Origin of the sequence: Streptomyces sp. NRRL F-2580, assembly GCF_000720115.1 — a bacterium.
Classification (GTDB): domain Bacteria; phylum Actinomycetota; class Actinomycetes; order Streptomycetales; family Streptomycetaceae; genus Streptomyces.
This window is the reverse complement of sequence record NZ_JOIR01000002.1, coordinates 226,959-284,175: the sequence shown is the minus strand read 5'-3', so window position 1 is coordinate 284,175 and position 57,217 is coordinate 226,959. Positions and strand designations below refer to the sequence as shown.

Sequence of the window (57,217 nt, the reverse complement as noted above, 5' to 3'; positions counted from 1 at the left end):
AGGATGCCCTGCATGAGCAGGACGACGGACTCGCACAGCACACCGGTGTAGGGGCCGACGAGTATCGCGGCGAGGGCCCCGCCCAGCAGGTGGCCGCTGGTGCCGGCGGCGACCGGGAAGTTCAGCATCTGCACGGCGAAGATGAAGGCGGCGACGAGGCCGGCCAGCGGGGCGGTCCGCTCGTCGAGCTCGCGGCGGGCGCCGCGGAGGCTGAGGGCGACCGCGGCTCCGGCCGCCACTCCGGCGGCCACCGAGACGGGTGCATTGATGAAACCGTCGGGCACATGCATGGGGTGGCTCCGCTTCCGTACGCCTTAACGCAGTCTTTAACCGTTCAAGAATAGTGCCCAGTTGCAAACCGTTGGCAAGAGCGCAGCCATCACAAATACGTCCGTGCGGTTTCGTCGGAATGTGCGAGGCTGGGGACAAACGGACGCAAATGTTCCGATTTCGAGGAGCCTGGTCGATGTCAGCCACCGCCGAGAATCCACCAGCCACCGCGACCGCGACGGCGACCGCGACCGCCCCCACGTCCTCGACCACGACCCCGGTCGAGGAGCGGGTACTGGCCCGTGTGATCACCGACGATCCCCTCTACCGGACCATCCCGGTCGCCCTGCGCTACGCCCCCGCCGAGCCGCTGGCCGTCCGGATCGTCTTCCCGGCCGACCTTTCCCCCGAGGGAACCGACAACGAGTGGGTCTTCCCCCTCGCCCTGCTGGAGGCCGGCCTCCAGGCGCCGACCGGGACCGGGGACGTACGCGTCTGGCCCTGCGGCCGCGTCCAGGCGGTCGTCGAGTTCCACTCCCCGGAGGGCGTCGCCGTGATCCAGTTCGACATCGCCGCGCTGCGCCGCTTCCTGCGCCGTGCGTACGCGCCGGCCGCCGCCACCCGTAGGGCGTAAGGCCCGGGCACGAAACGGACCCGGCCCCGCACCGCCCGGCGAGCGGGCGGTGCGGGGCCGGGCCGTCCTGTCGGCCGGACGGTGCCAGGTCAGGCGTTGACCAGCTCGCGGTCCTTGTCCGGGCCCTCGGGAGACTGCGGGGCCTTCGAGAGGTGCTTGCGCAGGCTCTCGCCCTCCACGTCCACGTTCGGCAGCAGCCGGTCCAGCCACTTCGGCAGCCACCAGGCCTTGTGACCGAGCAGTGCGAGCACCGCCGGCACGATGGCCATGCGGACCACGAAGGCGTCGAAGAAGACGGCGACGGCCAGACCGAAGCCGATCATCTTGACCATCTGCTCGCTGGCTCCGATGAAGCCCGAGAACACCGCGATCATGATGACGGCGGCGGCCACGACGACCCGCGCGCTGTACTGGAAGCCGGTCACCACGGCCTGGCCCGGGCGCTCGCCGTGGACGTACGCCTCACGCATCCGGGTGACGAGGAAGACCTCGTAGTCCATGGCCAGACCGAAGACGACGCCCACCATGAAGATCGGCATCATCGACATGATCGGGCCGGTCTGCTCCACGCCGAAGACCGAGCCGAGCCAGCCCCACTGGAAGACCGCGACGACCGCGCCGAGGGCGGCGACGACCGAGAGCAGGAAGCCGACGGCCGCCTTGAGCGGGACCAGGACCGAGCGGAACACGAGCATGAGGAGCAGGAAGGCGAGGCCGACGACGAGTGCCAGGTAGGGCAGCAGCGCGTCGTTCATCTTCTGCGAGAAGTCGATGTTCATCGCGGTGGCGCCGGTGACCATGACGTCGTTCCCGCTGCCGTCGCGGATCTCGTGGACCAGGTCCTCGGTCTGCGTGGAGGACGGACGGTCCTTCGGGATGACGGTGATCATCGAGGCGTCGGCGGCCTCGTTGGGCATCGGCGGCATGACCGCGGCCACCCCGTCCAGGCCCTTGATCCGGTCGACGGTGGAGTCGGCGAGGGCCTTGTCCCCGTCGACGACGACCATCAGCGGGCCGTTGAAGCCCGGGCCGAAGCCCTCGGACAGCAGGTCGTACGCCTGGCGCTGGCTGGTGGAGACCGGCTGGGCGCCGTCGTCCGGCAGGCCCATCTCCAGCTTGCTCGCCGGAATGGCGACGACGCCGAGGCCGATCACACCGGCCAGCAGCACCATGACCGGGCGGCGCAGGACGAAGCGGGCCCAGCGGGTGCCGCCGTTGGCCTTCTTCTCGGAACCCGCCGGCTTGCCCTTGCCGAACAGGCGGCTCTTCTTGCCCGCGGGCAGCACCATCCTGCCCGCGAAGGCGAGGATGGCCGGGACGAGGGTCAGCGCGACGAGCACGGCGATGACCACGGTGCCCGCGGCCGCGAAGCCCATCTTGGTCAGCATCGGGATGTTGACGACGGCCAGGCCCACCAGGGCGATGACCACGGTCAGACCGGCGAAGACGACGGCGGAGCCGGCGGTTCCGACGGCGCGGCCCGCGGCCTCATCGCGCTCGCGGCCCTCGGCGAGCTCCACGCGGTAGCGGGAGACGATGAAGAGGGCGTAGTCGATGCCGACCGCGAGGCCGATCATCATCGCGAGGGTGGAGGTGGTGGAGCCGAGGTCCAGCACGTTGGCGAGCGCGGTGATGGAGGAGACGCCGATGCCCACGCCGATCAGGGCGGTCAGCAGCGGCAGCCCGGCCGCGATCAGCGAGCCGAAGGTGATCACGAGGACGATCGCGGCGATGAGGATGCCGATGATCTCGCCGGAGCCGGTCTCGGGGGCCGCCATCAGCGCGTCACCGCCGATCTGGACGTTCAGCCCGGCGGCCTTGGCGCTCTCGCCGGAGTCCTTGAGCGCGTCGCGGGTCGCGTCCTTCAGCTCCATGCCGCTGACCTTGTACTTGACGCTGGCGTAGGCGGTGGAGCCGTCCTGGCTCACGGCCTGCGCCTCGTACGGGTCGGCGACGGAGGAGATCTCGGCCGCGCCCGGGCCGGTCTTCAGATCAGAGACGATCTTCTGGACCTCGGCCTTGGGGCCGGGATCGGTGACCTTCGCGCCCTCGGGGGCCTTGATGACGATGCGGGCGGTGGCGCCGCGGGCGGCCATGCCCGGGAACTTCTTGTCCAGCAGGTCGAAGGCCTTCTGGGCCTCCGTGCCGGGTATCGAGAACGAGCCGGAGGTGGGGGCGCCGGCCGAGGCCGCGCCGAAGCCGGCGGCGAACAGCAGCGCCACCCAGAGGAGGGCGACGAGGCCGCGGCGCCGGAAGGCGCCCCTGCCGAGCCGGTAGAGGAAGGTAGCCACGTCGGTGGTTCTCCCGTTCAGGTCGTGGGATGGATCCGGATGGATCAGGGCGTAGAGAGCCGGCCCGACGACGAGAGCGGCGTGTCAGGAGCAGCAGGAAGCGGTGGAGCCTAAGGGGACGGGGTGGATCAGACGCCGAGGGCGGGGAAGACCACGGCATCGATGAACTCACCGAGGAAGGCCCGGTCCACGGAACGGTCCTCGATCAGCGGGAGCGCGATGAACGCCCCGATGAGCATGTGCGGTACGAAGTCCAGGGCCGGACAGTCCGGGCGGATCTCGCCTCGGTCCACCGCCCGCCGGAGCATCGCCTGGAGACCGTTGATCTCCGGGTCGACCAGCAGGTCCCGCAGGGCCTTGTGGAGCTCCGGGCTCTCGTGGACGGCATGGGCCAGACCCCGCATCAGCGCGGTGTCCTTGGCCATCTGCGCGTCGTCCGAGTGCTCCACCATGAGCGCGAAGTCCCCGCGCAGGCTGCCCGTGTCGATCTCCCGCAGCGAGACGGGCTGCGTGCATCGCAGGGCCTTGGCGACCAGTTCCGGCTTGCTCCCCCACTGGCGGTAGAGGGTGGCCTTGCTGGACTTCGTACGGGCGGCGACCGCGTCCATGGTCAGCGCCTCGTAGCCGACGTCACGCAGGAGGTCGAGGACCGCCTCGTGCAGTTCGGCCTGCCGTTCGGGGGTGATCCGGCTGCGCCGGGCCGCCATCGCCTCGGTCATCTCCGCGCCTCCGTCCGAACGAAACGATTCCGTACGCTTCATACGATACCCCCGCCTCCAGCGAAACGAAACCGTTCCGTTTCGCTGGGCGGAGTGGCATGGATCACCTGTACGAGTTGCCAGGGCCCCTTGCCGCGGAAAGCATTGGGGGGTGAGTCACGACGTCGCGTACCTCCGGTTCCCGCACCTGCACGACGACCTCCTGTGCTTCGCCACCGAGGACGACCTGTGGGTCGCCCCGCTGGTCCCCGACGGGCAGCCACCCGGCCGGGCCTGGCGGCTCACCGTCGACCGGACCCGGGTCAACCACCCGCGGTTCTCCCCCGACGGCAAGCACATCGCCTTCACCACTTGGCGCACCCTCGACCCCGAGATCCACCTCGCCCCCGTCGACGGCGGCCCCGCCCGCCAGCTGAGCCACTGGGGCGCCACCGACACCCGGGTCTGCGGCTGGGACCCCGACGGCAACATCCTGGCGGTCTCCTCCCGGGGACAGCCGTTCTCGTACTACTCCTGGGCGTACAAGCTGCCCACCGACGGCAGCCCCGGCGGGCGCCTGCCCTGGGGGCCCGTCTCCGACATCCAGGTCGCCGACGTCGACGGCGAGCACCGCACCCTGCTGCTCACCGGCAAGCCCCCGCACGAGCCCGCCGCCTGGAAGCGCTACCGCGGCGGGGCCACCGGCCGGCTGTGGCTGCACGGCCGGCAGCTGCTGGAGGACGTCGAGGGGCACCTGGACGCGCCGATGTTCGTGGGCGGCCGGATCGCCTTCCTCTCCGACCACGAGGGCATCGGCAACCTGTACTCCGTCCTGCCCGACGGCACCGACCTGCGCCGCCACACCGACCACGAGGAGTTCTACGCCCGGCACGCCTCCAGCGACGGCTCCCGGATCGTCTACCAGTGCGCCGGCGAGCTCTGGCTCGTCGAGTCCCTGGCCCCCGACGCCGTCCCGCGCAGGCTCCAGGTCCGCCTCGGCGGACCCCGCGCGGGCCGGCGCCCCTACCAGGCCTCGGCCGCCAGCAACGTCGACTCGCTCTCCGTGGACACCACCGGCCGGGCCAGCGCGGTCGTGGTGCGCGGCAGCCTGTACTGGCTGACCCACCGCGACGGGCCCGCCCGGACCATCGCCGACACGCCGGGCGTGCGCGTGCGGCTGCCGGAGATGCTCGGCAGCGGCGGACAGGTCGCCTACGTCACCGACGCCGAGGGCGAGGACGCGATCGAGATCGCCTACCTGCCCCGGGCCTCCGGGGAACGCGAGCCGCGCCGGCTGGCCTCGGGCGAGCTGGGGCGCGTCACCGAGCTGCTCTCGGACCCGGACGGGGAGCGGCTCGCCATCGCCTCCAACGACGGCCGGCTGCTGCTCGTCAACGCGACGGAGGAGTCCAACGGCGAGGTCACCGAGCTGATCCGGTCCATCAACGGGCCCGTCACCGACCTGGCCTTCTCCCCCGACGGAGCCTGGCTGACCTGGTCGCACCCGGGCATCGGCCGTTCGCTGCGGCAGATCAAGATGGCCCGGATCTCCGGCCCCGGCGCGCGCGTCATCGTCGACGTCACCAACGGCCGCTTCGAGGACGAGAACCCGGTCTTCACCCGGGACGGGCGCTACCTGGCCTTCCTGTCGTGGCGCGGTTTCGACCCGGTCTACGACGTGCACACCGGCGACCTGTCGTTCCCGCTGGGCTGCCGCCCGTACCTGGTGCCGCTGTCCTCCGCGACCCCCTCCCCCTTCGCTCTCTCCGCCGAGGGCCGGCCCGCGGCGGGGGGACTGGACCCGGTCGAAGGAGAACCGGGCGACGGCGACGGCTCCGTGACCGTGGAGGTGGAGGGGCTGGAGAGCCGGGTCACTCCCTTCCCGGTGTCCGCGTCCAAGTACTCGGCCCTGTACCCGGTGCACGGGGGCGGGCTGGTGTGGCTGCGCTGGCCGATCTCGGGCGCGCTCGGCGAGACCTTCGCCAACCCGAACGACATCAGCGGCAAGCCGACGCTGGAGCACTTCGACCTGACCAAGGCCCGCAAGACCGAACTGGCTTCGGGACTGGACTGGTTCGCGGTCAGCGGCGACGGCACCCGGCTGGTGATCAACGACGACGGGGACCTGCGCGCGGTCCCGGCGACCGAGTCGGGCGACAGCGACTCGACCGTCTACCTGGACCTGCGGCGCATCCTGCACGAGGTGGACCCGGCGGCCGAGTGGCGCCAGGCCTTCGAGGAGGCCGGACGGATCATCCGCGCCTACTTCTGGGAGCCGAAGATGTGCGGCATCGACTGGGACGGGGTGCTGAGCCAGTACCGCCCCTTGGTCGAACGGGTCGCCTCCCCCGACGAGTTCGCCGACCTGCTGCGCGAAGTCGTCGGTGAGCTCGGCACCTCGCACGCCTACGTCTCCCCCGCACGCCGCAACGAGGGTCCCCCGCACTACCAGCGGGCGATCGGCCTGCTCGGCGCCAACCTGTACCCCAAGGACGGGACCTGGGTGATCGCCCGGATCCTGCCCGGCGAGTCCTCGGACTCCAAGGCCCGCTCCCCGCTGGCCGGCACCGGCATCCGGGAGGGCGCCGTGCTCACCCATGTGGACGGGCGGCCCGTGGACCCGGTGGCCGGCCCCTATCCGCTGCTGTCGGCGGCGGGCGGGACCACGGTGGAGCTGACCTTCCAGCCCGCGGAGGGCGAGGGCCGCGCCCGGCGGGTGGCCATCGTGCCGCTGATCGACGAACGGCCGCTGCGCTACCAGGACTGGGTGTCCAAGCGGCGCGATGTGGTCCGGGAGATCAGCGGCGGCCGGTGCGGATACCTCCACATCCCCGACATGGGCGGCTCGGGATGGGCGCAGTTCAACCGCGACCTGCGGATGGAGATGTCCCGGCCCGCGCTGATCGTGGACGTACGCGGCAACGCGGGCGGCCACATCAGCGAGCTGGTGGTGGAGAAGCTGACCCGATCCATCCTCGGCTGGGACCTGACGCGTGACGCCCAGCCGGTCTCCTACGCCTCCAACGCGCCCCGCGGTCCGATCGTGGCGCTGGCCGACGAGGCGACCTCCTCGGACGGGGACATGATCACCGCGGCCTTCAAACTGCTGGGGCTGGGCCCGGTGGTGGGCCAGCGCACCTGGGGCGGGGTGGTCGGCATGACCGGCCGGCACACCCTCGGCGACGGCACGGTGATCACGGTGCCGATGAACGCCGCGTGGTTCCCGGAGTACGGGTGGGGGGTGGAGAACCACGGCGTGGAGCCGGACCTCGCGATCCTGCGCACGCCGCTCGACTGGGCGGAGGGGCGGCACGCCCAGCTGGACGACGCCGTGCACCTGGCGCTGGAACTGCTGGAGCAGGACCCGGCCGCGGTGCCGCCCGGCTACACGGACGTGCCGGACCGGCGCCGTCCGAAGCTGCCGCCGCGGGAGTGAACGGCCCGTGAGCAACGGGCCTTCCGGGAGAGGAGCATGCGGAAGGGGCGCGATCCACATCATCGGGGATCGCGCCCCTTCGCAGGTCCTACGGCAGTCCGGTCAGGCGTCGAACTCGTCGCGCGCCCGGTCCGCCTGCTCCTGCTGCGGCCTGCGCTTCGACTTCTCCTGGAGCTTGGCGGTGCGCTGGGTCGCCTCGTCCTTCGCACCCTTGGCGCCGTTCTGCGCGCGGTCCTTGAGCTCGTCGGCCTTGTCCTGGAACTGGTCCTTGATACCCATGCTGTTCACTCCATGAGGGGTGTTGGTGGTGGGGCCTCGACCAGACTTGCACGGACGGACAAAGCTCGCATTTCGATCAGTGACGCTGCGTGCGCTCCTTCTCGTCCGCGGCCCCGCCGGCCCCCACAAGTCCCTTGGAAACACCGGACAGCCGCGGTTCGAAGTGCTTCATCTCGCGCTGTCCGACCGTGGCGATGAGCCCGGGCAGGTACCCGCGCACCCCCTGCATCCCGCGCAGCCACCACTGCGCGTACACGTGCGCAGAGCGCCGCTCGATGCCCGCGACGATCCGGTCGACGGCGGGGCCGAGCGGGTACGTGCGGTTCGACGGCCAGGGCAGCCGCCGGCGCAGCTCCCGCATGACCTCGTCCTGGTCGGCCCCGCGCACCATGTCGGTGTCCGTCCAGGAGAGGTAGCCGACGCCGACCTTGACGCCCTTGTGGCCGACCTCGGCGCGCAGGCAGTGCGCGAAGGCCTCGACGCCCGACTTGGACGCGCAGTAGGCGGTCATCATCGGCGCCGGGGTGATCGCGGCGAGCGAGGCGATCTGCAGGAAGTAGCCGCGGCTCTCCGTCAGTACGGGCAGGAAGGCGCGGGCGGTGACGGCCCCGCCGATGAGGTTGACCTCGATGACCCGGCGCCAGGCGTCGGGGTCCGAGTCGGCGAACGGCCCGCCGGCGGCCACGCCCGCGTTGGCGACGACGATGTCGACCTTGCCGAAGCGCTGCTTGACCTCCTGCGCGACGCGGGCCATGGCCTCGTGGTCGGTGACGTCGGCGTACCAGTGGTCGCTGTCGGTGTGCAGCCGCTCGGAGACCTCCTTGAGGGCCTCCGGCTCCAGGCCGACGAGGGCGATCCGCGCCCCGCGGGCGGAGAGCTTGCGGGCGAGCAGCTCGCCGACCCCGCGGGCGGCGCCGGTGACGACGGCGACCTGGCCTTCCAGACTCCTGCGAGCACTCACGGCGTCTTCTCCTTCTCGGTGGTGTGGAGATACAGCTCGGTCAACTCCCGCACGGCCCGGGTGACGGCCTCGGGCGCCTCGACCGGGGTCATGTGCCCCATGCCGGTGAGCTCGGTGAGGCCCACGCAGTTCGGCAGCGCGGCGGCGAGCTCGCGGGCGTGCACGATCGGGGTGAGCCGGTCGGCGGTGCCGCCGATGACGGCGGTGGGCACGGTGAGGCGGGCCACCTCGGCGTCGAGGTCCAGCCCGGCCAGCACCTTGGACCAGGCGTGGCGCACCCCGGTGGGGCAGGCGTGGACGATACGGGCGCACGCCTCGACCTTGTCGGGCGCGGAGCCGGGGCCCATGGTGGCGTACTTGAGGATCTTCCTGGCGACGGGCGTGACCGGCCCGAGGGGGGCGCGGGACCCCAGGACCGCGCCGGTGACGCGAGTCCGGGCGCGCCCGGCGCGCACCGGCAGCACCCGCGCCTCGCCGACCAGCCGGGAACTGCCCGTGCTGCACAGCAGCGCGGCCGCGGCGTGCTCGGCGAACTCCGGCCGACCGGCAGCCGCCATGATCGTCATGCCGCCCATGGAGTGCCCGGCGACGACCGCCCGCTCCCCGGGGGCCAAGGTGGCGCCGAGCACCGCCACGAGGTCGTCGGCGAGGGCGGTGGTGCTGTGCACCCGGGCGGCGGGGCTGCGCCCGTGGCCGCGCTGGTCGTAGGCGATGACCCGGTGGGTGGCGGCCAGGGCCCGTACCTGCGCGGCCCAGAACGCGGTGGAGCAGGTCCAGCCGTGCGCCAGCACCACGGCCGGCGCGCCCTCGTCCCCGTGCACCTCGACGTGCAGGCGGGCCCCGTCGGCGGAGTCCGCGACGAGCTCCCGCCGCGCGGCGGGCGGCGAGTAGGGCCCGGAGGTGACGTGCGTCAACCGGCTCACGCGACCTCCTCCGCCCCGAAGCCTGCCTTTGAGGCTCCGCCTTCGGCCATTGCGGCCCCGCCGGCGTCTGAGGCGCGGGGGTCCGGGGGCAGCGCCCCCGGCAGCGGTGCGGCACCGGCCCCCACGGCGTCCCCGCGGGAGCGACGCGGCGGCTTCGGCGCGGCGGCAGCCGCCACCGCCGGGACCAACTCGCGCTCCCGCACCCGTACGACCTCGTACTCCGCCATGTCGACGCTCCGCGTCTCCCGGCGGAACTCGCCCGTAGTGCCCGGCCAGACGGTCGTGTTGCGGCCCTGCGCGTCCAGGTACCAGCTGGTGCAGCCGCCGGTGTTCCACACGGTCCGCTCCATGCGGGCCTGCACCTGCCGGTTCCACTGGTTCACGGCGGAGGGGCGCGCGGCCAGCGCGACCTTCCCGCCCAGCACGCCGAGCTGACGCAGGTAGTCCGCCATGTAGTTGAGCTGCGACTCGATCATCAGGATCATCGAGCTGTTCCCGAGCCCGGTGTTCGGGCCGATGATCGTCATCCAGTTGGGGAAACCGGCCGCGGTCGCCCCGCGCAGCGCCTGCATCCCGTCCTTCCAGGCGTCCGCGAGGGTCTGTCCGTCCGCGCCGACCACCCGGTCGGCGATCGGCATGTCCGTGACGTGGAAGCCGGTCCCGAAGATGATCGCGTCGACCTCGGTCTCGGTCCCGTCGGCGGCGACCAGCACCGAGCCGCGGATCTCCTTCAGGCCGGAGGCGACGAGGTCCACGTCGGGCCGGGCCAGGGCCGGGTAGTACTCGCTGGAGAGCAGGATCCGCTTGCAGCCGATCCGGTAGGACGGCGTCAGCTTGGCGCGCAGCGCCGGGTCCTTGATCGAGCGGGCCATGTTGGCCTTGGCCAGCGACTCGATCAGCCCGAGCTGGTTCGGCCGCTTGGTGAAGGCGCTGACCTGGAGCTCCCGGAGCCCCCACAGCAGCCCGCGACGGGCCGCCCGGGTGAAGGGCAGCTGGCGGTGGAGCCAGCGCTCGACGGCGGTGATGGCCCGGTCGGTGCGGGGCATGACCCACGGCGGGGTCCGCTGGAAGAGGGTGAGGCGCTCCACCTCGGGGGCGATGGCGGGCACGATCTGGATGGCGGAGGCGCCGGTGCCGATCATGGCGACGCGCTTGCCGCGCAGGTCGTAGTCGTGGTCCCAGCGGGCGGAGTGGAAGACCTTGCCGGGGAACTCGGCGAGCCCGGGGACCTCCGGCATCTTCGGATCGGAGAGCGGCCCGGTCGCCGAGACGACGACGTCGGCGGTGAGGTGCCCGGAGGAGGTCTCGATCTCCCAGTGCAGCTCGTCGGCGTCCCAGCGCATCAACCGGACCTCGGAGTCCAGCCGGATGTGCCGGCGCAGCCCGAAGGTGTCGGCGACGTGTTCCAGGTAGGAGCGGATGGCCGGCTGGCCGGAGAAGGTGCGCGGCCAGTCCGGGTTGGGCGCGAAGGAGAAGGAGTACAGGTGCGAGGGGACGTCGCACGCGCAGCCCGGATAGCTGTTGTCGCGCCAGGTGCCGCCGACCGAGTCGGCCCGTTCCAGGACGACGAAGTCCGTGATCCCCTCGCGCCGCAGGCGTACGGCCGCGCCGAGCCCGCCGAAGCCCGACCCGATCACCGCCACCCGTACGTGCTCGCGCCCGCGCTCGTCCTTGCCGCCCATGCCCGCCGCCTTCCGCATCATCCGCAGATACCATCGGAACACTGCCAGCAATCACTGGCACAATCGGGAGGGTAGAGCAGCCCCGTACTCATGGGTAGGGGTCACGCCGGGAAAGTTACTGTCGGTACGCCATAAGGTGCGCCTGTGGCGAAGGATGAGACGGAAGCGAAGACGGAAGCCAAGACGGTGCGCGAGTACCGAACGGAGGAGCTGGCCGAGGCGGCCGGCATCCCGGTCCGCACCCTGCGCTTCTACCGCGAGCGCAAACTGCTCCCACCGCCGCGCCGCGAGGGGCGGATCGCCTGGTACGACGAGCACCACCTGGCCCGGCTGCGCACCATCGCCGCCCTGCTGGAGCGCGGTCACACGCTCGGCGGCATCGCCGAGCTGACCGCCGCCTTCGAGAGCGGCCGCGACGTCAGCCAGCTCGGCGAGCTGCTCGGCATCGGCTGGTCGGAGGAGACCCCGGTGCGGCTCACCCCGGAGGCACTGGCCGACTACTTCGAGGGCGAGGTCACCCCGGAGAACCTGGCGGCCTCCCTGGACCTCGGCTACCTCGCCGTCGACGGCGACGCGATCGTCCACGTCAGCCGGCGGCTGCTGGACGTCTCCTCGGCCCTGGTCCGCGAGGGCGTCCCGCTGGCAGCGGTCCTGGAGACCGGGCGCCGCGTCCGCGAGCACGCGGACGCGATGGCGCTCCTGTTCACCGAGCTGATATCGACCCACATCTCGCCCTCACCGGACGCGCTCACCCGGCTGCGTCCGCTGGCGAAGAGCGTGGTCGAGGCCGAGCTGACGATGGCGATGGACCGCCTGCCGGCCTCCGCCGCCGGTCAGGAACCCAGTTCGTAGACGACCGTCACGGGAGCGTGGTCCGACCAGCGCTCGGGGTGCGTCTCGGCCCGCTCCACGAAGGCCTTGACGGCCTTGGCGGCCAGCCGGGGCGTCGCCACCTGGAGGTCGATCCGCCAGCCGGCGTCGTTGTCGAAGGCACGGCCCCGGTACGACCACCAGGAGTACGGGCCCTCGGTGTCCGGGTGCAGCTCGCGCACCACGTCCACGTACCCGGCCTCGGCGTACACCTTGCCGAGCCACTCCCGCTCCTCGGGCAGGAAGCCCGCGTTCTTCCGGTTCGTCTTCCAGTTCTTGAGGTCGGCTTCGCGGTGGCAGATGTTCCAGTCACCGCAGACCACGACCTCGCGCCCGTCGGCGGCGGCCCGCACCTTCAGCGCGGCGAGGTACGTCAGGAACTCGTCCATGAACCGGTACTTCTCGTCCTGCTTCGCCGTCCCGGCCTCGCCCGAGGGCAGGTAGAGGCTGGCCACGGTCACACCGGGGAGATCGATCTCGACGTACCGCCCGCTCGCGTCGAACTCGTCACTGCCGAATCCGATCTGCACCCGCTCGGGCGCCCGCCGCGTGTAGAGCGCGACTCCGGCCCGCCCCTTGGCGGCGGCCGGCGCGAACACGGTGTGCCAGCCCGCGGGAGTCCGGACCTCCTCCGGAATCTGCGCTGCCTCGGCCCGCACCTCCTGGAGGCAGACCACGTCGGCGTCGGAGCCCTGGAGCCACGCCCCGAAGCCCTTCTTGGCGGCGGCGCGGATCCCATTCACATTCACGGACGTCACAGTGATCAAAACAAGCTCCCCACATCGCACAAAACGGGGGCAGCCTACCCGCCGGCCCCCTGCCGGGCGTTCCCGTCTCACCGCGGGCGCCGGGGCGGGGGCCCGACGGAAGGGTTCCGTACGATGTTCGAATGCCTCACCGGATCCAGCTCCGCACCGTGCCGTACGACCACCCGGACGCGGTCAAACTCAACGACCAGGTCCAGCTCGAGTACCGGCAGCGGTACGACGGCGAGGGCGATGCGACGTTCCTGGACCCGGCGATGTTCGACCCGCCGCGCGGCCTGTACCTCCTGGCGTACGACGCCACGGGCGCCCCGGTGGCGAGCGGCGGCTGGCGCGTCCAGGACGAGAACGACGAGGGCTACTCGGACGGCGACGCCGAACTCAAGCGCATGTACGTCGTCCCGGAAGCCCGCGGCCTGGGCCTGGCCCGCCGCATCCTGGCCGCCCTGGAAGCCGACGCCCGTGCGGCGGGCCGCCTCCGCATGGTCCTCGAAACGGGCGACCAGCAGCCGGAAGCGATAGCCCTCTACCTCTCCGCGGGCTACACGATGTCCCGCAAGTTCGGCCACTACCGCTTCCACGACTCCAGCCGCTGCATGGCGAAGCCGCTGCGCTGAGCCCCGCCGGGCCAAATCCAGCCCCGCCGGCGTTCGAGGCGCTCTCATCAGCCCCGTCGGCGTTCGAGGCGCGGGGGTCTGGGGGCAGCGCCCCCAGCAGCCGGCGCGCGGCCGGCCTACCGCGGGAGCCAGGCGGCGGCGTCCGTGCCCCACCGCGACGGCCCACGCTCCCACTCCCCGAAGGGACTGGCGGCGTGCCGCACCACCCCGTACCCCGACCCGGCCTCCCGCAGCCACGGCTCCGCCTCATACGCGCCGCCGGCCCCCGGCACCGGCGCCAGATCCCGCACCAGCCACGACGCCGTCCCCGCCAGGGAGAACCGCAGCCGCTGCCCACCCCCACCCGCCAGCGCCCGGAGCACACCCGCCGCCACCAGGTACCCGGTCCCGTGGTCCAGCGCCTGCGCGGGCAACACCCCGGGCACACCCCCGGCACCCGCACAGCGTGCGGCGATCCCGTACCCGGCCTGCACCAGCGAGTCGAACCCCCGGCGCGCCGCCCACGGCCCCGTCCACCCCCACGCGCACAGCTCGGCCACCACCAGCCCGGGCCGCCGCTCCAGCAGGTCCGCCGCCCCGAGCCCGAGGCGTTCCAGCGCCCCCGGCCGGTACCCGCTCACGACCACGTCGGCCTCGGCCAGCAGCCCTTCGAAGACCGCCCGGTCCCCGGGCGCCGTCAGGTCCAGCCGCGCCGACCGCTTCCCGAAGCCGGTGTCCGCGTACGCGTCGTCCGCCTCCGGCAGCCCCGGCGAGTCGATCCGCAGTACGTCCGCCCCCAGCAGCCCGAGCGTCCGCGTCGCGACGGGCCCGGCGATGACCCGCGTCAGGTCCAGCACCCGCACCCCCGTGGCGGGTCGACCTGACGGGGCCGCGCCGAGCGTCCGCCCCCGCGCGCCGGCCGGCCGTACGCACTCCACCAGCGGCTGTGGTGCCCCGTACTCCCGCGTCACGGCGACGGCGAGTCCGCCCGCCCCGTACGCGAGTTCCTGCACTTCGACGGCCGTCCGTGCCGCCACCGCGGCGCGCAGCGCCTCCGGTGTCGCGGACGGCAGTCCCAGCGAACGCACCAACGCGGCCCGGTGGTGTGGGTAGTTGGCGTGCGTACGGACCCATCCGTCGGCGGCCTGCCAGAAGCCCGACAGCGGGGCGAAGGTCACCGGCGCCCGGCCTTCCACGCGCAGGTGCCGTTCGCTGACGAAGGCCGTCGCGACCGCGCCCTCGTCCACCACGAGGGGAGGCGCGTCCCCCGGCGCGCCTGCGCCCCGCGCCGCGGCGAGCTCGCCCGCCGCCAGTCCGCAGACACTCACAGTGGCTCGCGCCAACTCCCGCACCGGCAGCGGCCCTTCTTCGAGGTCGCCGGCTCCGGTGAAGCGGACTCGGCGGACGAGCTCCGGTGCTCCTCCGAGGGCCGCCCAGGCTCCCGCCGTCCCACTGTCCCGTTCGTCACTGATCCCCATGACCCCATCATTTCCCACCTTCCCGGCCTATGGCCCGATGCGGTTCACCCCCGGGAATTCATGGTGGCGCCAGGCGTTCCCGTAGTCAGCGGCCGGCAGGCAGGATGATCACGCATTGCGCAAACCAGCAGGGTGGACATATGTGCATGGACACGGACACGAGCGACGCGGGCGCCACCACCGGGGCCGGTGGCGGCGAGATCTGCACGGACGGCCTCCGGCACTACGCGGACCTGTTGCGGGGGTGGGATCCCGACGGCGACTGCCCTCCGTGCCTGCTCGACCTGGGGCTCGTCCGGCGGCTGCCCGACGGCTCCCTCGCCCCCGTCCCGCCCCGGCTCGCGGCCGACGCCCGCGTGGACCGCCTGGAACGGGCCATCGAGGAGAAGAGGAACGCCCTGGAGGCCGTCCGCACCTCGATCTCCCGCGCCCAGGAGGTCTACCTGGAGAGCTACGACCGCACGGACGCCCATCCGGTCCGCACGGTGCGGGGTCCGGGCACCATCACCGCCACCGTCGCCGCGGCCGTCCAGGCCTGCCAGGACGAACTGCTGACCGCCCAGCCGGGCGGCGGACGCCCGCAGAGGACGCTCGACGAGGCGCTCCCCAGCGATCTCGCCGCGCTCGGCCGCGGCGTCCGCCAGCGCACCATCTACGAGCACACCGTCCGCTCCCACCAGCCCACGCTGGCCTACGTGGAGCAGATCTCGCGGGCGGGCGGCGAGGTCCGCACCCTGGACGAGGTGTTCGACCGGCTGATCATCTGCGACCGCAGGATCGCCTTCGTCCCCGACCCGGGCGCGGAGCGCAGCCAGGTCGCCCTGGCCATCGAGCACCCCGGGGTCGTCCGCTACCTCGCCGGCATCTTCGACCACGCCTGGCAGCGCGCCGCGCCGCTGCGGGACGACCCGGCCGGCAGGCTGCCGGCCGAGCTCACCGACGACGTCCGCCGTACGATCCTGCGCCACATGGTCAACGGCCACACCGACGAGGCGATCGCCGCGCGGCTCGGCATGAGCCCGCGCAGCGTGTCCAACCACATGCGCTGGGCGGCCGAACTGTTCGGCAGCCGCAGCCGCGCGCAACTCGCGTACCTCATCGCCCGGAGCGGCTTCCTCGACGAGCGGTCGTCAACGGGCCGGTGAGGAGAACCGCTTCGCCTTCCCCGGACCGTGCGCACGTGCGGACGCGTCCAGTTCCCTGAATCGAAAGGCATCACCGTGAAATACCGTGTCATCGGCACCGCTGCCGAGACCCGCCGCGAAGTGAGCGTGCTGAGTCTCGGCACGATGACCTTCGGCACCACCGTCGACGAGGCCACCGCGTACGCGATCCTCGACCGCTTCGCCGAGGCGGGCGGTACCTTCATCGACACCTCCAACAACTACGCGTTCTGGGTCAACGGCACCCAGGGCGGCGAGAGCGAGGCGCTGGTCGGCCGCTGGCTGCGCAGCCGCGGCGGCGGCGACGAGATCACCGTCGCCACGAAGCTCGGCGCCCGCCCCAACCAGCCCACCAGCGGCTTCAGCCTCGACGTGGAGGGCCTGTCCGCCAAGGTCATCCGGGAGTCCGCGGAGCGCAGCCGGGAGCGGCTCGGCATAGAGCGCATCCACCTGCTGTACGCGCACATCATGGACGAGCGCACCCCGCTGGAGGAGACCGTCCGGGGCTTCGCCGAGGTCGTCGCGGACGGCACGGCGGGTCTGCTGGGCGCGAGCAACCACTGGGCCTGGCGGGTGGAACGCGCCCGTACGCTGGCCGCGGCGGCCGGCGTACCCGGCTACGAGGTGCTCCAGCACCACCACAGCTACCTGCGCCAGCGCACCGACGTGCCCAGCCTGCGCTCGCCCGACGGCAACCAGGGCCTGGTCAGCGGCGACCTGCTCAGCTACCTCCGGGACAACCCGTCCCTCACCCAGGTCTCGTACTCCCCGCTGATCGCCGGCGCCTACGTCCGCACCGACAAGCCCCTGGGCCCCGGCTTCGACCACGCGGGCACCAGCCCCCGCCTCCACGCGGTCCGCGAGGTCGCCGCCGAGACGGGCGCCACCGTCAACCAGGTCGTCCTGTCCTGGCTGATGGGCGGCGACATCCCGATCCTCCCCCTGATCGGCGCCTCCTCGGTGGCCCAGCTGGAGGAGAACCTGGGCGCGGTGGACCTCGACCTCACCGCGGAGCAGCGCGCCCGGCTCGACTCGGTGAACTGACCGACGCCGAAGGGCCCGCCCGGTCGTGTGACCGGGCGGGCCCTTCGTGGTTTCCGCGGGTCCGTCAGGAGGTGAAGCAGCCGTTCAGGTCGGCGATCACATCGGCGGAACCGGTGTTGTTGTAGAAGGTCACCCGGCCGTCCACGACGGGGACGACCACCAGGTTGGAGACCGTCTGTCCGGCCGTGAAGTTGAGGTTCGACACGTTGGGACGCGGCACCCCGTGCGGCTGGACGATCAGGTGGCCGTCCTGCGTGGGCGCCGTGACGGTGACGTTCAGGACCACCGCGGTCACCCCGGTCAGCGGTACGCCCTCGACGCCGGCGACCTGCAGGCTGACGACGCCGCCCTGGCCGACGGATCCGGCGCGGGCGCCGAGACCGTAGCGGGTGTCCAGCAGCCGCACCGGCGAACCGGCCGAGAACGTCGACCCGGTGGCCGAGTAGTACCCGGTGACGTCCGCGATCAGGTCCACGGAGCCCGAGTTGTTGCGCAGGTCCACCTTGCCGTTGACGACCGGGACCGTCACCAGGTTCGGGACGACCTGCCCGGCGGTGAAGTTGAGGTTCGACACCCCGGGGGCCGCCTGCCCGTTCGGGTAGACGGTGACGTGGCCGGCCTCGGTCGGACTCACGGCGGTCACGTTCATGACGACCGCGGTCACCCCGCTCGCGGGGACGCCCTTCACACCGGCCACCTGGAGCGTCACGACCCCACCGGGGCCGACGCGCGCCTTGTTGGCCCCGGTGCCGTCACGCGTGTCCAGGAACCGGGTGGGCGTGATCGGCGTCAGGGGGGAACCGGTGGCCGCCTTGTCGGTGTAGTACCCGGTGACGTCCGCGATCAGGTCGACCGAACCGGCGTTGTTGCGCAGGTCCACCTTGCCGTTGACGACCGGGACGGTCACCAGGTTGGGCACGATCTGCCCGGCCGAGAAGTTGAGGTTCGACACGGCGGGCTTCGGCTGCCCGTTCGGGTAGACCATCACGTGGCCCGCCTCGGTCGGGTTGACGGCGGTCACGTTCATGACGACCGCGGTCACCCCGCTCGCCGGGACGCCCTTCACACCGGCCACCTGGAGCGTCACGACCCCACCGGGACCGACGCGGGCCTTGTCGGCCCCGGTGCCGTCACGCGTGTCCAGGAACCGCGAGGGAGCGATCGGCACGAACCGGCTCTTGGAGAGCGCCGCCGCGGCCGTCACCGTGTACGCCTTCGGCAGGTAGCCCGCGGAAGGCACTCCGGGAGTGGGCACGTAGTTGTCGCGCGCGACGTCGTAGGTGCCCGGCGCCAGCCCGTTGGTGTCGACCAGCACGTCGAGCGCGGTGCCGTCGGCGTTCACGGAGAGCACCTTCATGACCGGCCTCGGGTCGCCGGCCGTGTCACTGCGCACCAGGTGGAGCTTGGTGTCCAGGGTGAGCCCCGTACCGTGCACGACGGCGTGGGTCCGCGTGCCGGCGGCGCCCGTCGCCGGGCTGATGGACGTGGGCACGGCCCCCGGCTGCGGGAGGGTGCACTCGGAGTCGCACAGCCCCTGCATGCTGTACTCCACGGGCGTGGCGCTGCGGCCTGCGCTCATCAGGAGTACGGCCTGGCCGGCCTCGGCGTTCCCGAGGGTCAGGCACCGGGCGCCGAACACGCCCGCGAACTGGGTGCACTGGAACTCGACGCCGGTACTCGCCCACTGAGCCGCACCGTGCAGGTTCAGGGACGGGTGCTCGCTGTTGGTCGTGCTGCTGTTTCCGGCGACCTTGAAGGCCTGATTGGGCTTCACGTCGACCACGGCGCAGTAGCCCGTCGAGGACTCGGAGAGCACTCCGCTCCGCGCCGGGAAGCCCTTGACGGAGACGGGGTTGGCCGTGCACTCCGGCGCCCATCCGGTGGCCGTGCCGACCTTCCAGGTGTCCACGTTGGTGTGGATCGGCTTGTCCCGGTAGCCGGAGGCGAGCACGATCACGACGTACGACGTCGACCCGGTGACCCGGCAGGACAGGCCCCACTGGCGGCAGGCGAGCTTCCCGTTGGAATCGACCGCCGTCAGCAGCGTCGACGGTGCGTACCGCGGGTCCTCCAGGGTCCGCGAACTCAGCCAGAACTTGTCCGTGGCGGCGCCGGTGACCCGGAGGCAGCGGGCGTCCAGGGCCGACGTCAGGTCGAAGGAGGTCGACTGGCCGGTGACCGTCGTCGAGGCGGGCGCGGTGCACTTCGCGGTCGGCGAGATGTCACGCCGGACCACCTTGTAGGTGTCCGTTCCCCAGCCGGTGAAGACGACCATGGCGGTGTACGGCACTCCGGCGCCGAGAGCGCAGGTGGTGGTCGAACCGCCGACGGTCGAGCACACCGTGCTGCCCGAGGGGTCCACCACCTGGATCGTGCCGTTCACCTTGTTCTGCTCGTTGGTGTAGTCGAGCATCTCGGCCGTGGAGTGCTTGTCGGCCGGCAGGCTCAGGCACTGCTGCCGGGTCTCCCCGCCGAGCGGGACCTCGGCCCCCCAGGACCCGTCGAACCCGGTCTGCGGCCACGCGGCGCAGCCCGCGGTCTCGCCGGTCCGGTGGATGACCAGCCGGAACGCCCGGGACTCCGTGCCGCTCAGGACCGCGCGGAAGGGGGCGGTCCCGGTCAGCTTGCAGACGTAGTAGGCGTAGCCGTCCTCCTCGCACTGCTTGGCACCGGCGGCGTCGTAGACCGTGACGGCCGCGCTGGTGCCTTCGGCGGGCGGCCGGTTGAGCAGGTAGACACCGTTGCCGGTCGCCGTCGGCAGGGTCAGGCAGAGCCGCTGCCCGGGCCCGCCGAAGGTGCCGGTGGCCGGACCGGCCACCAGGCCGTTGTCGTGCGTCGCGGTGCAGCCGCGGGTCTCCTTGGCGGAGTGGAAGGCCATCCCGAACGCGCCGGCGTCGGTGCTCCGGGGGTCGACGGCCCAGGTGTGGTCACCGGGGGTCAGGTCGCAGGCGCCCTGCCCGCAGGCGGTGATCGCGGCGCCCTGGGCGTCGAACAGCGCGCCGTACGGAACGCTCGCGGAGGCGACCGGAGCGAACGTGTGGTGCGCGGCCTGCGCCACCCGCAGGGTGCGGCAGCGGGCCGTGGAGCTCAGGTCCGGGGCGGCCCCGAACGCCTGCGGCTCCACCACCGCGCAGCCCTCGGGCTTGGAGAGCCGGGCCACGGTGAGGTCGTAGTCCTCGGCGGTGCCGGAGCCCTGGAGCACCGACATCCGGTACGGCGCGGTACCGGTGAGCTTGCAGTCGAGGGTCTCGCCACGGTGGCTGTCCGTGCCGCAGACCATCTTGCCGGTGGCGTCGTAGACGTCCTGACCCACCCGGTACGTGGACGCGTAGCTGCGCAGCACGTCGTTCGCGGCCAGGTCCAGCGTGTAGCAGTCGCCCGCCGAACCGGCGGCCGGCGAGCCGTGGAACACGGTCGGGGCGCCGAGCTTGCGGTCGGCGGCGCCGACCGCCTTGCAGGCGGTGGAGGAGAGCAGCGGGACGTACGACACGGAGATGGCGTTCTGCGCACCGTAGGAGTCCGTGACCTCCAGCTTGTACGTGCCGGCCGTGCCGGTGGGGCAGCGCTGCGCCCCGCCGGCGCTGCCGGAGCCGAGGACGTTCTCACAGGTGACCGTGGTGCCGTCCGGGGCCACCAGCTTGTGGTTGGCCCAGCGTTGGGTGACGACCTGGTACAGGACGACGTCCTTCTGCTGCGGCAGTGCGAGCGTGAAGGAGGCGGTCTTGTACGGGTCGACCGTGCAGGTGACGGTCGTGTGCGCCACGAGGGCCGCGGGGCAGGTCTCGGCGGCGTCGCTCTTGCCGAGCGCACGCACGGCGGCCTCGTGGTCGGCCTTCGGGTCCGCCTTCGGCGGCGCCTTGGGCCCGGCCGGCGCGGCGGGCTCCGCCTGCGCCGAGGCGGTGGCCCCGGGCGGCGCGGCCGCCGCGAACGCGGCTCCGGTCTGGCCGGTGAAGGCGGTCAGGACGGCGAGCAGCAACGCCCCGGAGACGACACCCGCGCGGGCCCCTCTCCCCCGTCTGTCCCGCGGTCTTCTGCCGATCGGCAGCAAGCTCATGAACCCCCCAGTCAAAGCAGCCCGACCCCGGTGACCATCACGGGAGTTACGGGCAGGCGGAGTTTATCGGCCAGTGGCTGAAGGAACGCAGGGGTTTACCCGCCGGTACGGTCTCAGCGGGAAGCGCGGGAAAGCGCCGGAAAAGCAGAAGATCCCGCCCGATCTTACGATCGGGCGGGATCTTCATCGTCTGTGGACCTGTGGGGATTTGAACCCCAGACCCCCTCGATGCGAACGAGGTGCGCTACCAGACTGCGCCACAGGCCCTTGCGACGTGTGAAACATTAGCATCCCCGCGCGGCTGCTCCAAAACGCGTTTCCCGGAGCGTCCGCGCAGGTCACCGATCACTCGTTGGCGGCGCGCGGGCGGTCGTCGCTCTCGTACTGGTCGAACAGCGGGGTGCGGCCGCCGGCCTGGCCGCGGGGGCGCGGGGTGGTCTGCGGCTTCGCGTCCGGCTTGGGGGCCGCGGGCTGCGCGCGCAGGCGGGGTTCCGTCGGCTCGGCCGTGCTGGAGCGGGTCGCGCTCCAGCCGTCCGGGGCGGCCGGGCCGGTGGCGCGGGGGGCGACCGGGGCCGTCACGTACGTCGGCAGCGGGACCGGGACCGGCTCCCAGCTGTCACCGCGGGCGGGGCCGCGTTCGCGTTCGCGCTGCTGGTCCACCCACTCGGCGTGGTCGGTCTGCTCGACGAGCGCGCGCCGCCCGGCCTCCTGCGGGGAGACCGGTGGTGCAGGGTCCGGTTCGGCGCCCGCGGGGGCGGTGTCCCCGGAGTCGCGGCGCCGCGGCCGGTTCTCGCGCAGCTGCCGCGCGGCCGCCTCGGCGCGTCGCCGGTCCATCGTGAACTCGTAGCGCCGCCGCTCCTGGACCCGCAGGTGCACGATGTACGCGCTCAGCAGGAGGGCGGGCACCGCGGGGGCCCACAGGAAGCGCAGGCCGCCCACCGCCGCGACGACCGCGCCGAGGGTGAAGACCAGGAAGAGGAGCGCGGTGGTGCGCCGGCGGCGTGCGAGGACCTGGAGGCGCTGTTCGCGCCGGGCCCGCTCCGCGCGCTGCTCCCGCTCGGCGGCGGCCGGTCTCGGCTCCGCCCTGGTCGGGGGCACGCCAACGGCCCGGGCGTCGGCGTCGACGGAATTCACCTTTTCCGTCGCGGCGTCCGGGTCCGCGTGGGGCTGGGGCCCCGCCTCCTCGTCACCGCGCTCACGCAGCCCCTTGGCGTAACGGCGCTCCATTCCCGCCCGGCCGGAAAGCAGCCGAATGGCAGTGGAGAAGCGTTCCGTCGGACGGGCCTCGTTCAGCTCGTCCTGCCTCCGGAGCCACATGGGCACCAAGTAGGCGGCCCAGGCCCCGACAATGACTGCGTAGATGAGGCCGCTGCTGCTCACACCTCACACCGTAGAGGGGCGTGGGCGGGGGGATCGGCCAATTGGGCCGGTGTGTCGCGCGATCTCGCTGATATCACGGACTTTTTTTGTGATTCTTCGGATCAGGTTATGGGCGAATCGGTCCCCGGCCCCTTGCCGTCCCATTAATTCGAACAGATATTCGGTTATCTATTTCGGGGGTGTCTTGTGCCGCGCCCGGTGCCAGCGGCGCAGCAGCCCCTCCGGCACCTCCTCCACCGTGACCGCGTAGACGAGGTGGTCGCGCCAGGCCCCGTCGATGTGCAGGTACCGCGGACGCAGTCCCTCCTCGCGCAGGCCCAGCTTCTCCACGACCCGCCGGCTCGGCCCGTTCTCGGGGCGGATGCACACCTCGATCCGGTGCAGGCCGACCTTCCCGAAGCAGTGGTCCACCGCCAGCGCGACCGCGGTGGGCATCACGCCGCGGCCGGCCACCTCGCGGTCCACCCAGTAGCCGACGTGGGCCGCGCACATCGAGCCCCAGGTGATCCCGGCGACCGTCAGCTGGCCCACCAGACGGCCCTGGTACTCGATGACGAAGGGCAGCATCCGGCCCGCGTTCGCCTCCGCCCGCAGATGGCGGACCATCTGGCGGTACGTGGGCCGCTGCACCACCGGCCCCCACGGCGCGGGCGGCGGGATCGTCGCCTCCCACGGCCGGAGCCAGTCCCGGTTGCGCCGGTTGACCTCGCGCCAGGCCTTCTGGTCCCGCAGTCTTATCGGCCGGAGGGTCACGTCGCCGTCCGTCAGGACGACCGGCCAGGAGGGGCCGTTCAGCTCTCGCTCCCGGAGGGTCCCGCCGGTCTGGGGTGATCGCCGCCCCGGATCTGGTCCACGGCGTGCGGAAGGATGCGGGAGAGGACGGCGAGGCCGTCGCGCACCCCGCCCGTCGAACCGGGGAGGTTGACGATGAGGGTGTGCCCCGCGACTCCCGCGAGGCCCCGGGACAGGGCCGCGGTCGGCACCTGCGCCAGGCCCTCGGCGCGGATGGCCTGCGGGATCCCGGGGATCTCGTAGTCCAGCACGCGCGCGGTGGCGTCGGGGGTGCGGTCCGTCGGCGAGATCCCGGTCCCGCCGGTGGTCAGGATGACGTCGTAGCCGCCGGCCACGCCCTCGCGCAGCGCCTGCTCGACGGGATCGCCGTCCGGGACGACCCGCGGGCCGTCCACCGTGAAACCGAGCTCCTCCAGCGCCTGCGCCAGCAGCGGGCCGCCCTTGTCGGCGTACACGCCCTGCGAGGCCCGGTTGGAGGCCGTGACGACGAGCGCCCGGCCCGTGGCGGCGGGTGCGGCCGCGGCCACGGGTTCCTGGGTCTGCGGGACGTGGCCGACGTGGCTGTGCACCTCACCGCCGCGCGGGGCGTTCACGAGCGCGCCCAGTCGCCGGACTTGCCGCCGGTCTTCTCCTCCACCCGGACGTCCGTGATGACCGCGCCCTTGTCGACCGCCTTCACCATGTCGATCACGGTGAGGCCGGCGACGGCGACGGCGGTCAGCGCCTCCATCTCGACGCCCGTACGGTCGGTCGTCTTCACGGTGGCGAGGATCTCGACGGCGTCGTCGGCGACCTTGAGGTCGACCTTCACGCCGGAGACCGCCAGCGGATGGCAGAGCGGGATCAGGTCGGGGGTCTTCTTCGCCCCCATGATCCCGGCGATCCGCGCGGTGGCGAGGGCATCACCCTTGGGGACGCCCTCGCCGCGCAGCAGCTCGATCACCCGGGGGGAGACCAGCACCCGTCCACTGGCCCGGGCCGTCCGGGTGGTGACGTCCTTCTCGGAGACGTCGACCATCCGGGCCGCGCCGGCCTCGTCGATATGGGTCAGCCTGCTCTGCGTGCTCATACTCTGCGCGTCGCTTCCGTCCGGGCCCCCGAGGGGCCTGTGTGGTGCAACACGCTACCCGCACCGGCCGCACTTCAGCCGAGCAGGACCACTTCCAGCTCGGTCCCGGGCTCCACCGAGGTGACGTCCTCCGGTACGACCATCAGCGAGTCGGCGTGCGCCAGCGCGGCGATCAGGTGGGAGCCCGATCCGCCGACCGGGCTGACCGTTCCGCTCTCCGCGTCGTACTTGCCGCGCAGGAACTGGCGGCGGCCGGCCGGGGAGCCGAGCGCCTTGTCGGCCGTCAGCACCGCCCGGACGCTCGGCCGCCGGACCTCGGACTCCGGCAGGCCCATCAGGGTGCGGATCGCGGGGCGCACGAACAGCTCGAAAGAGACGTACGAGGACACCGGGTTGCCGGGCAGGGCCAGCAGCGGGGTGTGGTCCGGGCCGATCGTGCCGAACCCCTGAGGCTTGCCGGGCTGCATGGCGAGCTTGCGGAAGTCGATCCCGGCGCCGTCCACGTCCCCGGAGGCCTCGTCGCCCGCGCCGACGGAGGACAACGCCTCCTTGACCACGTCGTACGCGCCGACGCTGACTCCGCCCGTGGTGACCAGCAGGTCGGCACGGATCAGCTGGTCCTCGATGGTGGCGCGCAGGGTGTCGGCGTCGTCCGCGACGGCGCCGACGCGGTAGGCGATGGCTCCGGCGTCCCGGGCGGCCGCGGCGAGCGCGAAGCTGTTGGAGTCGTAGATCGTGCCCGAGGTGAGCGCCTCGCCGGGCTGGACCAGCTCGCTGCCGGTGGACAGGACCACCACGCGCGGCCGCGGCCGGACCCGTACGGTGCCGCGCCCGATGGCGGCCAGCAGGGCGATCTGCGGCGGCCCGAGGACGGTCCCGGCTGCCAGCGCCAGGTCACCGGCCTGTACGTCGCTGCCGCGCGCGCGGACGTGCGCTCGCACCTCGGCGGCGCGGTGCACCCGCACCTCGCCGCCCGCCTGCTCGGGGGCCGCGCTGGCCGGGGTCATCCCGGCGACCGCGCCGCCGCCCGTGCCGCCGTCGGTCCACTCCACCGGTACGACGGCTTCCGCACCGGGCGGCAGCGGGGCGCCGGTCATGATCCGGGCGGCCTCGCCGGGGCCCACGGTGGGCAGCTCACCGCTGCCCGCCGCGACGTCCCCGATGACCGTCAGCACCGCGGGGAACTCCTCGCTCGCACCCTGGACGTCGGCCGTGCGGACGGCGTAGCCGTCCATGGAGCTGTTGTCGAAGGGCGGGAGGGCGACGGGCACGGTGACGTCCTCGACCAGGACACAGCCCTGGGCGTCCAGCAGCTGGAGCTCGATGGGCTCCAGCGGCCGGACGGCCGTGAGGACGTCCGCGAGGTGCTCGTCCACGGACCACAGACGGTGGCCGCCCGCCGGTCGTGGATGCTGCGGTGCGGAACTGCTCAAGGTGCTACATCTCCTCCGTGACGTAACGGTGAAGCCAGGTGCGGAACTCGGGGCCGAGGTCCTCGCGCTCGCACGCGAGGCGGACGATGGCCCGCAGGTAGTCGCCGCGGTCCCCGGTGTCGTAGCGACGGCCCCGGAAGACCACGCCGTGCACCGGGCCGCCGACGCTCTCGTCGGCGGCAAGCTTCTGCAGGGCGTCGGTGAGCTGGATCTCCCCGCCGCGGCCCGGCTCGGTCTCCCGCAGTATGTCGAAGATCGCGGGGTTGAGGACGTAGCGTCCGATGACCGCGAAATTGCTGGGCGCGTCCTCGGGCTCCGGCTTCTCGACGAGGCCGGTGATGCGGACCACGTCCTGCTCGTCGGTGGCCTCGACGGCGGCGCAGCCGTAGAGGTGGACGCTGGCCGGGTCGACCTCCATGAGCGCGATGACGGTGCCGCCGGTGCGGGCGTAGATGTCGGCCATCTGACGCAGCAGCGGGTCGCGCGGGTCGATGAGGTCGTCACCGAGCAGGACGGCGAAGGGCTCGCGGCCGACGTGCGGCTCGGCGCAGAGCACCGCGTGGCCGAGGCCCCGCGGGTCGCCCTGACGGACGTAGTGCATGGTCGCGAGGTCGCTGGATTCCTGGACCTTCTTCAGGCGGTCGTCGTCGCCCTTGGCGATGAGAGCCGACTCCAGCTCGTAGTTCCGGTCGAAGTGGTCTTCCAGGGCACGCTTGTTACGCCCAGTGATCATGAGGACATCGTCGAGCCCGGCCGCGACGGCCTCCTCCACCACGTACTGGATGGCCGGCTTGTCCACGACCGGGAGCATTTCCTTCGGGGTCGCCTTGGTCGCCGGAAGGAAGCGAGTACCGAGGCCCGCGGCCGGAATCACGGCCTTCTTGATCACGGGGTGCAACATAGTCATGCCCCGAACGATAGTGGGTCCTGCCGAACGCCAGACGAGATCGCAGCAGGTAGATCCACGTATGACCCGATTCGCAAGGATATTTGATTTCCTCGTGACCGAGAACCCGTCCACCGCGTCCGCCAAGGCCCGGCTGCGCCGCGAACTCCTGGCCGCCCGTCGCGCCTTGTCCCCCGGAACCTGCCGCACGGCCGCCGCGCAACTCGCCGTCAGGGCCCTCGAACTGCCCGAACTGGCCGAGGCGCAGACGGTGGCGGCGTACGTCTCCGTCGGCACCGAACCCGGCACCCGCGCACTCCTCGACGCCCTGCGCGCGGCCGGCAAGCGCGTGCTGCTGCCCCTGCTGCTGCCCGACAACGACCTCGACTGGGCGGCGTACGAAGGCCCGCTGAGCCTCGCCGAGGCCGCCCACCCCGGGAAGATGCGCCTGCTGGAGCCCACCGGCCCGGCGCTGGGACCCGACGCGGTGACCGGGGCCGACGCCGTGCTGCTGCCCGGCCTCGCCGTCGACGGGCGCGGCATGCGGCTCGGCCGCGGCGGGGGCTCGTACGACCGCGTGCTGGAGCGGCTGGAGCGCGCCGGGGTCCGTCCCGCGCTGGTGGTGCTCCTCTACGACGACGAGGTGGTCGCGCGGGTCCCGGAGGAACCGCACGACCACCCCGTACAAGCGGTGGCGACCCCGTCGGGGGTGCGCCGCTTCAGCTCATGAACCGGCCGGATTGAGGGTCAGGGTGTCGACCGTGGCCTTCTCGACGGCGTCCTTGCCGAAGGGCCACTCCAGCAGCTCTCCCTTGGCCCACAGCGTCGTCTGGTCCGTGTAGTGGGAGTTGTACGCGTGCCCCGAGGCGCCCGTCAGGTTGATCCAGCGGGACTTGTCGAGGTCGTTGAGGTTCACGACCATCCGCATCGACGGCACCCACGTGACCCCGTACCCGCTGGAGGCGTTCCAGCCGGTGGCGTTGACGGTGGCCTCGCCGCCGCCCAGGTTCCACGGGCCGCGGTTGAGGAGCCACTGCATGAAGCCGGGGCCCTCGGTGCCGATCGTCTGGTTCTTCAGGTTCAGCTGATGCAGCCGGCCCCAGCTCCAGGTGGACTGGTCCTTGCCGAGCTTGGCGGTGAGCTCCCAGCGGGCGTCCTTCATGGCCCGGGCGAAGAGCTCGTCGCGGGTGGTGGTCGCGGGCTGGGTCAGGGTCCTCGGCGAGCTCCACCACTGCGACTTCTCGTCCTTGACCAGGCGGCGGACCACCTCGAACCAGCGGTCGCCGCCGTCCGGCTGCGCCGAGTCGGTGCCGCGGGTGCCGCATTCGCGGACGGTCTTGGCGAGATCGTCGGCGGGACCGGTGCCGTTGCCGAGGACGTTCATGCAGCTGCCCTCGATCCGCAGCTCCTTGGGCATCTTGTCGCCGAAGGACAGCTTGAGGATGTTGCGCCAGACCGCGTTGAAGTAGGCCGCGGCCGCCGAGTCGGGCTCCTGCGTGTAGTTCCAGCCGTCCAGCAGCTTCTGCGCGGCGCGCACGCCCGGGTCGGAGACCTGGATCTTCGCCAGCATCGGGGTCAGCAGCGCGGCGATCTCGCTGCTGTTGTCCATCTGCATGGTGCGCATGTCGTCGGTCGAGATCTTCCCGCCGTCCTTGATCTTCGCCTCGATGAGGTCGTTGATCCGCTGGCTGCGGGCGCCGTAGCCCCAGTCGGTGGTCAGCAGGTACGGGTACTTGCCCGCGCCGGTCCCGCTCTCCACGACGGCCTGGTTGGCGGTGACGATGTAGCCGCGCGACGGGTTGGAGTCGAAGGGCATCTCGCTCTGCGGGACGTAGCCGGCGTTGCCGTCCTTGCTGCCCTTCCAGGCGTACTTGGAGTCCCAGCCGGGGGCGGGCATCCGGCCGTCGCCCTGGTTGCGCATCGGGATGCGGCCCGGGGCCTGGTAGCCGATGTTGCCGGTGAGGCCCTTGTTGTCGGCGTAGATCAGGTTCTGCGAGGGCACGTCGAAGTCGGCGGCCGCCTTGCGGAAGTCGTCGAAGTTCTTGGCCCGGTCGAGCTTGAAGACCGCGTCCATGGTCTTGCCCGGGTCCAGCGCCGTCCAGCGCAGGGCGACGGCGTAACCGTCGCCGCGGTCGGGGGCGGAGCTGGCGACGGGGGCCCGGGTGCCGACCGTGGCGAGCTCCTCGCTGCGGTCGGAGACGAGCGGACCGTTGTTGGTGGTGCGGACGGTGATCTTCTTGCTGTCGCCGCCCGCGACCTTGATGACCTCTTCACGGGTGGTGAAGGGGAGCACCTTGCCGTCGTAGACGTAGCCCTCGGGCTTGACCTGCTCCAGGAAGAGGTCGGTGACGTCGGCGCCGAGGTTGGTCATGCCCCAGGCGATGTCGGCGTTGTGGCCGATGACCACGCCCGGCATGCCGGAGAAGGTGTAGCCGGCCACGTCGTACTGGCACTGGGCCGAGACGGTGCGGCAGTGCAGGCCCATCTGGTACCAGACCGAGGGCAGCTGCGGGGACAGGTGCGGGTCGTTCGCGAGCAGCGGCTTGCCGGTGGTCGTGTACTTGCCCGAGACGACCCAGGAGTTCGAGCCGATGCCGCTGCCGTTGGGGCCGAGGATCGCGGGGACCTTGTCCAGGGTGGCGGCGAGGGCGGTCAGCTGGTCGCGCAGGCCCACGGTCGCGCCCTGGGCGGTGACGTTGTCGGCGAGGCCGGATCCTGCGGCCGTTCCGGTTCCGGTCCCCGTGGAGGCCGGGGAGCCCAGGGCGGTGCCGCTGCCCGAGCCCGTGCCGTTGGAGCCGGAACCGGAGCCCGTCGAGCCCGGGCCCTGGGGCGTGTACTTGCCGCCCTCGACCTTGCCGCCCTCGACGATCGGCTTGTTGCGGTCGAAGGGGTACGGCGGGTAGAGCTCGTCGATCTGCGCCTGCGAGAGCTTGCTCGCCATCAGCGCGCGGTCGATCTCGTCCTGCATGTTGCCGCGCAGGTCCCACGCCATCGCCTTGAGCCAGGCCACCGAGTCCACCGGCGACCACTGCTCGGGCTGGTAGTCGTCGCTCAGCTTGAGCGCCGCGTGCTCGACGGAGAGGTCCTTGCCGGACTTCCCCTTCAGGTACGCGTTGACCCCGTCAGCGTAGGCCTGCAGATACTTCTTGGCCTCGGGCGACAGCTTGGTGTCGTACTCGGCCTGCGCGACCTGGCGCCAGCCGAGCGTGCGCAGGAAGGCGTCGGTCTCGACCTGGCCGGAGCCGAACATCTCCGAGAGCCGCCCGGAGGTCATGTGGCGGCGTACGTCCATCTCCCAGAAGCGGTCCTGCGCGTGCACGAAGCCCTGCGCGCGGAAGAGGTCGTCGTCGTTGTCGGCGTAGAGCTGCGGAATGCCGTTGGCGTCGCGCTTGACGTCGACGGTCCCGGTCAGGCCGGGCACCTTGAGGGAGCCGGTGGTCTGGGGGAAGGAGGCGCGCACGCTGTCCACGCCCCAGTACGCCCCGTAGCCGAGGCCCGCGAAGAGCGCCAGGACCAGTACGAGCACGATCAGACGGGCGCGTCGTCCCTTCTTCTTGGCGGGAGGAGCGGTTTCGTTGGCGGGCATCGCTGTCCTTAGAGGGGCAGGGTGGTCCTGGGAGTGCTGGGAGCAACCATAGGCGCAGGACCGGCTTCGTTGATCCTCCAGGGGTAGAGGTCCGAACGACAGGGGCGAAGAGGCGTTTCACAATGTGGGTATCGCGTAAAGGGCGCGTCAAAGATTAGGTAAAGTAACGAACTACTTGCCGAACTTGTCGCCGGGAGGATCGATCCGCCGGGTGCATTGAGGAGGGCCGCCCACTGACTGTCCACACGCTCAATGAGCTTCTGCTGGTCTGCTCGCTCGTACTGCTCGTCGCCGTCGCGGCGGTGCGCGTCTCTTCACGCAGTGGCCTGCCCAGCCTGCTCATTTACCTCGGCATAGGCGTTGCGATAGGCCAGGACGGCATAGGCAACGTCGTATTCGACAATGCCGAGCTGACGCAGGTCATCGGCTACGCCGCACTCGTGGTGATCCTCGCCGAGGGCGGTCTGGGCACGAAGTGGAAAGAGATCAAGCCGGCCCTGCCGGCGGCGATCGTCCTCTCCCTGGTGGGCGTCGCGGTCAGCGTGGGCGTGACGGCGGCAGGAGCGCATTACCTGGTCGGACTGGAATGGCGGCAAGCCCTCCTGATCGGCGCGGTCGTCTCCTCGACCGACGCGGCGGCCGTCTTCTCGGTGCTGCGGAAGGTCCCGCTGCCCTCCCGGATCACGGGCGTCCTGGAGGCCGAGTCCGGTTTCAACGACGCACCCGTCGTCATCCTGGTGGTGGCCTTCTCCACAGTCGGCCCGGTGGACGACTGGTACGTCCTGCTCGGCAAGATCGCGCTGGAGCTGGCGATCGGCGTCGCGATCGGCCTGACCGTGGGCTTCCTGGGCGCCTACGGCCTGCGGCACGTCGCGCTGCCCGCCTCCGGCCTCTACCCGATCGCCGTCATGGCCATCGCCATCACGGCGTACGCGGCCGGCGCGATCGCGCACGGCTCCGGCTTCCTCGCGGTGTACCTGGCCGCGATGGTGCTCGGGAACGCGAAGCTCCCGCACTGGCCGGCCACCCGGGGGTTCGCGGACGGGCTCGGCTGGATCGCCCAGATCGGCATGTTCGTGCTGCTGGGCCTGCTGGTCACCCCGCACGAGCTGGTCCACGACTTCTGGCCCGCCGTGGTCATCGGGCTGGTGCTCACGATGGTGGCGCGGCCCCTGGAGGTCTTCATCAGCCTGCTGCCCTTCCGGATCCCGTGGCAGGAGCAGGCCCTGATGTCGTGGGCGGGCCTGCGCGGCGCCGTGCCCATCATCCTGGCGACCATCCCGATGGTGTCCGGGATCGAGGGCAGCGACCGCGTCTTCAACATCGTCTTCGTCCTGGTCGTCGTCTACACCCTGGTGCAGGGGCCGACCCTGCCCTGGCTGGCGCGCAAGCTGAACCTCGGCAAGGGGGAGGAGACCGCCTCCGACCTCGGCATCGAGTCGGCGCCACTGGAGAAGCTGCGCGGACACCTGCTCTCCTTCGAGATCCCGCCCGCCTCGCGGATGCACGGCGTGGAGGTGAGCGAGCTGCGGCTGCCGCCGGGGGCCTCGGTCACGCTGGTGGTCCGGGACGCGAAGAGCTTCGTACCGCTGCCGTCGACCGTGCTGCGGCGTGGCGACGAGCTGCTGGTGGTGGCGACGGATCCGGTACGGGACGCGGCCGAGGCGCGGCTGCGGGCGGTGGCGCGCGGCGGCAAGCTGGCGGGGTGGCTGGGCACGGGGAACGGGACCAGATCCCGTTAGAGCGACGTTCCAATTCGCTATTTTCAGTGCGATCTGCCCGGTTTCATCCCTACCCCTAAGCCCCTCACGTGCGAAACTCCCGTTAATCGCAGGTGAAGACACAGGTTGTCAGCGCAATCACAGGGCGTGGTAGTGGGATCCCCTGTACGATGAAGGCACAACAGATCGAACCAACTCTGCCTGACGCAGAGCTGGCGCGACCGCAAAGCGGCCGTGGCTCCCTCCCGCAGTGGGCGCCCAGGTATCACTCGGTTCTGCGCAAGAGGACAGCTCTCGGGGCTCCCACATGTACGGGTGCGGCCGCTCACAAGGCGAAGCACCGTCCGCAGACGGGGACGCTCTACCAGGCAGCGGAAAGGCAAGGCCGTGACATCCGCGGTCACGACCGAAAACTCCGCCCGCCCCGGCTACGGACAGCTCCTGCGCACGCCCGGTGCCCTCGGCTTCGTACTCCCCGGCTTCGCAGCGCGCCTCCCCTTCGGCATGCTGACCATCAGCATCCTGCTGCTGGTCCAGCACACCACCGGCTCCTACGGCGCCGCCGGCATCGTCGCCGCCGTGACCGGCGTCTCGATGGCACTCTCCGCCCCCCTGATGGGCATCTTCACCGACCGCCTCGGCCAGAGCGCCGTCCTGCTCCCCGTGGTCCTCACGCACGCCGCCGCCGTCAGCGGCCTGGCCGCGCTCGCCCTCCTGGGCGCTCCGGTCTGGGCGCTGGCCATCGCCGCCGTCCCCACCGGCGCCTCGGTGCCGCAGGTCGGCCCGATGGTCCGGGCCCGCTGGGCCGCCAAGCTGGAGGGCTCGCCGCTGCTTCCCACGGCCGCCGCCTTCGAGTCCGTCACCGACGAGTTCACCTTCGTCGTCGGCCCGGTCCTGGCGACCGCCCTGTGCACCGGCGTCCACCCGGCGGCCGGCCTGGTCACCGAGGCCACGCTGACACTGCTCGGCGGCCTGCTCTTCGCGGCCCGTCGCGCCACCCAGCCCAAGCCGCACGCCCCGTCGACCACCGGTGAGAAGCGCGCCTTCGCGCTGTCCTTCCCGGGCCTGCGCGTCCTGATCTTCGCCTTCCTCGGGATCGGCGCCGTCTTCGGCGGCATGCAGGTCTCGCTCGCCGCCTTCTCCAGCGAGATCGGCAACCCCGGGGCCAACGGCCTGCTCTACGGCGTCTTCGCCGCCGGCAACATGATCGCCGGCATCGCCATGGGCGCCATCGCCTGGAAGATCGGCCCGCGTCGCCGGCTGATCCTGGGCTACATCGGTCTCACCGCCGCCGCGTCCGTCCTGTGGGCCGCCCACTCGATGATCCTGCTGGGCGCCCTCGGCCTGGTCGTGGGCCTGTTCATCGCCCCGGCGCTGATCACCGGCTACACGATGGTCGAGCAGCTGGTCCCCGCCAACGCCCGGACCGAGGCCTTCACCTGGCTGACCGGGTCGATCGCCTTCGGCCAGGCCATCGCGGTCACGCTGGCCGGCCGTCTGACGGACGCGCACGGTTCCTCGTACGGCTTCCTGGTGCCCATGGCCGCCACCGCGCTCGCGCTGGCCACCCTGCTGGCGCTGCGCGGGAAGCTGGCCCCGAAGGCCCCGAGCCGGGTCGTGAACTCGTCCGGGCCGGCGGCCGCGACCGCCGCTCCGGCCGCCCGTAACCGGGTGAACGAGCGTGGGATGGGTCACCGCGTGCCGGTGACGGTGGACTGATCCGCCGGAATACGTCACCATGGAGCGTCGTTAGCACTCATTGAGTCAGAGTGCCAGGAGGAAATTCGTGCCGACCTACCAGTACCAGTGCACCGAGTGCGGCGAGGGCCTTGAGGCCGTGCAGAAGTTCACCGATGACGCGCTGACCGTGTGCCCGAGCTGCGACGGACGCCTGAAGAAGGTGTTCTCCGCAGTCGGCATCGTCTTCAAGGGCTCCGGTTTCTACCGGAACGACAGCCGTGGCGCCTCGTCGAGCAGCACCCCTGCCTCGAAGCCGGCCGCGAGCTCGTCGTCGTCCACGACGTCGACCGCCGCTGCGTCCTCCTCGACGTCCTCGTCGTCCTCGACCAGCAGCTCCACGTCGGCCGCCTGATCGCTTCACCCTGAGGCCCCGCCCGCCCTGACCGGGCAGCGGGGCCTTCGGCATGCCCGGTTAGGGTGGGCCGCATGGTGAACGCAGAGATCGGTGTCATCGGCGGTTCGGGCTTCTACTCCTTCCTGGAGGACGTCACCGAGGTCCAGGTGGAGACCCCGTACGGGCCTCCGAGCGACTCGCTGTACGTGGGTGAGCTGGCTGGCCGCCAGGTGGCCTTCCTCCCCCGGCACGGACGCAGCCACACCGTCCCGCCACACAAGATCAATTACCGGGCCAACCTGTGGGCCCTGCGCTCAGTCGGCGTCCGCCAGGTGCTGGGCCCGTGCGCGGTCGGCGGCCTGCGGGCCGAGTACGGACCGGGCACGCTGCTCGTTCCCGACCAGCTGGTCGACCGTACGAAGTCCCGTGCGCAGACCTTCTTCGACGGGGAGCCGCTCCCCGACGGTTCCGTTCCCAACGTCGTGCACACCACCTTCGCCGACCCGTACTGCCCGGTGGGCCGGTCCGTGGCGATCGCGGCGGCCCGGGGCCGGGACTGGGAGCCGGTGGACGGCGGAACCATGGTCGTCATAGAGGGGCCGCGCTTCTCCACGCGGGCGGAGTCACGGTGGCACGCCGCCGCGGGCTGGTCGGTCGTCGGGATGACCGGACACCCGGAGGCGGTCCTCGCGCGCGAGCTGGGGCTCTGCTACACGTCGATGGCCCTGGTCACGGACCTGGACGCGGGCGCCGAGACGGGCGAGGGCGTCTCCCACACCGAAGTGCTGAAGGTGTTCGGCGAGAACGTCGGCCGGCTGCGCGAGGTCCTCTTCGACGCGGTGGCGGCCCTGCCGGAGACGGAGTCCCGCGCCTGCCTCTGCACGCACGCGCACGACGGCTGGGACCTGGGCATCGAGCTGCCGTAGTTCCTCCCGAGTCCCTCCTGCCGCGGGCTCCGCGCAGGAGTGTCAGTGACCTCCCCTAGCCTGCGCGCATGGGAAATTGGGGCGGGATGGCCGTGGCGTGTGCCACGGTGGCGGAGCTGCGGGAGTTCGCGGCCGAGGCCGGGTGCGCGGACGTCGACGGCGACGCGGACCTGGGCGGTGGGTGGTCGGCCGTGTACTACCCGGACCAGCCGGACGGCGCCGCGGCGGCGTTGGCCCGGCGGACCGGGGCGCCGGTGCTCACGGTGGCGTACCTCGACAGCGATGTCGGCTTCGTCGAGGCCGCCACCTTCGCCGGAGGCCGTTGGAAGGCGCTGCTCAACCGGGACATGGCCGAGGACTACGAGATACCCGTCGACCGGTTCCCCGTGGAGACGGCCCTGGCGGGCGCCCTCGACTGGGCGGCCGCAGGCGGGCTGACCGCCGACCCGGAGGGGGTGCGGGCGGTCCTCACCGGCTCCGAGATCTGCGCGGAGGAGCTCGCGGCCCGGCTCCTCGGCGCGCTTGGGATCGCACCCGCGGCGCCCGGCGGAGCCGGCGCCTAAGAGGACTGGCGCTCGCGCGTCCACAGCGCCTCCGGCCTGACCGGTCAGGGCTTCGCGCAGGCCTGCCAGGTCCCGGCCGGGCGGTGACCTCGACAATGGCGGCATGAACACCGGACTCCCCCTTGTCGACCGCAGGGTCATCGTCGCCCTGGACTTCGACGACCGCCGGGCGGCCGAGGAGCTCGTCGAGCGCCTCGGCGACGCGTGCGGCTTCTACAAGGTCGGCCTGGAGCTGTTGACCGCAGCGGGTCCCGGACTCGCACGGGACCTCGTCGAGCGGGGGCACGAGGTCTTCCTCGACCTGAAGCTCTTCGAGATCCCGAACTCCGTCGCGGGCGCCGTCCGGGCCGCCGGCGCGCTGGGCGCGTCCATGGTGACCGTGCACGCCATGGGCGGTACGGGGATCATGGCCGCGGCGGTGGAGGCGGCGCGGGAGTTCCCGCGGCTGCGGGTGCTCGCGCTGACCGTGGTCACCAGCGTGACCGCCGGCGACCTCGCCGACATCGGCATCGAGGCGGACACCGAGGAGCAGGTGCTGCGGCTGGCCCGGCTGGCGGTGGGCGCCGGCTGCGACGGGGTCATCGCCTCGCCACGGGAGGCCGGGGCGCTGCGCGCACTGCTGGGGCCGGAGCGGCTGATCGTCACGCCGGGCGTGACCCTGGGCCCGGACAGCGCGGACGGCGGGGCGGACGGCGGGACGGGCGGGCACGCGCGGCTGGGGACTCCGCAGGCGGCCTTCGCGGCCGGGGCCTCGCACGTCGTGGTGGGCCGGTCGATCGCCCGGGCCGCGGACCCGGTGGCCGCGCTGAGGCGGGCCCGGGGCGCCTGGTAACCCTTGCGGGTGAGGGGGTTGTCCACAGGCTGGGGATCGTCCACAGGCTCCGGCGGGATTCCGCGGGAGGCCGGATCGTGAGGGGTGTCCGGGCGACGGGTCCGGGCCACAGCAACTCACTCGGTCTGGTGGTGTTCGTCATGTCCCCTTGCTCCACGGCCTCCACGGCCTCCACGGCTTCCAGGGCTTCTTCGGCTTCCACGCCTTCTTCGGCTTCTTCGATGTCCTCCGCGTGTCCCCCCGCGCGTCCGGTCCCGCCGTTCCCACCGCTTCGCGTGGGGCGGGGCGGGGACTGGCTGCGCCGGGCCGTGCGGCGCAGGCGACGGGTGGCCTCGGCCGGACTGGCCGTCGTGGCGGCGGCCCTCGCGGTGGGCGGTACGGAGGCGCAGGCCTCCCGGGGCGCCGCGCCACCGCCGGCCCGGGCCGCGCAGGGTGGCGCAGCGCCTGCGGCGGTGCGGATGGTGTCGGCCCCGGTGCGCATCGCGGACGCCGCGACGGTGCGGCTGCTGCGGCCCGGGGACCGGGTGGACGTGGTCGCGGCGGAGCGCGCCGGACCGACCAGGGTGGTGGCCGCCGGAGCCCGGGTCGCCGAAGTCCCCCCTCCCGAGCAGGGTGTTGGGGACGGCGGGGCGCTGGTGGTCCTGTCCGTGCCCCGGGACACCGCGCGGGATCTCGTGGGGGCGGGCGCCGTGACGCGACTGGCGGTGACATTGTGTTGATTCGCACACGGGGCCGGTCAATTCGCCTTGACGTGAGGGGCGATTGGACACGGTGTGCCCGGACTGCCGTAGCTTTCGGAACCGTTGGCTCCGTGTTCGGCAGATATGAAGAGAGGCTCAGTCGTGAGCGAGAACAAGAAGGAGAGCGTGCTGGCAGGCTTCAAGGCCTTCCTGATGCGCGGCAACGTGGTCGACCTGGCGGTGGCCGTGGTCATCGGCGCCGCGTTCACGAACATCGTGAACTCGGTGGTCAAGGGGCTCATCAGCCCGATCATCGGCGCGGTGGGTACGCAGAGCCTGGACGGCTACAAGTCCTGCCTCAAGAGCCCTTGCGGCGTCGGCCCGAACGGCCAGCCGACGGGTGTCGAGATCCTCTGGGGCTCGGTGCTCAACGCCACGCTGACCTTCGTGATCACGGCGGCGGTCGTCTACTTCCTCATGGTCCTGCCCATGTCGAAGTACCTCGCGCGGCAGGAGGCGCGCCGCAAGGCGCGGGAGGGCGCACAGGAGCTCGTCGAGATCACCGAGCTGGAGGTCCTCAAGGAGATCCGGGACGAGCTGGTCGCGCAGCGTGCCAACGGCGTCGGCAGCGGCCGGTCGGGTTCGCACGACGGGTTCTGACCGGTCCGGCCGGTGCGACCGCACCGGCGGCCCCGGCCGGTCAGATGTGGTGCGGAGGCTTCTCGTCGAGGAAGCGGGCCAGGTCGGCCGCGCTTCCGCCGGCGGGCGGCCGCTCGCCCCAGCCCCGGTCGGTGTCGTCCGAGGACTGCCGGTCGAGCGGGTCGTCGAAGTCCAGCTTCGGCTTCGGCCGGGGCCGGTCGGCCCCAGCGGCGGGGGCGGGACGCGAGGAGTGCGGGTCGGAGGCGGGGGCGCTGCTCATGCCTCCAGGGTACGGCCGCCCCTGGCTGCGGCCCCGCTCAGCTGGGGGCCTCGGCGCCCTTGCGGGCGCAGAACCACCAGCACAACGCGAGGCAGCTCGCGTAGAAGCCGGTGACGGCGCCCGCCTCCATCTCCGACTGCTTCAGGGTCGCGGCCTGCACCTCGGGCCCCATGCCCTCGGCCTCCCGCATGTGCCGGTCCCGGAAGATCACCGGGATCTGCCGGAAGGTCGAGCCGTTGCCGAGGCCGGAGAAGGCGAAGGCCGCCAGGAAGCCGGGGAAGAAGGCCCAGAAGCTGCCCTGGTCCCCATCGGACGGCAGCGCGAAGATCACCACGACCAGGGCGGCGGCCATCCCGACGAAGGACAGCAGGGTGACCCGGGCGCCGCCGATCTTGTCGGAGAGCCAGCCGCCGGCCCAGCGCATGAGCGCGCCGATGAAGGGGTCGATCCACGCAGAGGTGGTGGCCTGGTAGCCCTGCGCCTCGAAGTTGTTCTTGATCAGCAGGGGCAGGCCCGCGGCGAAGCCGATGAAGGACCCGAAGGTGTCGACGTAGAGCCAGGTCATCAGCCAGTTGTGCTTGCGCTTGGCCCGCCTGGTGCTGACCCAGCCGGACTCCGGTCCCGGAGGCACCCCGCGGCAGAGGAGAAGGCACCGTCGGGCCACGGGACAAGGTCCCGTCGCCCCCCGTGCGTTGGTCCGCTGCCCCGGTCTGTCGCACGGCCGCCGCCCGGGGCACAGCGGCGCCGCCGGCAGCGCGTCCGGCCTGCCGAAGGGCGGTTCCTCTGGTCTCCTGGCCGGTATGGCCTACTCCCCCATGACCGCGCGCAGCCGCCACGAGGACCACCGCGCGGCCACCCCGCTGGAGCTGTTCTTCGACCTCTGCTTCGTCGTGGCGATCGCGCAGTGCGGGCAGCGGCTGGTGCACTCACTGGCCGAGGGCCATCCCGTCACCGGGGTGATCGGCTACTTCTTCGTGTTCTTCGGCGTGTGGTGGGCGTGGATGAACTTCACGTGGTTCGCCTCCGCCTACGACTGCGACGACGTGCCGTACCGGATCGCGACCCTGGTGCAGATCGCCGGCGTCCTCGTCTACGCGGCCGGCGTGAGCCGCGCCTTCGACGAGAACGACTGGACCGTCGCCGTCGTCGGCTACATCATCATGCGCGTCGCGCTGACGGCGCAGTGGCTGCGGGCGGCCTCCGGGGAGACCGGCACGGCCCGCACGGCGGCGCTGAAGTACGCGGCCGGACTGGTGGTCTGCCAGCTCGGCTGGGTGGCGCTGCTGTTCGCCCCGAACGACTGGAAGCGGTGGCTGTTCCTGGTCGTGGCCGCCTGCGAGCTGCTCGTTCCGGTGATCGCCGAACGCGGCCACCAGACGCCCTGGCACGCCCACCACATCGTGGAACGGTACGGCCTGTTCACCATCATCGTGCTCGGCGAGACGATCGCCGCGAGCACGGTCGCGGTCAAGTCGGCGCTCGACGAGCACGAGGCCCTCGACCTGCTGCTGCCCATCGCCGCGGGCGGGCTGCTGATCGTGTTCGCCGCGTGGTGGATCTACTTCGCCGTACCGATGCACGAGCACCTGACCTCCAACCGCGAGGCGATCCCGTGGGGGTACGGCCACCTGCTGATCTTCGCCTCGGGTGCGGCGATCGGCGCGGGCATCGAGGTCGCGGTGGAGCACGCGGTCCACAAGGCGCACATCTCCCAGCTCGCGGCCAATGCGGCCGTGACCGTGCCGGCCGCGCTGTTCCTGCTGACGGTGTGGCTGCTGCACTCCCGCCACTTCAAGCGCGGCCTGGCGCAGCAGTTGGTGCTGCCGGTCGCCGCCGTGGTGACGCTCGCGTGCGCGTGGACGGGCCCGTACGCGGTGCTGTGGGCGGGGCTGGTGTCGGCTGCCACGGTCGCCGTGGGCGTGACGCTGTCGGCGCGAACGCACCTTTGACACCTGCGGCGCGTTGCCGGGCTCTCCCCGGACGGCGCCTCAAACGCCGGCGGGACTGAAACAGCCGGGCCGCCGCCGACCGTCACCCCGGCGCCCCCGCAGCCGTTTCCAGGCCATGACACTCCCCCCGCAACGTCCCGGCGAAGACCCCGGCAGGGAACTGGCCGAGGCCGGCTTCTGGCAGCAGCCCCCCGCCCACCGACTCGCCGCGTTCGCCCGCCTGCGGGCCGTAGGCTCGCCCGTCTTCGTCCCCGAAGGGCCCGGGCACTGGGCCCTCGTCCGGCACGCCCAGGTACAGGAGGCCAGTCGCCTCCCCAAGGTCTTCGCCAGCGCCCCCGGTGTGACCACCCCCGAACCGGCCCGCTGGGTCCGTGCGCTGTTCGGTGACTCGATGGTCAATCTGGACGGCCCCGACCACGCCCAGCTCCGCAAGATCGTCCAGCGGGCGTTCACGCCCCGCCTGCTGGCGGCGGCCGAGGAGGACATCCACGCGGTGGCGGCCCGCATCGTGGACGACGTGCTCGCCGACGAACCGGACGAGTTCGTCTCGGCGGTGGCCTCCCGGCTGCCCCTGGACGTCATCTGCAACATGATGGGCATCCCGGAGCACTACCGCGCCGAGATCGCCGACCGCGTCAACCACGCCTCCGAGAACATCGGCGTGGAACGGGGCCTGACGGCCCGGCTGCGGATGCCCGGGCGCGGGCTGCGTGCGCTCGCCCGCATGCAGCGGATGGTGGCGGGCATCGGCCGGGAGCGGCGCAAGAACCCCACCGACGACCTGATCTCGGCGCTGGTCTGCGCGAACGTGGACGGCCAGGCCCTCGGCGCCCGCCAACTCGGGGCCTTCTTCTCCCTCTTGATGGTCGCCGGGGTGGAGACCACCCGCAATGCGATCACTCACGGGCTGACGCTGCTCACCGACCACCCGGACCAGCGGGACCTGCTGCTCTCGGACTTCGAGAAGTACGCGGACGGCGCGGTGGACGAGATGATCCGCCACTCGACGCCGATCATCCAGTTCCGCCGGACGGTGGCCGCCGAGCACACCATGGACGGGCACGTGTTCCGGCCGGGCGACAAGGTGGTGCTGTACTACGCGTCCGCCAACCGCGACGAGGCGGTCTTCCCCGATCCGGACGCCTTCGACATCACCCGCTCGCCCAATCCGCACCTGGGGTTCGGCGGCGGCGGCCCGCACTTCTGCCTGGGCGCGCACCTGGCCCGGGTGGAGATGAAGGCGCTCTTCCGCGAGCTGCTCACCCGGCCGGTCGGGCTGCGCGCGGTGGGGCTGCCGGACCTGGCGGGGTCGAACTTCGACAACCGGGTCCGTTCGCTCAAGTTCGCCTTCGAACGCCCCTGACGCCGCCCGGGAAGGAGCGGGACCGGCCACCGGGCAGGCTGGGGGCCCGGCGGCCGGAGCTGGTGGTGGCGGCACCCGGGGCGCGGCTACTTCTGCAGGCGCCGCACGGCGAGGACGCAGTGGGCGCTGCCCGCGAGCACGGACTCGTCGCCCGCGAACGCCTGCAGGGTCTCCGCGTCGACCGGCTGCCCGGGGACCGCCTCGGGCCAGGCGCGCGTGGCGAACAGGAAGTAGGCCTGCCCGCTCTCGTCCGCGGCGGCGACCCACTCGTCGGGGGCGGTGCACTGCGCGTTCATCCCGGGGAGGGTGAGCGCGATCTGGTTGCCCTCCAACAGGATCTGCACCGGGAAGGCGGCCGGGTTGCGGGTGCCGTCCATGACGACGTCGCCGATGGGCAGGCCGATCTCCTCCAGCAGCCCGCGGGCCGCCGCCTCTCCGGCCTCCCGGCCCTTGGGGCCGTCACCGAGGGTGTAGGCGAGGAGGTACGGGATGTCGTGCGCCTCGGAGGGGTCGCCGATCCAGGCGAGCACCGAAAGGGTGCCGAGCTGGGACCTGTCGATTTCGGCTTGAGTAGAAGTCATGCGCCGCACCCTAGTGGTCCCGCCCCCGGCCCTTTCACGGCCTTTCACCCGGGCGGGCTAGACCTCCCAGAATCCCCCTCCGGAATTCGTCTGCATGTTCGCGTCCTGGTACTGGAGGCGCACAATGCGCGCGTTTTCCGGGATTTCGAACACCACCCATCCCTCGGCCCGCTCACCCACCTCCAGGGAATCGAAGACGAGTGGTTTGCCGGTGGTCAGCTCGCCGGTGGACACCACCGGGTGGCGCCCGCCCGCGCTGTCGTGCGCCCACACGCGTCCGAGCGCCCCGTACGAGGCCCCGCCCACGTTGACGAAGGACATCTGGGCGGCCACCCAGCGCTTGCCGGCGGGCGGGGCGTAGTTCTTCTCGACGCTGATCGCCGGGTCCACGTACGCGGCCAGCACGGCCTGGAGGTGCCGCCCGACCTGCGCACCGTCCACCCGTACGGAGTCACCCACATGGGCGGCCTTCGCGGCGGGCCGTACGGGTGCCTCCCCGCCCGGCGCCCCGTCGTCCACCGGGACGGCGGGCGCCACGGCCGGGGCGAGCGCGGATTCCACGGGAGCGCTCTGGCAGGCCGTGGCACCGAAGAGGAGGAGCGGGAGAAGGGCGGCGGCGAGGACGGGGGTGTGGCGACGGGCGGCGGACTGGCGCATTCAGGATCCCTTCGGGGATGTATTTCGGTCAGTCTCACGCGCCCGAGCAGGCAATTGCACTCACCGACACGAGTGCGCCCGGGGGGTGCGTGCGGCCGGTCGCGGCCAACTGCCAGCACAATGCGTTCCGGCGGATTCCCGTCACCCCGATCCATCTGGAGGAAGAATGCGCATGTCCGGCCGCCGAATGGCACTGGCAGCCCTCTCCGCACTGGCCGCCACGACGGTATTCACCGTCCCGGCCGGGGCCACCGTTTTCGACCAGGGCATTTCCGTACACCCTGAGGCTCACCTCACGCAGGACGGCGGCGTCATCCTTTCCGGCACCTACCACTGCGAGCAGGCGTCACCCATGGGGGCGATGCAGATCAAGGCGACCCTCGTACAGGACGGCACCCGGCTCAGCCTCGGTGCGGAAGAGGTCGTCTGCGACGGCGCGGAGCGCAGGTGGGTCGCCCACGCGCCGGGCTCCTTCGTGCACGTCCACCCGGGTCACGCGACGGTCACCGGGGAGCTCCAGGAGATCCGGCTCTCCGGCCTCATGCCGCGGTCGGTCACCACCGTCGCCCAGGACAGCGAGGACGTCGAGGTCCGCGAGGGGCACTGAGCGACCGCGCGACAAGGGGCCCGTGGCACGCGCCCGCCCGTCCGGTGGCCGCCGCTGCCGGGACCGGGCTCCCGGCCCGGCAGCGCCGGCCACCGTCAGCGGCACTCGGGTGCGACGTCCGTCATCGACATGAAGGCCACCGACCGGCACTCGGCGTCCGCGTGCGGACGCCCTGTCGTCCAGTCCACGACGGTCGGCGCTCCGGCCACCAGCAGGACCAGCGCCAGGACTCCCGTCACGGCGGCCTTGCTCAGCCCGCGCACAACACGATCCGTTCCATGGACCGCATCATCACCCCACCAGCGGCACCTCACAACCCGGGGTGACCGGCAGGTCACTCGGCGCTCCGGGGGCGGCCGCCGACGGTGAACTCGCACCACACCGCCTTGCCGTCGCCCCGGGACTCCACACCCCAGTGCGTGGCCAGCGCGTCCACCAGCAGCAGCCCGCGCCCCGTGGTGGCCGCCTCCCCCGGGGTGCGCCGGCGCGGCCACACGCTGGAGCGGTCCTTGACCCACAGCCGGATCCGCCGGACCGGCTCCGGCAGCACCTCCATGGTCAGCACCGCCCCGCCGTCGGTGTGCAGGAGGGCGTTGACCAGCAGCTCCCCGGCGGCCAGCTCCACGTCGTCGGCGAGCTCGGGCATGCCCCAGTCGCGCAGGGCCTGGCGCAGGGCGTACCGGGCCTCCGAGAGGCCTTCGGGGTCGGCCTGGTGGACGTACTGGTGGATGCGCGGTGCCCGATGGGTGCCCGGGTCGGGGGCCCGGCGCAGCACCAGCAGGGCCACGTCGTCCCCGGAGCCCCAGCGCTCCCAGAGCCGGTCCGAGAGGTGGTCGGCGAGCGCCTCGGGCGCCTGCGGACCGCTGCGCACCGCCTGCGCCAGGGCTTCCATGCCCTGGGTGATGGTCGTGCCCGGCTCCTCCACCAGGCCGTCCGTGCACAGCACGAGCGTCTCCCCGGGGACCAGGTCGAGCCGGGTCTCTGGGAACTCCTCCTGCTCGAAGACCGAGGCCAGCCCCAGCGGCAGGCCGCCGCGCACGTTGGGCCAGCCGGTACGCCCGTCCGTGTGCCGGATCAGCGGTCCGAGATGGCCCGCGCGGACCGCCCGTACGCCTCCGGTCTCCAGGTCCACCTGCGCGTACATGCAGGTGGCGAAGCGCTCGGTGTCCAGTTCGGCGAGGAAGCGCGAGGCCCGGGCCAGCACGGTGGACGGCGGATGGCCCTCCCCCGCGTAAGCCCGCAGCGCGATCCGCAGCTGGCCCATGATGGCCGCCGCGTGCGTGTCGTGGCCCTGTACGTCGCCCACCACGATGCCGACGCGGTCGCGGGGCAGCGAGATCACGTCGTACCAGTCGCCGCCGACCTCCCGCCCGCTCCAGGCGGCGTGGTAGCGGACCGCGATCTCACCGCCGGTGATGTCCGGGATCCGGCGGGGCAGCATGGCGGCCTGCAGGCCCGTCGCGAACTCCCGCTCCTGGTCGAAGAGGAGCGCCCGCTGGAGGGACTGGGCCACGATGCCGGCCAGGCCCAGGCACAGGTTGCGCTCCTCCGGGCTGAACTCGCTGCGCCGCCGGTAGAAGAGGACCAGCCCGCCGATGGCCTTGGCCTGCGCGATCAGCGGCAGGTAGGCGGCCGCGTCGAACCGGATCCGGCTCAGGTAGTCCGCGAGGAGCGGGAACTCGCCGCCGAGCTCGGCGAGCGAGGTGACGAAACGTGCCTGCCGGGTGAGCACCGCGTGCGACAGCGGCAGCGAACCGTCCAGCCGGGTGAACCGCCGCTCGCTGAGGACCTCCAGCGACTCCCCGCTCAACGCGATGATCTTGATGGTGCCGCCCTCGACCAGCCCCAGGGCCAGCCCGTCCGCACCCAGCCGCTCCAGCGCGCCCGCCCCCGTCAGCGCGGCCGTGACGTCGTCCACCGTCACCGCCCTCGACAGGGCCTCCGTGGTCCGCTGCACGATCGTCGTCTGCTGGGCGCGGGCCGCCTCCAGCTTGCGCAGCAGCGTCGCGTGGGCCAGCTCCGCCGTCGCGTCCCGGACGATCCCCACGATGCGCTGCGACTGGCCGCCGCCGTCCCGCAGGATCCGGCCCGAGGTGTGCGTCCACTGGTCGAGGCCGTCGCGCCGCTGCACCGTGAAGTACGCGCCGTAGGTGTCCCCGCCGCTCTCCAGGACCCCGGCGATGGTCTCGTTCAGCCGGACCCCGTCCTCGGGCGGGATGTGCAGCCCGACCCCCTCCGGGGTGCCGTCGAACTCCTCCGGCCGCAGGTCGAAGACGTCCATCGCGGCCTCGTCCAGCACCACCGTCCCGGCGTCCAGGTCCCACTCGAAGCTGCCCATGCCGTTCAGCGCGAGCCGCTCCCCCGGCGCGGTCACGGGGGGCCGCCGGACCGGCTCCGCTCCCTCGCGCTCCGCCGCTGCCACCTCCACACCACCTAACGGCCGGGCCAGCACGGCTGCGAGATCAGCCGCTCCCACTCCTCGTCAGGATGCCCCGGGAGGGTGCGCCCGGCCTCCCGCCAGCGCTTGACGACCGACAGGTAGATCGTGGCCTGGTCGGCGGCCGGGGCACTCGCGTACGGACTCCCGTACGGGCCCGCGTACGGAGCCGCGTGCGGGGCGCGCTCGAACCCGCCGGCCCTGGCCGTCGTGGCGGGTTGTTCCGCGCGGCTGGCGGGAATGCGTACCCAGCCGCGGCCCTGTGCTCGCTCCGCGCTCATCACGGACCCCTTTCACCGCGGATCTCACCGCAGATACGTCGTCGGATGCCCTGGGGGTACCCCCGGAGGACGCCCGGGGTAAGCAGCCCTGTCGAACCGGGCGACACCGGTGGAGCCCGGCCGCGGACCCCGGGCGCCGAGGCGCTTGCGGACTCCTCTCACCAGTCTCCCCGCCGTGAAGCCCGCGCCGTGCACGAATCGCATGGAAGGGCCGAATGAGGGAGCCGTCAGCAGCCCCGCGAAGAACAGCCCGGGCCACGAGGACTCGAAGCAGGGGCTCAGCTCCGGCGCCCGGCTGTGCCCCACGGTCCCCAGGCCCGCCCGCAGCCCCGCGTCGAGCAGTTCCAGCCGGGCCAGGTCCGGCACGAAGCCGGTGGCCGCGATGACGTGCGCGACGTCCAGGACCACGGACTCCCCGGCCCGGGTCGACAGCCCGAGCCGGGTCCGCTCGCCCACCGCGACCGCCCGGTGCAGCCGGTGCCCGAGCAGCACGGGGACGCGCCGCTCGAAGCGGTCGCGCAGCCACCAGGCGCCGGCCGGCCCCAGCGCGGTCGCCGCGATCCGCTCCCGGGTGGACGCGGGCAGCCGGCGCACCGCCCAGGGCAGCTCCGACCACACCCAGCTGCGCCAGCCGGTGCCGAGGCCGTTGTGCGGATCGCGCAGGGCGCGCAGCGCGGGCCGGTCCAGGGGCTGCGGGACGGTGTTCCAGTTCAGCCGGGAGCGCCGGGCGACCAGGCACGGCCGGGCGCCCTGCTCGGCCAGCAGGGCGGCGGTCTCCAGGGCGGCCTGCCCGGCCCCGAGCACGGCGACCTCGCGGCCGGCGAAGCGGGTCAGGTCGCGGTGGCCGCTGCTGTGCGAGTAGTGGGCGGGCGGGAGCTCGCGCAGCCCCTCGGGGTGGTGGACGAAGGGCATCACCCCGACCGCGAGGGCGACCGTGCGGGCGAGCAGGGGCGGTCCCTCGGCGGTGCGGACGCGGAAGCCGTCGCCCTGCGGGGTCACCTCCGTGACGGTCACCTCCTCCACCTCCGGTGCGGCCTGCCGGGCGAACCACATCCCGTACGCGCTGAACGTGTCGATCGGCAGCGGAGTGCCGTGTTCCGCGGCCAGTCCGCGCGTGGCGCAGTAATCGGCGAGGGTGTGCCGCCCGTCCGGCGCGGACAGGTTGGAGGACCAGGGCTCCGACTTCAGGTACATGCCGTCGGGCATGTGGTCGCGCCACGAGGCCATGGGCCGGCCCAGCAGCCGTACGCCGAGCCCCGCGTCCGCCGCGTGGGCGGCGATGGACAGCCCGTACGGGCCCGCACCGATCACCACGAGATCGTCGATCCGCGTCACGGCCGCTCCTCCAGCTCGATGGTCCCCGGCCCGGCCCGGTCCGCCGCGCCGGCCGTGGTCAACGCGTCACCAGCTCGTCCGGCTCGGCCGACGCCTCCGGCGGGACGGGACGGGAGGCGGGGCCGGAGGCCGGAGCGGAAGCGGGCGCGGGAGGGGGAGGGGGAGCGGCGGTCGGCTGCTCCCCGCGCTGGCGGGGCGTACGGACGACCGCGCGCGCCGTGCGGCGGCCCTGCGCCGGGACCCCGCGCAGGACCCGTACCCCCTTGCCCGCACCGCGCCCGAGGAAGGCGCCGAGCATCGCCAGGAACGGCAGCAGGTCGTCGGCGGCGAACCACGCCGTCTCGACCCCGCCGCCCCGCCCCGGCCGCACGGGCCGGTCCGCCGGCGCCGGCTGCGCGCCGGCTGCCGCGCCGTGGTGGTCCGGGCGGGCCTCCGGCTCCGGCTCGGGCTCCGCCGCCCGCCGCGGGCCGGTCCGCTGGCCGGCGACCACCGGCGGGACCTGATCCACGGCACCGTCCGGCCGGCCGGCCGCCGCTGCCGGACCGACAGAGCCCACCACGTGCTCCGCCGCCCGGCGGCGCGGCAGCGCACCGCCCCGGACCGCCGCCAGCAGCGCGTAGTTCTCGGCGACGAACACCCGGCCCGGACCGCCCGAGGGCCGCGGGACCCGTTGACCCGTCAGATCCAGGTACATCGCCTGGACCACGTCCAGTCCGGCCGCGTCCGTGAACAGCCGGAACTGCGCGCCCGGCCGGGGGTTGAAGTCCACCAGCCGGAAGCACCCCTGCTCGTCCCGGCGGAAGTCCAGGTCCAGGATCCCGTGGTAGCCCAGCCGTTCGGCGAGCCGCAGCGCCGCCGCCTCCACCGCCGGATCCGGCAGCCAGCGCCCCACCGCCGTCAGCCCCGTCCGCACCGGCCAGGACAGCTCCTTGCGGCCCGATCCCGCGAGCAGCGGACGCCCGCCCCGGGCGAAGGCGCCGTGGAAGAACCAGTCGGTGTCGGGACCGGCCGGCAGGAACCGCTGGAGCAGCAGCCGGCTGCCGGCCTCCGCGGAGCGTTCGTACAGCCGGCGCGCCTCGGCGGCGGTGTGCACCAGCGTGGTGCTCCGCAGCCCGTCGGCCCCGCTGGGCAGCAGCCAGGGCCGGCTCCACTTGGCGACCACCGGCAGGCCGAGCCGCCAGGCCGCCTCGGCCGCCTCGGCCCCGCTCGCCGGGATCACGGTCTCCGGGTGCGGGACGTCCCAGCGCGAACAGAGCCGCGACAGCTCGGCCTTGTCGGCCACCCGGGCGGGCAGGTTGTCGGGCTGATGGGGGATCCGGAACCGTTCGTGGAGCATGGACGCGACCCGGGACACGGCGATGGCGCTCAGGTCGTCCATGGCGATGAGCACGGCCTGACGGCCGATCCGCTCCGACACCCCGGTCAGGCACTCCAGCAGCGCCTCGGGCGCCTCCGGGTCCAACCCGCCGGCCGGCCCGGCGTGCACGGCGCGCAGGTACCGCGAACGCCCCATGGGACCTCCCCCGGCCTCGACGACGGCATGGACCTCCACGCCTTTGCGGCCAAGGGATCTGACGGCGCCGAGGGTTCCGTGGTGGAACGGATTCCGATCGAGTCTGAGCACGACGGCGGGCACATGGTTGAGATACGCGTGCATGGCAACGGTGTCTTTCACCTAGTCGGACCAAGCGGGGGTGGTGTGCACCTGCTAATGGCCTACGCGGCAGTCACCGAACAGGCCATTCGTCAGATCTGATGCCTAACGTCTTTCGTAAGCACACCGATTCAGGAAAGCTCGGGAGACGCCATGCCCAGACCACGCCGCCGACTGGCGAGCACCTGCATCGGTACGGTCACGGCCGGACTGCTCGCCACCGGGGCCGCGCTCGCGGCTCCCGGTGAGAACCGGTCCGAGGGCTCCGACATCGCCATGGGCGCCTACCTCGACTTCGGGCCGCCGGGAGTGGCCCGGATCCCGCACCTGTCGAACTGGCTGGGCGGCAGGGAGATCCGGGTCGGACACACCTATCTCCCCGGTGACCAGTGGGCCGGCATCGAGGGCCGGGTCTCGTTCCTGGAGGACTGGGCCGAATGGCGCCAGGCCGAGGACGACCGGATGTTCGTCCTCAACGTGCCCATGCAGGAACGGAACGAGGGCGGCGTGCCCGACTACGAGGTGGCCCGGCTGATCAGGGCGGGCGCCGACGGGGACTACGACCGGCACTTCCGCCGGCTCGCCAAGCGGCTGGTGGCGCTGGGCGTTCCGGACACGGTCATCGTGCTCGGCTGGGAGATGAACGGCGCCACCTACACCCACCGCTGCGCGCCCGACCCGGAGAACTGGAAGGCGTACTGGAAGCGCATCGTCACCACGATGCGCGCGGTGCCCGGAGCGGAGTTCAAGTTCGACTTCGCCCCGAACCGGGGTACGGACAACATCGGCTGGACGAAGTGCTACCCGGGCGACGACGTGGTCGACATCATCGGCATGGATTCGTACGACCAGGCCCCCGGCAGGACCTTCGACGACCAGATCACCCAGCCGTACGGGCTCCAGAAGCACGTCGACTTCGCGAAGGAACACGGCAAGGAGATCTCGTACCCGGAGTGGGGGCTCTTCCGCCGCGGGGACAATCCGGAGTACGTACGCCGCATGCTGAAGTGGATCGAGCAGCACAAGCCGCTCTACCACACCATCACCGACTACTGCCCGCACGGCGTGTGGCAGTGCAAGCAGAACCCGGAGTCCGCGAAGGTCTTCCGCGACGCGCTGACGCCCGAGCGGCCCGGCCCGGTGATCCCGACCCCGGTGGTGCCCACGCCCGTGATCCCGACCCCGGTGGTCCCGACCCCCGTGGTGCCCACGCCGGTCGTGCCCACGCCGTCGGTCCCGACGCCCCAGATCCCGACGCCCCAGAGCCCGACCCCGCAGATCCCCACGCCCTCGGTCCCCACTCCCGACATCCCGACGCCCCAGGTCCCGACGCCCCAGGTCCCCAAGCCCTCGCCCGTGGCCCCCGGCCCCGTGACGCCGAGCCCGGTGACCCCGAGCCCGCTCGTCCCCACGCCGGTCACCCCGAGCCCGGAGGTCCCGGCGCCCGTCAGCCCGAGCCCCGACGTCCCGGCACCCGTCACCCCGAAGCCCGAGGTCCCGCTGCCGGTCACGCCCAGCCCGCTCGTCCCGACACCCGAGGTGCCCAAGCCGTCGCCCGAGGTCCCGGGCCAGTCGCCCTCGCCCTCGGTCCCGCCCGTCGTGCCCACGCCCGCCGTGCCGAAGCCCGACCCCATGCCGCCGAAGCCCCTGCCGCAGCCGCAGCGGCCGCCGGTCAACAGCTCGCAGTGGTGCGTGCCGCTCAACTTCGGCGAGTGGCTCTCCAAGCTGGTCGGCAAGCAGTCGGTCTGCATCACCTTCGACTGGGGCAAGGACTTCGGCTTCTGGCCCTTCTAGACGGGTCATCGCACCCGCAGTTCGTTGAGCCGCGCCCGCCAGTCCCTGGCGGCCGGCAACGCCTCCCTCAGCGCGTCCACCGCCCGCTCGCGCCCCGTCAGCTGCGACTCGTGCAGCCGCAGCAGGGGCGCGAGCGCGCTGGTGGCCAGCAGGAACCGCTGGTTCACGACCGTCTCGGGCCGCCAGTGGTTCTTGTACGGCTCGTTGCCGCGCAGGAAGCTCACCACCGGCCTGCCCTCGGCGAGGGCCCGCCCGGCCTCGTAGCGCAGCAGCAGCGTCGCCACGTCCACCTTCCGGGTCCGCAGGTCCGGGTCGGCCCCGTAGAGGTAGCCGCCGCTGAGTCCGGCCGACAGCAGCGTGACGTTGGCCGCCACCACCTTCCCGTCCAGCCGGAACTCCGTCAGCCGGCCCTCCCCCGCCCGCACCATCCGCCGAGTGGCCCGGGTCAGGTGCTCGGCGAAGCGGGGCCTCAGGTGTTCGGGGGTCACCCCGCGGCCGCGCCACTGCTTCTCGTGCAGCCGCAGCAGGGTCCGTACGGCACGCGGCACTTCCTGCTCGGTGACCTCGTGCTCCTCGATCCCGGCCGCGTCGGTCTTGCGCAGCTTGGCCCGCACCCGCTGGGCGCCGGAGGCCGGCATGCGTTTGACCAGCTCGTCGAAGGGCAGCGTGGGCAGTTCCATGCACGTGGAGTCGGCGAGCCGGGCGCGGACCCCGGGCCACTGCCGGTACAGCTCCTCGGCGGCCGCACCGGGACGCACCTCCCGCAGGTCGACGACGGCCCGGCGGCCGGCCCGGTGCAGCCCGTGGGCCAGCGCCGGGACGACCTGCTCGGCGTGCTCCGCGGCTACGAGCACGTCGAAGTAGTCGGTGATGGGGCCGCCGAGCGGCACCAGCAGCGGCATCGGCCGGTGGACGAGCATCAGTGCGGCCGCGCCGACCAGTTCCTCGCCGCGCCGGACGAGGACGATCCGGAGCCGGCCGTCCTTCCCGTACGACAGCCACCAGGAGTGCAGCCAGGCGTGGCTCTGGAAGGGGGTGGCGGTGGGACAGCCGCGGAAGAGCCGGTTCCACGGCTCCTCCAGCGCGGCGAACTGCCGGGGGTCGCGGCACAGCGTCACCGACAGGGCCCCGGCGGAGCCCGGACTCATCGCACGGACTCCTTCTCCTTGGCCGAGGTGGGCTCACCCTGGGCGGGGAGTGAGGCGTACTCCTCGACCGGGGACGCCACCGCGGGCTCGGCCAGCGCCGCGGCCACGGCCCGGGCCGGGGCCTGGACCGCGGGCCCGTCCCCGGGCTCCTCGGAGCGCCGCGCCCGGCCCGGGCGGGCGAGCAGCCACAGCCCGCCGAGCAGCCCGCCGGCGCACATCCCGACGGCGCCGCTGATGGCGGCGGACGGGGAGGCGGGCTCGGTCGGAGCCACGGCCTGGTTGAAGAGGAGCAGCTGGACCCCGGTGTTCTTGGCGGCCTGGTTGCTGCTGAGCGACAGGGCGTCGGCCACCGCGTTCGCGATGTCGGCGGCCTCGGACGGGCTCTTCGAGGTGCCCGTGATGGCGATCATCGGGGACTCGGGCGAGGTCTCGGCCCGCACCTGGGTCCGCAGCTGACGGGCGGTGATGCCCGCTCGGGGCTGGGCGTAGCCGAGGGTGGAACTGCTGGTGGCGATCCGGGCGTACGCCTGCGCGAAGCCGAGGGCGGTGGCCGGCTCGGTGGTCTCGTCGGGCACGGCGACGACATAGCTGGTGGCGGCGTACTCGGGGGCCTTAAGCACCCCGTACGCCCCGCCCGCGGCCAGCCCCAGCACGGCGCACACGGGCAGCGGCCACCAGGCGGGGGGCTTCGGCAGCCGCCGCCGCGACTTCCGCTCGGAGCGGTGGTCCGGCTTCCGCTCGGCGGTCTTCCTCTCGGCCTTCTGCTCCGACTTGTGCTCGGGCTTCTTGTCGGACTTCTTCTGATCGGTCGTATCGGCCATGAGCGTGCTCGCTTCCTGGGTGGAGGGTGGTTCGGGGAGGGGACGGTTCAGCCGGTTCCGGTCGGTTCCGCCGGTCCGGGGCCCGCCGGCTCGCGCCGGGCACCGACGACGGTTCCGGTGGCGGCCCCGGCGCCGGGCACCCGCCCGGGCCCGGCGGCGCCCGGGACCGACGGTTCCGGCAGCGCCGGGTCCCGGCCGGCGGGGCCCGGCGGACTCGACGGGCCCGGAGCGCCCGGAGCGGGCTGCGCGCCCTGAGCGCCCGGACTCCGGGCGGCTCCGGCGGTGCCCGGCGCGGCCGAGAGGGCGAGGTCGTACACGTCCAGCAGCTGCCGCGCGCTGCGGGCGATGTCGTAGCGGCGGACCACCGGCGGCGGGGGCAGCCGGCGCGCTCCCGCCTCCATGTGCCCGCGCAGCGCCGCGACCAGTTCTTCCGTGCCGGTACCGATGCGGCGGGCCCCGGGGGCCTGGGCGGCGGGCAGGTCGTCGATGGCCGGGCAGGTCACGTGCAGGACGGGGAGTCCGGCGGCCAGCGCCTCCACGACCGCGAGCCCGAAGGCCTCCTCCCGCGACGGGGAGACGAAGACGTCCATGGCTGCCAGCAGCGCCGGGATGCCCGGGGTGCGGCCGTCCGCGCTGTCGCCCAGCGGGTCCCGCTCCCCCAGCAGGTGGATCCGGCTCTGCGCGCCGAGCTCGGCGGCCAGCCGGCGCAGCCCCGCCCGCTCCGGCCCGTCCCCGGCCAGCAGCAGGTGCGCTCCCGGCAGCGCGGCCACGGCCCGCACCAGGACGTCGAACCGCTTGCCCGGGACCAGCCGCCCGACGCCGCCGACGACGAAGGCGCGTTCGGGCAGGCCGGTCCGGGCCCGGGTGGAGCGCCGGACGCCCTCCTCGAAGCGGAAGCGGACGGCCTCGATCCCGTTCGGGACGACGTGCACCCGCGCGGCCGGCACCCCCCACCCCTCCAGCCGGGCGGCGACGGTGTCGGACACGGCCACGGTCGCCGCGCCGAGGCGTTCCGAGGCCAGGTACAGGGCCCGTACCCCGCCGGACAGCGGCCGGCCCTCGATCTCGCCCTCGCCGAGGGAGTGTTCGGTGGCCACGGTCGCCCGGGCGCCCGCGAGCCGGGCCGCGAGGCGCCCGTACACGCAGGCCCGGTACAGGTGGGTGTGCACGAGGTCGTACTCGCCGCGCCGGATGAACCGCACCAGCCGCGGCAGCGCCCCCAGGTCCCGGTTGCCCCGCATCCCCAGGTGCACGACCCGGACCCCGTCGGCGCGCAGCCCTTCGGCCACCGGCCCGGGGTTGGTCAGCGTCAGCACGTCGCACTGCATCGGCATGTGCCGCAGCAGCAGGCGCAGTTGTTGCTCGGCGCCGCCGACCCCGAGGCCGGTGATGATGTGCAGGGCCTTCACCGGCGCACCGCCCGGCGACGCAGCTCCTGCGCCTGGTGGCGCAGCTGCTTGATCCGCAGCCGGGCGCCGCCGTCGGCCTGGCTGACGTGGGTGCGGGGCAGGGCGTGCGGGCCGGCGAGCCGGCCGGGGTCGATGGCGCAGGCGTACGCGTAGCCGGCGGCGCGGGTGGCGTCGACGACCCGGACGTCGAGGTGCCCGTACGGGTAGCAGAACCCCTCGGGCAGGGTTCCGGTCAGCTCGCGCAGCAGGTCGCGGCTGCCGCGGAGCTCCTGCTGGAGGACGTCGTCGGGGGCCGCGGTGAGGTCCTGGTGGAGCAGGCCGTGCGAGCCGATCTCCTGTCCGGAGTCGGCGACTTCGCGGATGCCCTCGGCGGTGAGCAGCGACTTGCGCGGGCCCAGCGGGTCCCACACGTTGTCCACACCGAGCCGTCCGGGCAGCACGAAGAGGGTGGAGGTGAACTCGTGGCGTCGCAGCAGCGGCAGCGCGTGCGTGAGGAAGTCGGTGTAACCGTCGTCGAAGGTCAGCCCGACCAGCCCGGCGCCGCGGCCGGCCGCGCGGGCCCGGAGGAGTTCGCCGACCGAGACCCCGCGCAGGCCGCGGGAGTCCAGCCACAGCAGCTGGGCCTCCAGCGTCTGCGGGGTGACGGTGATGCCGTACGGATCCTCGGCGGGGTCGGTGAACTCGGCGACCGAGTGGTACATCAGGACCCACGGCGAAGCGGTCCGGCGGGCGGGGACCAGCACGGCGGCGGGGGCCGTGTCGGTGTCAGCGGACATTGCGGAACCTCTGCGTGAACTGGGAGATCTGACCGGGCAGGGCGGTGACTTCGAGGGCGCGTATGGCCATGCCGGTGGCTCCGAACATGGCCGGGACCAGCAGGCAGCCGAGGGCGGCACTGAGCATCGGGTCGGGGATCTTCGGCCCGGCGATCCAGCCGGTGGCGCAGGCGGCGACGGCGGCGACGGCGAGCCGTCCGATGCTGACGGCGACCCGGCGGACCTGGATGGCGATGATCCGCGAGCCGAGCCCGGTGAGCAGCAGGGCGGCGGTGGTGGAGATGCCGGCGGCGTTGGCGGCGGCGATCCCGTAGGTGCCCCACCAGCCGACGGCGAAGGCTCCGGCCACGATGTTGACGAGCAGTCCGGCGCCCATCGCGAACGCCGGGAACCAGGTGGGCCGGGCGGTCGAGAAGAAGGGCCGGGACAGTGCCCCGACGAGGCAGTGGCCGAGGAGTCCGGCTCCGTAGACGCGCATGACGGAGGCGGTGGCGAGGGTGTCCTGATGGGTGAAGGCGCCGCGTTCGAAGAGGACCTGGATGATCTGGGGCGCGTAGCCGATGACGAGGGCGGTGCCCATGAGGACGGCGAGCGAGGCCAGCGCGAGGTCCTGCTCCACGCGGCGCCGGGCCTTCTCCAGCTCCCCGCCGGCCATGGCCTGGGCGACGACGGGGAAGGTGACGGTGCAGATCATCAGGGAGAGCACCATCGGCATCTGCGCGACCTTCTGCGCGTAGTTGAGGTGCGAGATCGCCCCGGGCGGGAGCGAGGCGGCCAGGAACCGCTCGACGAGCACCTGCGACTGCCGGAAGACGGCGAAGAAGATCACCGGGGCGATCACCCCGAAGGCGATGAGGGTGGGGCGGTCGCGGTCGCGCTGGCTGCGCGGGGCCCTCTTGGCGCGGGGCGGGCCGAAGCCCACGTTGCGGATGAAGGCGGGCAGCTGGATGAGGACCATCAGCAGCCCGCCGACGGCGACGCCCGCGGCGGCCGCCCGCACGCCCCACAGGGCGTTCAGGGCGACCATGGTGCCGATGATCCCGACGTTGTAGGAGACGTAGATCGCGGCGGGCGGCACGAAGGAGCGGTGGGCCCGCAGCGCAGCGCTGAAGTATCCGGCGATGCCGAAGGAGATGACGGTCAGGGCCGTCATCCGGGTGCACTGGACGGCCAGTTCGGGGTCGGGCAGGCCGGGCGCGAGCACGGCGACGACCGCCGGCGCGGCCACGATGAGCAGGGAGGCGACGGCGGCCACGAACACGGCGAGCCGGGGCAGGGTGGCCGCCACGAGCAGCCGTACGGGGTCCTGGGCGCGGGCCTCCTTGCGGGTGAGGCCCGCCCGGCTGGCGGCCCGGCGGGCCAGGGCGTGGCTGAACGCGGGCACCATCAGCAGCGCCATGGCGTCCTCGATGAGCAGCGTCGAGGCCATCTCGGGCACGGTCCAGGCGATCAGGAAGGCGTCGCTGTCGTGCCCGGCGCCGAAGAGGTGCGCGATGGCCTGGTCGCGCACGAGCCCGAACACCGCGCCGGCGGCGGTCAGGCCCGCGGTGACCGCGGCGGCCTTCGCCAGGAACCTACCGAGCGGCGGGCTCCCGCCGGGGGTGGCGGGGTCGGGGAGCTCGGCGGACCCGGCCGTCCGGCTGCCGCCGGGGGCGCCGGGGGCGGAGGTCCCGCCGGCGCCGCGGGCCCTGCCGAACCGGCCCCCGGTGGGCGCCGCCGGGGCCCCGCCGGGGGCGGCGGGTACGGAGGGCTCGCCCACGCGACGGACGTGGCCGGGGCGGCCGGCCGCCGGCGCCGGGGCTTCGGGCGCGTCGGCCGGCGCGCCCGCGGCGCGCGCGGCCACCCGTACGCCGCGTCGTCCCGAGGACCCGCCCTGACGGCCGGCGGAGCCGAACACGGGCTGCCGCACGGCCGGCTCACCGCCCGGCAGGCCCCCGGCGACGAAGCCCGGGTCCGCCGGAACCGGCACGGCGCCGCCCGGGCCCGGACGGCCTCCGGCGACGAGCCGCGGGGCCGCCGGAACGGGCACGGCCGGATCTGCCGCGGTGGCCGGACGGGGCGCCGCCCCGTGGCCGCCCGGGCCCGGCCCCCCGACGGCGGAACCGGGGGCGGCCGGGTCCGCTCCGGCGCCGGGTGACCCGGGCACGGGGACGTTCCGGGCGTGGCCGGCGGATCCGAACAGGCCCTCCCGCACGGCCGGCTCGCCGCCCGGCACGGGCCCCGCCGCGACGTCGGGGGCCGAAGGGCCCGGAGTACCGGCCGGATCCTGCCCGGCCTGGCGTCCGGCCGCGTGGCCGGTGGAGCCGGGGACCGGCCGCGGGGGACGCAGGTCCGGGGCACCCGGGACACGGGCGTGGCCCGCCCCGGCCGGGGGGCCGGAGGCGGGCCGCCAAGGCGTGGT

General features: G+C 72.9%; 50 protein-coding genes and 1 tRNA gene (2 of these 51 only partly in view). 19 read left to right on the top strand and 32 right to left on the bottom strand.

Annotated elements, in window-relative coordinates:
* On the bottom strand, positions 1 to 290 hold the start of the coding sequence (locus IF88_RS0102980; RefSeq protein ID WP_030706972.1) for an energy-coupling factor ABC transporter permease. Its footprint begins 754 nt before the window's first position; the window shows 290 of its 1,044 coding nt (coding positions 1-290); its start codon is at positions 288 to 290; its stop codon lies off the left edge, out of view.
* 176 nt (positions 291 to 466) lie between these two features.
* On the opposite strand from IF88_RS0102980, the gene IF88_RS39985 reads away from it, so the two are divergent.
* Positions 467 to 904 carry an SsgA family sporulation/cell division regulator gene (locus IF88_RS39985; RefSeq protein ID WP_030706971.1) on the top strand — a complete coding sequence of 146 codons (438 nt, stop codon included), beginning with the start codon at positions 467 to 469 and terminating at the stop codon, positions 902 to 904.
* An 89-nt stretch (positions 905 to 993) separates the two neighbouring features.
* On the opposite strand, the gene IF88_RS0102970 is transcribed toward IF88_RS39985, so the two are convergent.
* The gene (locus IF88_RS0102970) at positions 994 to 3,195 is read right to left on the bottom strand and encodes an MMPL family transporter (RefSeq protein WP_030706970.1); all 2,202 of its coding nucleotides are present in this window, start codon (positions 3,193 to 3,195) and stop codon (positions 994 to 996) included.
* Positions 3,196 to 3,323: 128 nt separating this feature from the next.
* Positions 3,324 to 3,914: a TetR/AcrR family transcriptional regulator gene (locus IF88_RS0102965; RefSeq protein ID WP_030706969.1), complete on the bottom strand. Its 591-nt coding sequence runs from the start codon at positions 3,912 to 3,914 to the stop codon at positions 3,324 to 3,326.
* 151 nt (positions 3,915 to 4,065) lie between these two features.
* On the opposite strand from IF88_RS0102965, the gene IF88_RS0102960 reads away from it, so the two are divergent.
* A complete protein-coding gene (locus IF88_RS0102960; protein ID WP_030706968.1) occupies positions 4,066 to 7,329 on the top strand; it encodes a S41 family peptidase in 3,264 nt (1,087 codons plus the stop codon).
* A 102-nt stretch (positions 7,330 to 7,431) separates the two neighbouring features.
* Here the strand turns inward: IF88_RS0102960 and IF88_RS46405 are convergent, their stop codons facing one another.
* From IF88_RS46405 to IF88_RS0102940, 4 genes are all read right to left on the bottom strand, one after another.
* Positions 7,432 to 7,608, bottom strand: coding sequence for a hypothetical protein (locus tag IF88_RS46405; RefSeq protein WP_158754281.1), 177 nt, complete (start codon positions 7,606 to 7,608; stop codon positions 7,432 to 7,434).
* Positions 7,609 to 7,684: 76 nt separating this feature from the next.
* The gene (locus tag IF88_RS0102950) at positions 7,685 to 8,569 is read right to left on the bottom strand and encodes an SDR family oxidoreductase (RefSeq protein WP_030706967.1); all 885 of its coding nucleotides are present in this window, start codon (positions 8,567 to 8,569) and stop codon (positions 7,685 to 7,687) included.
* A complete protein-coding gene (locus tag IF88_RS0102945) occupies positions 8,566 to 9,492 on the bottom strand; it encodes an alpha/beta fold hydrolase (RefSeq protein ID WP_030706966.1) in 927 nt (308 codons plus the stop codon). Before IF88_RS0102945 ends, IF88_RS0102950 begins: the two co-directional genes overlap by 4 nt.
* Positions 9,489 to 11,192, bottom strand: coding sequence for a flavin-containing monooxygenase (locus IF88_RS0102940; protein WP_234323428.1), 1,704 nt, complete (start codon positions 11,190 to 11,192; stop codon positions 9,489 to 9,491). Before IF88_RS0102940 ends, IF88_RS0102945 begins: the two co-directional genes overlap by 4 nt.
* Before the next feature lie 126 nt (positions 11,193 to 11,318).
* Here IF88_RS0102940 and IF88_RS0102935 point away from each other — a divergent pair, with 126 nt between their 5' ends.
* Positions 11,319 to 12,026, top strand: a complete 708-nt coding sequence (locus IF88_RS0102935; RefSeq protein ID WP_051836338.1) for a MerR family transcriptional regulator — start codon at positions 11,319 to 11,321, stop codon at positions 12,024 to 12,026.
* Here the strand turns inward: IF88_RS0102935 and IF88_RS0102930 are convergent.
* Positions 12,008 to 12,811, bottom strand: a complete 804-nt coding sequence (locus tag IF88_RS0102930; protein WP_030706963.1) for an exodeoxyribonuclease III — start codon at positions 12,809 to 12,811, stop codon at positions 12,008 to 12,010. The two genes, IF88_RS0102935 and IF88_RS0102930, sit on opposite strands and share 19 nt — an antisense overlap.
* A 122-nt stretch (positions 12,812 to 12,933) precedes the next feature.
* Between IF88_RS0102930 and IF88_RS0102925 the strand changes: the two genes are divergently transcribed.
* Entirely contained in the window at positions 12,934 to 13,425 is a 492-nt protein-coding gene (locus tag IF88_RS0102925) for a GNAT family N-acetyltransferase (RefSeq protein WP_030706962.1), read from the top strand.
* A gap of 116 nt (positions 13,426 to 13,541) precedes the next feature.
* Here the strand turns inward: IF88_RS0102925 and IF88_RS0102920 are convergent, their stop codons facing one another.
* A complete protein-coding gene (locus IF88_RS0102920; RefSeq protein WP_078892673.1) occupies positions 13,542 to 14,882 on the bottom strand; it encodes a CoA transferase in 1,341 nt (446 codons plus the stop codon).
* Positions 14,883 to 15,028: 146 nt separating this feature from the next.
* On the opposite strand from IF88_RS0102920, the gene IF88_RS0102915 reads away from it, so the two are divergent.
* Positions 15,029 to 16,027, top strand: a complete 999-nt coding sequence (locus tag IF88_RS0102915; protein ID WP_234323424.1) for a helix-turn-helix transcriptional regulator — start codon at positions 15,029 to 15,031, stop codon at positions 16,025 to 16,027.
* A gap of 75 nt (positions 16,028 to 16,102) precedes the next feature.
* Positions 16,103 to 17,089: an aldo/keto reductase gene (locus IF88_RS0102910; RefSeq protein WP_030706959.1), complete on the top strand. Its 987-nt coding sequence runs from the start codon at positions 16,103 to 16,105 to the stop codon at positions 17,087 to 17,089.
* A gap of 64 nt (positions 17,090 to 17,153) precedes the next feature.
* Here the strand turns inward: IF88_RS0102910 and IF88_RS47620 are convergent, their stop codons facing one another.
* The 8 genes from IF88_RS47620 to galU form a co-directional block, all read right to left on the bottom strand.
* Entirely contained in the window at positions 17,154 to 21,143 is a 3,990-nt protein-coding gene (locus tag IF88_RS47620) for a hypothetical protein (RefSeq protein WP_158754279.1), read from the bottom strand.
* A gap of 193 nt (positions 21,144 to 21,336) precedes the next feature.
* Positions 21,337 to 21,410: transfer RNA gene (locus IF88_RS0102900), tRNA-Ala, on the bottom strand.
* Positions 21,411 to 21,488: 78 nt separating this feature from the next.
* Positions 21,489 to 22,523 (bottom strand): membrane protein, encoded by a 1,035-nt coding sequence (locus IF88_RS0102895; RefSeq protein ID WP_030706957.1) that lies wholly within the window; start codon positions 22,521 to 22,523, stop codon positions 21,489 to 21,491.
* Positions 22,524 to 22,691: 168 nt separating this feature from the next.
* Positions 22,692 to 23,318: a GNAT family N-acetyltransferase gene (locus tag IF88_RS0102890; protein ID WP_037805439.1), complete on the bottom strand. Its 627-nt coding sequence runs from the start codon at positions 23,316 to 23,318 to the stop codon at positions 22,692 to 22,694.
* Positions 23,315 to 23,842, bottom strand: coding sequence for a MogA/MoaB family molybdenum cofactor biosynthesis protein (locus tag IF88_RS0102885; RefSeq protein ID WP_030706955.1), 528 nt, complete (start codon positions 23,840 to 23,842; stop codon positions 23,315 to 23,317). Before IF88_RS0102885 ends, IF88_RS0102890 begins: the two co-directional genes overlap by 4 nt.
* 62 nt (positions 23,843 to 23,904) lie before the next feature.
* Positions 23,905 to 24,384, bottom strand: coding sequence for a cyclic pyranopterin monophosphate synthase MoaC (moaC, locus tag IF88_RS0102880; protein WP_030706954.1), 480 nt, complete (start codon positions 24,382 to 24,384; stop codon positions 23,905 to 23,907).
* A 74-nt stretch (positions 24,385 to 24,458) separates the two neighbouring features.
* Positions 24,459 to 25,817: a gephyrin-like molybdotransferase Glp gene (glp, locus tag IF88_RS0102875; protein ID WP_051836337.1), complete on the bottom strand. Its 1,359-nt coding sequence runs from the start codon at positions 25,815 to 25,817 to the stop codon at positions 24,459 to 24,461.
* Between the two features lie 4 nt (positions 25,818 to 25,821).
* Positions 25,822 to 26,724, bottom strand: a complete 903-nt coding sequence (gene galU, locus IF88_RS0102870) for a UTP--glucose-1-phosphate uridylyltransferase GalU (RefSeq protein WP_030706952.1) — start codon at positions 26,722 to 26,724, stop codon at positions 25,822 to 25,824.
* Positions 26,725 to 26,818: 94 nt separating this feature from the next.
* Between galU and IF88_RS0102865 the strand changes: the two genes are divergently transcribed.
* Positions 26,819 to 27,433, top strand: coding sequence for a 5-formyltetrahydrofolate cyclo-ligase (locus IF88_RS0102865; protein ID WP_051836336.1), 615 nt, complete (start codon positions 26,819 to 26,821; stop codon positions 27,431 to 27,433).
* Here IF88_RS0102865 and IF88_RS0102860 read toward each other — a convergent pair.
* Positions 27,428 to 30,289 carry a penicillin acylase family protein gene (locus IF88_RS0102860; RefSeq protein ID WP_030706950.1) on the bottom strand — a complete coding sequence of 954 codons (2,862 nt, stop codon included), beginning with the start codon at positions 30,287 to 30,289 and terminating at the stop codon, positions 27,428 to 27,430. The two genes, IF88_RS0102865 and IF88_RS0102860, sit on opposite strands and share 6 nt — an antisense overlap.
* A gap of 215 nt (positions 30,290 to 30,504) precedes the next feature.
* On the opposite strand from IF88_RS0102860, the gene IF88_RS0102855 reads away from it, so the two are divergent.
* From IF88_RS0102855 to mscL, 8 genes are all read left to right on the top strand, one after another.
* Positions 30,505 to 32,031 carry a potassium/proton antiporter gene (locus IF88_RS0102855; RefSeq protein ID WP_107050452.1) on the top strand — a complete coding sequence of 509 codons (1,527 nt, stop codon included), beginning with the start codon at positions 30,505 to 30,507 and terminating at the stop codon, positions 32,029 to 32,031.
* Positions 32,032 to 32,397: 366 nt separating this feature from the next.
* Entirely contained in the window at positions 32,398 to 33,729 is a 1,332-nt protein-coding gene (locus IF88_RS0102850; RefSeq protein WP_030706948.1) for an MFS transporter, read from the top strand.
* A gap of 67 nt (positions 33,730 to 33,796) precedes the next feature.
* Positions 33,797 to 34,102 (top strand): FmdB family zinc ribbon protein, encoded by a 306-nt coding sequence (locus IF88_RS43130; protein WP_030706947.1) that lies wholly within the window; start codon positions 33,797 to 33,799, stop codon positions 34,100 to 34,102.
* A gap of 74 nt (positions 34,103 to 34,176) precedes the next feature.
* On the top strand, positions 34,177 to 35,010 hold the full coding sequence (locus IF88_RS0102840; protein WP_030706946.1) for an S-methyl-5'-thioadenosine phosphorylase: 834 nt from the start codon (positions 34,177 to 34,179) through the stop codon (positions 35,008 to 35,010).
* A 68-nt stretch (positions 35,011 to 35,078) separates the two neighbouring features.
* The gene (locus IF88_RS0102835; protein WP_158754277.1) at positions 35,079 to 35,573 is read left to right on the top strand and encodes a hypothetical protein; all 495 of its coding nucleotides are present in this window, start codon (positions 35,079 to 35,081) and stop codon (positions 35,571 to 35,573) included.
* Positions 35,574 to 35,676: 103 nt separating this feature from the next.
* Positions 35,677 to 36,405: an orotidine-5'-phosphate decarboxylase gene (gene pyrF / locus IF88_RS0102830; RefSeq protein ID WP_030706944.1), complete on the top strand. Its 729-nt coding sequence runs from the start codon at positions 35,677 to 35,679 to the stop codon at positions 36,403 to 36,405.
* A 221-nt stretch (positions 36,406 to 36,626) separates the two neighbouring features.
* Complete coding sequence (locus tag IF88_RS0102825) at positions 36,627 to 37,124, top strand: hypothetical protein (RefSeq protein WP_030706943.1); 498 nt, start codon at positions 36,627 to 36,629, stop codon at positions 37,122 to 37,124.
* 123 nt (positions 37,125 to 37,247) lie between these two features.
* On the top strand, positions 37,248 to 37,745 hold the full coding sequence (mscL, locus tag IF88_RS0102820; protein ID WP_030706942.1) for a large conductance mechanosensitive channel protein MscL: 498 nt from the start codon (positions 37,248 to 37,250) through the stop codon (positions 37,743 to 37,745).
* 40 nt (positions 37,746 to 37,785) lie between these two features.
* On the opposite strand, the gene IF88_RS0102815 is transcribed toward mscL, so the two are convergent.
* Both IF88_RS0102815 and IF88_RS0102810 read right to left on the bottom strand, forming a co-directional pair.
* Complete coding sequence (locus IF88_RS0102815; RefSeq protein WP_030706941.1) at positions 37,786 to 38,004, bottom strand: hypothetical protein; 219 nt, start codon at positions 38,002 to 38,004, stop codon at positions 37,786 to 37,788.
* A 37-nt stretch (positions 38,005 to 38,041) separates the two neighbouring features.
* Complete coding sequence (locus IF88_RS0102810) at positions 38,042 to 38,635, bottom strand: hypothetical protein (protein ID WP_030706940.1); 594 nt, start codon at positions 38,633 to 38,635, stop codon at positions 38,042 to 38,044.
* 169 nt (positions 38,636 to 38,804) lie between these two features.
* Here IF88_RS0102810 and IF88_RS0102805 point away from each other — a divergent pair, with 169 nt between their 5' ends.
* Together IF88_RS0102805 and IF88_RS0102800 are read left to right on the top strand one after the other, a co-directional pair.
* A complete protein-coding gene (locus tag IF88_RS0102805; RefSeq protein ID WP_078892669.1) occupies positions 38,805 to 39,953 on the top strand; it encodes a low temperature requirement protein A in 1,149 nt (382 codons plus the stop codon).
* A gap of 115 nt (positions 39,954 to 40,068) precedes the next feature.
* A complete protein-coding gene (locus IF88_RS0102800; protein ID WP_030706938.1) occupies positions 40,069 to 41,316 on the top strand; it encodes a cytochrome P450 in 1,248 nt (415 codons plus the stop codon).
* 86 nt (positions 41,317 to 41,402) lie between these two features.
* Here IF88_RS0102800 and IF88_RS0102795 read toward each other — a convergent pair whose 3' ends face one another.
* Both IF88_RS0102795 and IF88_RS0102790 read right to left on the bottom strand, forming a co-directional pair.
* Positions 41,403 to 41,897: a DUF5949 family protein gene (locus IF88_RS0102795; RefSeq protein ID WP_030706937.1), complete on the bottom strand. Its 495-nt coding sequence runs from the start codon at positions 41,895 to 41,897 to the stop codon at positions 41,403 to 41,405.
* A gap of 57 nt (positions 41,898 to 41,954) precedes the next feature.
* On the bottom strand, positions 41,955 to 42,554 hold the full coding sequence (locus IF88_RS0102790; protein ID WP_051836335.1) for a hypothetical protein: 600 nt from the start codon (positions 42,552 to 42,554) through the stop codon (positions 41,955 to 41,957).
* A gap of 172 nt (positions 42,555 to 42,726) precedes the next feature.
* Between IF88_RS0102790 and IF88_RS0102785 the strand changes: the two genes are divergently transcribed.
* Entirely contained in the window at positions 42,727 to 43,161 is a 435-nt protein-coding gene (locus tag IF88_RS0102785) for a DUF6299 family protein (protein ID WP_158754275.1), read from the top strand.
* Positions 43,162 to 43,256: 95 nt separating this feature from the next.
* Here IF88_RS0102785 and IF88_RS47145 read toward each other — a convergent pair whose 3' ends face one another.
* The 5 genes from IF88_RS47145 to IF88_RS49285 form a co-directional block, all read right to left on the bottom strand.
* A complete protein-coding gene (locus IF88_RS47145) occupies positions 43,257 to 43,424 on the bottom strand; it encodes a hypothetical protein (protein WP_199808018.1) in 168 nt (55 codons plus the stop codon).
* A gap of 71 nt (positions 43,425 to 43,495) precedes the next feature.
* Positions 43,496 to 45,583 (bottom strand): SpoIIE family protein phosphatase, encoded by a 2,088-nt coding sequence (locus tag IF88_RS0102775; protein ID WP_051836359.1) that lies wholly within the window; start codon positions 45,581 to 45,583, stop codon positions 43,496 to 43,498.
* 11 nt (positions 45,584 to 45,594) lie between these two features.
* Positions 45,595 to 45,879, bottom strand: a complete 285-nt coding sequence (locus IF88_RS0102770; RefSeq protein ID WP_030706933.1) for a hypothetical protein — start codon at positions 45,877 to 45,879, stop codon at positions 45,595 to 45,597.
* A gap of 24 nt (positions 45,880 to 45,903) precedes the next feature.
* Positions 45,904 to 47,205 carry an NAD(P)-binding domain-containing protein gene (locus tag IF88_RS0102765; protein WP_051836357.1) on the bottom strand — a complete coding sequence of 434 codons (1,302 nt, stop codon included), beginning with the start codon at positions 47,203 to 47,205 and terminating at the stop codon, positions 45,904 to 45,906.
* A gap of 67 nt (positions 47,206 to 47,272) precedes the next feature.
* On the bottom strand, positions 47,273 to 48,727 hold the full coding sequence (locus tag IF88_RS49285; protein ID WP_063754722.1) for a hypothetical protein: 1,455 nt from the start codon (positions 48,725 to 48,727) through the stop codon (positions 47,273 to 47,275).
* A gap of 294 nt (positions 48,728 to 49,021) precedes the next feature.
* On the opposite strand from IF88_RS49285, the gene IF88_RS49545 reads away from it, so the two are divergent.
* The gene (locus IF88_RS49545) at positions 49,022 to 50,662 is read left to right on the top strand and encodes a glycosyl hydrolase (protein ID WP_030706930.1); all 1,641 of its coding nucleotides are present in this window, start codon (positions 49,022 to 49,024) and stop codon (positions 50,660 to 50,662) included.
* A gap of 5 nt (positions 50,663 to 50,667) precedes the next feature.
* On the opposite strand, the gene IF88_RS0102750 is transcribed toward IF88_RS49545, so the two are convergent.
* The 5 genes in view from IF88_RS0102750 to IF88_RS0102730 are tightly spaced (at most 47 nt apart) and all read right to left on the bottom strand, a layout consistent with a single transcriptional unit that may run on beyond the window.
* Positions 50,668 to 51,810 (bottom strand): GNAT family N-acetyltransferase, encoded by a 1,143-nt coding sequence (locus IF88_RS0102750; RefSeq protein ID WP_030706929.1) that lies wholly within the window; start codon positions 51,808 to 51,810, stop codon positions 50,668 to 50,670.
* Positions 51,807 to 52,631 carry a YveK family protein gene (locus IF88_RS39975; RefSeq protein WP_234323423.1) on the bottom strand — a complete coding sequence of 275 codons (825 nt, stop codon included), beginning with the start codon at positions 52,629 to 52,631 and terminating at the stop codon, positions 51,807 to 51,809. Before IF88_RS39975 ends, IF88_RS0102750 begins: the two co-directional genes overlap by 4 nt.
* Before the next feature lie 47 nt (positions 52,632 to 52,678).
* Positions 52,679 to 54,040 (bottom strand): glycosyltransferase, encoded by a 1,362-nt coding sequence (locus tag IF88_RS0102740; protein WP_078892668.1) that lies wholly within the window; start codon positions 54,038 to 54,040, stop codon positions 52,679 to 52,681.
* On the bottom strand, positions 54,037 to 54,816 hold the full coding sequence (locus IF88_RS0102735; protein ID WP_030706926.1) for a polysaccharide deacetylase family protein: 780 nt from the start codon (positions 54,814 to 54,816) through the stop codon (positions 54,037 to 54,039). The genes IF88_RS0102740 and IF88_RS0102735 overlap by 4 nt, the downstream gene beginning before the upstream one ends.
* Positions 54,806 to 57,217: the 3' portion of a lipid II flippase MurJ gene (locus IF88_RS0102730; protein ID WP_420710897.1), read on the bottom strand. 9 nt of this gene lie beyond the right edge of the window; only the last 2,412 of its 2,421 coding nucleotides appear in the window; its start codon lies off the right edge, out of view; the stop codon is at positions 54,806 to 54,808. The genes IF88_RS0102735 and IF88_RS0102730 overlap by 11 nt, the downstream gene beginning before the upstream one ends.

Excerpts from the sequence above, each read along its gene's own strand:
- IF88_RS39985 (WP_030706971.1), top strand. The coding sequence starts at position 467 with ATGTCAGCCACCGCCGAGAATCCACCAGCCACCGCGACCGCGACGGCG.
- IF88_RS0102965 (WP_030706969.1), bottom strand. The coding sequence starts at position 3,914 with ATGACCGAGGCGATGGCGGCCCGGCGCAGCCGGATCACCCCCGAACGG.
- IF88_RS46405 (WP_158754281.1), bottom strand. The coding sequence starts at position 7,608 with ATGGGTATCAAGGACCAGTTCCAGGACAAGGCCGACGAGCTCAAGGAC.
- IF88_RS0102940 (WP_234323428.1), bottom strand. The coding sequence starts at position 11,192 with ATGCGGAAGGCGGCGGGCATGGGCGGCAAGGACGAGCGCGGGCGCGAG.
- IF88_RS0102925 (WP_030706962.1), top strand. The coding sequence starts at position 12,934 with ATGCCTCACCGGATCCAGCTCCGCACCGTGCCGTACGACCACCCGGAC.
- IF88_RS0102920 (WP_078892673.1), bottom strand. The coding sequence starts at position 14,882 with ATGGGGATCAGTGACGAACGGGACAGTGGGACGGCGGGAGCCTGGGCG.
- IF88_RS0102915 (WP_234323424.1), top strand. The coding sequence starts at position 15,029 with ATGGACACGGACACGAGCGACGCGGGCGCCACCACCGGGGCCGGTGGC.
- IF88_RS47620 (WP_158754279.1), bottom strand. The coding sequence starts at position 21,143 with ATGAGCTTGCTGCCGATCGGCAGAAGACCGCGGGACAGACGGGGGAGA.
- moaC (WP_030706954.1), bottom strand. The coding sequence starts at position 24,384 with ATGAGCACGCAGAGCAGGCTGACCCATATCGACGAGGCCGGCGCGGCC.
- galU (WP_030706952.1), bottom strand. The coding sequence starts at position 26,724 with ATGACTATGTTGCACCCCGTGATCAAGAAGGCCGTGATTCCGGCCGCG.
- IF88_RS0102860 (WP_030706950.1), bottom strand. The coding sequence starts at position 30,289 with ATGCCCGCCAACGAAACCGCTCCTCCCGCCAAGAAGAAGGGACGACGC.
- IF88_RS0102840 (WP_030706946.1), top strand. The coding sequence starts at position 34,177 with ATGGTGAACGCAGAGATCGGTGTCATCGGCGGTTCGGGCTTCTACTCC.
- IF88_RS0102835 (WP_158754277.1), top strand. The coding sequence starts at position 35,079 with ATGGGAAATTGGGGCGGGATGGCCGTGGCGTGTGCCACGGTGGCGGAG.
- pyrF (WP_030706944.1), top strand. The coding sequence starts at position 35,677 with ATGAACACCGGACTCCCCCTTGTCGACCGCAGGGTCATCGTCGCCCTG.
- IF88_RS0102825 (WP_030706943.1), top strand. The coding sequence starts at position 36,627 with ATGTCCTCCGCGTGTCCCCCCGCGCGTCCGGTCCCGCCGTTCCCACCG.
- IF88_RS0102815 (WP_030706941.1), bottom strand. The coding sequence starts at position 38,004 with ATGAGCAGCGCCCCCGCCTCCGACCCGCACTCCTCGCGTCCCGCCCCC.
- IF88_RS0102805 (WP_078892669.1), top strand. The coding sequence starts at position 38,805 with ATGGCCTACTCCCCCATGACCGCGCGCAGCCGCCACGAGGACCACCGC.
- IF88_RS0102800 (WP_030706938.1), top strand. The coding sequence starts at position 40,069 with ATGACACTCCCCCCGCAACGTCCCGGCGAAGACCCCGGCAGGGAACTG.
- IF88_RS0102795 (WP_030706937.1), bottom strand. The coding sequence starts at position 41,897 with ATGACTTCTACTCAAGCCGAAATCGACAGGTCCCAGCTCGGCACCCTT.
- IF88_RS0102790 (WP_051836335.1), bottom strand. The coding sequence starts at position 42,554 with ATGCGCCAGTCCGCCGCCCGTCGCCACACCCCCGTCCTCGCCGCCGCC.
- IF88_RS0102785 (WP_158754275.1), top strand. The coding sequence starts at position 42,727 with ATGTCCGGCCGCCGAATGGCACTGGCAGCCCTCTCCGCACTGGCCGCC.
- IF88_RS0102770 (WP_030706933.1), bottom strand. The coding sequence starts at position 45,879 with ATGAGCGCGGAGCGAGCACAGGGCCGCGGCTGGGTACGCATTCCCGCC.
- IF88_RS49285 (WP_063754722.1), bottom strand. The coding sequence starts at position 48,727 with ATGGGGCGTTCGCGGTACCTGCGCGCCGTGCACGCCGGGCCGGCCGGC.
- IF88_RS49545 (WP_030706930.1), top strand. The coding sequence starts at position 49,022 with ATGCCCAGACCACGCCGCCGACTGGCGAGCACCTGCATCGGTACGGTC.
- IF88_RS0102750 (WP_030706929.1), bottom strand. The coding sequence starts at position 51,810 with ATGAGTCCGGGCTCCGCCGGGGCCCTGTCGGTGACGCTGTGCCGCGAC.
- IF88_RS39975 (WP_234323423.1), bottom strand. The coding sequence starts at position 52,631 with ATGGCCGATACGACCGATCAGAAGAAGTCCGACAAGAAGCCCGAGCAC.
- IF88_RS0102735 (WP_030706926.1), bottom strand. The coding sequence starts at position 54,816 with ATGTCCGCTGACACCGACACGGCCCCCGCCGCCGTGCTGGTCCCCGCC.